Here is a 56,948-nt window from a genome sequence, read left to right as displayed (position 1 = left end):
TTCCGCAAGATGGGGGTGCGCAATGCGATGGAGCTGGCGTGCCGGATGTGCCCCCATACCCGCTGCAATGGCTAGCGAGGGCCAGGCCCGGCGGGCGTGCCACGCCGGCATGGCCGGCGCGCCTGCATCAGGGGCACTTGGGAGGCATCTGCTTGGCCAGTTCGTCGATAGGGTCCAGGTCCGGCTGGCGCGTCAGCGTGTAGTTCAGGCTGGGTGTAACGCCGGCAATGGCGCGCAGGCGCAGGACGTTGTTGGCGGCCAGTACGAATTCCGCACGGGTCTGGTTGTCCGGCCCGATCAGGAAAATGCGCGGCGGCTTTTCATCGGTGACTTGCCAGCAGCCCTGTTCCGCGATGGGTTTGCCGCCACCCGCCGCCGAATCCAGGTAGGCGGAGCGCCCGCGCCAGCGGCCGTTGGGCGCCAGCGTCAGCGTGATGCGTTGCGCCTCGCATTCCATGCCGGCGGCGAAACAGGGCAGGGTGCCCATATAGGTTTGCGGTTGCGGCACCAGGCTGCGTTCCGCCGCGCTGGGCGGCGCTGCGGGTTGGGGCGCGGTGTCGGCCTGCGCCACGGCGGGCGGCGGCACGGGCTGCCCGTCTTCGGCGGTATGGCCTTCCTGGATCGCCCGGGCGCGCTGCGCTTCCATCTGTTGCTGCTGGGTGGGCGTCGGCGGGTTCAGGTCGATCTGCAATTGCGCGGGGGCACGCACCACGGGCCGGTAATCCGCGCCCGTGCCCATGACCTGGGCATCATGGACAGTGTTGCCGCGCGGCAGGTCGTAGTAACCGGCCTGCTTCTGCTCCGCGCAGCCCGCCACGCCGGCCGCGCCGGCCATCGCCAGGGCCAGTACCGCGATCGAGCGGATCCGTGGAAACGGCGCGGACCGGGCCGGGGGTTCACAAGCGGTGGAGAGGGCGGGCATGACAGCGTATCCTGATTAAACACATGCGCACAATTCTCGCATGAATGCCTTGCCGCGGCGCGTCGTCCTTCATGTTGAATCCTGCCGGCTCGCGATACTCGCCAGGGTAAAACGCGGCAGCTATGATCGCGTCGCCTTCCTCCATGGATATTCAGTCGTGTTTCTCGATCCCCATGCCGCCATCCTGCTTGCCGCCGTACTGGGCCTGGCGATCGGCAGTTGGCTGACCACGGTGGTGCATCGCCTGCCCCGCATCCTGGAATACGATTGGGCCGAACCGCCGCTGGAGGGCGAAGCCGCGCAGGGCCAGGCCGCCGCGCGTCCCCACCTGTGGCGGCCGTCCAGCCATTGTCCGGCGTGCGGCGGCGCCATCCGCGGATGGCGGCGGATTCCCCTGTTGGGATGGCTGTGCCTGCGCGGCCGCTGCGGCGAGTGTGGCGCGCGTATCGGCTGGCGCTATCCCTCGATCGAGCTGATGACGGCGGTGCTGTTCGGTCTGTGTGCCTGGCATTACGGCCCTGGCCTGGCGGCCGCGTGCGCGATGGTCCTGGCGGCCTCGCTGGTGGCGATGGCCTGGATCGACGCGGAAACCGGGCTGCTGCCCGACGCCATCACCTTGCCGCTGATCTGGGCCGGCCTGCTTGTCAATACGCTTGGCGTATTCGCCTCGCCCGTCGAATCCATCCTCGGCGCCGCCGTGGGTTATCTGTTCCTGCGCGGGCTGCATCACGCCTTCCTCTGGGCCACCGGCCGCGAAGGCATGGGCTATGGGGATTTCAAATTGCTGGCCGCGTTGGGTGCCTGGCTGGGGCTGGGGGCACTGCCCCTGCTGTTGCTGCTTGCCTCTCTGGCCGGTGTCGCGGTCGGCCTGGCGCTGATACTGACGCGCCGCATCGGCCGCGACCAGCCGCAGCCCTTCGGTCCCTATCTGGCGCTGGCTGGTATCGTTGGGCTTCTGATGGCCCGTCCACCGCTGGGATAGGGCCAGGGGAGGACCATGCAAAGCGAAACGCCGCGCCTGATAATCGGGCTGACGGGCGGCATCGGCTCCGGCAAAAGCCGCGTCGCCGATCTGCTCGCATCGTGGGGCGCCACGGTAATCGACACCGACGAGATCTCGCGCCGCCTGACCGCGGCCGGCGGCGCCGCGATGCCCGGGATCGTGCGCGAATTCGGCCCGCAGGCCGCGGGCCCTGACGGTGCGATGGACCGCGACTGGATGCGCGCGAAGGTGTTCGCCGAGCCCCAGGCCCGCGCGGCCCTGGAGGCCATCCTGCATCCCTTGATATCGCGCGAGGCGCTGGATGCGGGCGCGCGCGCGACAGGATGTTACGTGGTGTTCGTGGTGCCGCTGCTCATCGAATCGGGACGCTGGACCCAGCGGGTGGACCGGGTGTGCGTGGTGGATTGCGACCCCGAAACCCAGATACGCCGCGTGCAGTCGCGCAGCGGGCTGACGGCCGACACCATACAGCGTATTATGGCGGCACAGGCCGCGCGGGATACCCGTCTGGCCGCTGCGCACGACGTTATTTTGAATGACGGCGCCACGTCCGCTCAAACGCTGTGCGCGCGGACGCGAGCACTGCACGACAGGTGGTGCGCCCTGGCGTCGGCATCGGGCCACGCCGCGTGATCGCGGCCGGCATCCATGACAACTTCGGCGCGACTTCGGTTGCGACCGGTTTTACGACGGGCCTGTATCCAGCGTGATCCTTTACGAATATCCCTTCAATGAGCGTATCCGGGCGTATCTGCGGCTGGAATATCTCTTCGACCGGCTGTTCTTCTTCGCGCGCCCGGGTGATCCCAAGAATCACCAGATCGCCGTCGGTACTATTTTCGATATCCTCGACGCCATCGAACGCACGGACGTGAAGAGCTCGGTGCTGCAGGATATCGAACGGCAGCGGCTGCAGCTGGTGGCGCTGCGCGATCACCCCGGCGTGGCGCAGGATGCGCTGGAAGGCATGCTGCGCGATATGGAAAAGACCAGCGCGTCCCTGGTCAGCCAGGGCAAGACCGGCCAGCCGTTGCGGGAAAACGAATGGCTGGTCAGCCTGCGCGGACGCCTGGCCGTGCCCGGCGGCGGTACCCAGATCGAAATGCCGTCGTATTACGCCTGGCAGCAGAAGCCCGAAGCCGTGCGCTGCGCCGACCTGCAATCCTGGATAGAGCCCTTGCTCCCCTTGCACGAGGGGCTGCAGATCGGTTTGCGGCTGCTGCGCGAATCCGGCCGGCGGGTCCAGGCCGTGGCCGAACAGGGTACCTACCAGCAGATGCTGGCAGGCAAGGCGCACCAGCTGCTGCGCGTGTGGGTCGATGGCGAAAGCGGGATCTTTCCCGAGATCAGCGCCAATAAGTACATGATCTGGATACGGTTTTCCGTCCAGGACGGGGAGCTCAAGCCGCAGCAGGTGGCGCGCGACGTTCGTTTCGAAATGTCCCTCTGCGCGTGAGCGGCCAGCCGCCCGCCCGTCACCCGCCGCCACTGTCCCCCCGCCTGAAATACCCCGCCCGGCGCCCTCCGGCTGCTGCCCTGCGTCCTCCGGGGCGGAACTCCCGGGCAGGATACCTGTTGCGGCGGATTTCAAACGGCGCGGCCTTGCTATAAAACCAGAGTTGTCTGATGGACAATAGCGGGTCCCGGTAGCGTCCCCCTTTGGCCCCCATGTCCGACCGTCCCTCCGTTTCCCCAGCTCCCCGGTCTCGCCGGCGCCTTGTCGCGTGGATCGTCGCGATCATCGTCCTGGCCGGCATCGCCTGGCTGGTATTCCGGCCCAAGGCCGGCGTCGAGACGGGCGGGCAGGCCCGCGTGGGCGCCGCCGGCCATCGAACGGGGGCGGCCGCCGGCGGCGGAGGCGGCGGGGCGCGCCATCGGCCCGGCGGCGCGCCGGGCCCCATGGCCGAGCCGCCGGTGCCCGTGCGCGTCTATGCCGCCGCCGTCAAGGACGTGGATATTTCGCTGCCGGCCCTCGGGACGGTTACCGCCTACAACACCGTCACGGTACGCAGCCGCGTCGATGGCGAACTGGTGCAGGTCAATTTCAAGGAAGGGCAGCACGTCAAGGCGGGCGATGTGCTGGCGCAGGTGGACCCGCGTCCTTTCAACGTGCAATTGCAGCAGGCGCTGGGGACGCAACAGCAGAACCAGGCGCAGTTGGAAAACGCGCGGCGCGACCTGGCGCGCTACCAGGCCCTGTTCAAGCAGGATTCCATCGCCAAGCAGCAGGTGGATACCCAGGCCGCGCTGGTCCGCCAGTTCGAGGGCACGCTGAAGACCGACCAGGCCAATGTGGATAACGCGCGCCTGCAATTGACGTTCGCGCGCATCACCGCGCCCATCGACGGACGCCTGGGCCTGCGCCAGGTCGATCCCGGCAATCTGGTGTCCTCCGGCGATACCACGGGGCTGGTGGTGATCACCCAGACCCAGCCCATCGCCGTGATTTTCACGCTGCCGGAAACGCAGCTGCCCGAGGTACGCGACCAACTGCGGCAAGGCAGGACGCTGCGCGTGGATGCCTGGGACCGCGCCAATACCAAACGCCTGGCGACCGGCGTGCTGGAAACCCTGGACAACCAGATCGACGTCAGCACGGGTACCGTCAAGCTGAAGGCGCGCTTCGACAACGCCGACGATGCGCTTTTCCCCAACCAGTTCGTCAACATCCAGCTGCTGGTCGAAACGCGCAAGGGCATGACGGTGATTCCCAACGGCGCGGTGCAGCGCGGGTCGCAAGGACCGTTCGTGTTCGTGGCGCAGCCGGACAATACCGTGGTCGTGCGGCAGCTGAAGCTGGGCCCCGTCAGCGGCGATCTGGTGGTCGTGACCGACGGACTCAAGCCGGGCGACCGCGTCGTCACCGAAGGCACTGACCGCTTGCGGGCCGGCGCCAGGGTCGAGGTGGTGACCGATGCCGCCGACGTCACGCCGCCCACGCCTGGCGCGTCGCTGGGCGCGGGACCGGCTACCGCCACCCCAAGCGCGCCAGCGCGGACCGCGCCGTGAGCCCGTCGCGCCTCTTCATCCTGCGGCCCGTCGCCACCACGCTTTCGATGGTGGCCATCCTGATCGCGGGGCTGATCGCCTATCGCCTGTTGCCGGTCGCGGCGCTGCCGGAAGTCGATTACCCCACGATCCAGGTCGTCACGCTCTATCCCGGCGCCAGCCCGGATGTGATGACCTCGCTGGTCACATCCCCCCTGGAGCGGCAGTTCGGGCAGATGCCGGGCCTGAACCAGATGTCCTCCACGAGTTCGGGCGGCGCATCGGTCATCACCCTGCAGTTCACGCTGGATATCTCGCTGGACGTGGCCGAACAGGAAGTGCAGGCGGCCATCAACGCCGCGTCCAATCTGCTGCCGACGGACCTGCCGCTGCCGCCGACGTATAACAAGGTCAATCCGGCGGATGCGCCGGTGCTGACGCTGGGCATCACCTCGCCGACCATGCCGCTGCCGCAGGTACGCGACCTGATCGATACCCGCATGGCCCAGAAGCTGTCGCAGATTCCCGGCGTGGGCCTGGTCAGTATCGCGGGCGGCCAGCGTCCCGCGGTGCGCGTGCAGGTCAATCCGCAGGCGCTGGCGGCCAACGGGCTATCGATGTCGGACCTGCGGACCGCCATCGTCGCGGCCAACGTCAATCAACCCAAGGGCAACCTGGACGGCCCGCGGCGTTCGACGACCATCAACGCGAACGACCAGCTGAAGGCGCCCACGGACTACAACGACCTGATCATCGCCTACCGCAACAACGCGCCGGTGCGCCTGTCGGACGTCGCCAAGGCGGTGCAGGGCGCCGAGGACGTGCGCCAGGCCGCGTGGGCGGGCGACAAGCCGGCGGTGCTGCTGAACGTGCAGCGCCAGCCCGGCGCGAACGTCATCGATGTCGTCGATCGCATCAACGCGCTGCTGCCGCAGTTGCGCGCATCGCTGCCGGCGACGCTGGACGTCACCGTGGTGGCCGACCGCACGCAAACCATACGCGATTCGATCGCCGACGTGCGCTTCGAATTGCTGCTCTCCGTGGCGCTGGTGGTGATGGTGACCTTCGTTTTCCTGCGCAGCGTGACGGCGACGCTGATCCCCAGCGTGGTGGTGCCGCTGTCGCTGATCGGCACTTTCGGGATCATGTACCTGGCCGGTTTCAGCATCAACAATCTGACCCTGATGGCGCTGACGATCGCCACGGGCTTCGTGGTGGACGATGCGATCGTGATGATCGAGAACATCGCGCGCCACCTCGAGGAAGGCGAAACGCCCTTGCAGGCGGCGCTCAAGGGCGCCGGGCAGATCGGCTTCACGCTTATTTCGCTGACGTTCTCGCTGATCGCGGTATTGATCCCGCTGCTGTTCATGACGGAAGTCGTGGGGCGGCTGTTTCGCGAATTCGCCATCACGCTGGCGGTATCCATCCTGATTTCCCTGCTGGTGTCGCTGACGCTGACGCCCATGATGTGCGCGCGGTTGCTGCGCCAGGAAGGCAAGCGCGTGCGCCGCGACGCAGCCGGCCGTCCCCTGCCTGGCGCCGAAGCCGAAACCGTGGTGCCCGAGCCCGGGCAGCGGGTTGCCCATCACGGCCGTTTCCACGAGTGGACAGGTTCCCTGATCGACCGGACCATCGCCGGCTACGACCGCATGTTGCGGGTCGTGCTGGACCACCAGCCGCTGACGCTGCTGGTGGCGCTGGCCACGTTCGCCCTTACCGCCCTGCTGTATACCGTCGTGCCCAAGGGCTTCTTCCCGTCCCAGGACACCGGGCTCATCCAGGCGATTACGCAGGCGTCGCAGACCATCTCTTTCCCGGCCATGGCGGAGCGCCAGCAGGAGGCCGCGCGCATCATCCTGGCCGATCCCGACGTGCAGACCGTGTCGTCGTTCATCGGCGTGGACGGCAGCAACGCCACGCTAAGCGCCGGGCGCATCCAGATCGCACTGAAGCCGCGGGGCGAGCGCAACGGATCGATGACGGAAGTGCTGGCGCGGCTGCGCCAGGCGCTGGCCGGGATGCAAGGCATGACCGTCTATATGCAGCCGGTGCAGGACCTGACCATCGAGGACCGGATCAGCCGCACGCAGTACCAGCTGACGCTGTCGAATCCGGACCTGAAGCTGCTCAGCGCGTGGACGCCGCGTGTCGTGGACCGGCTGCGCCAGCTGCCGCAGCTGGCCGATGTGACCGACGATCTGCAGGATGAAGGGCTGGAGACCTACATCGACATCGACCGCGATGCGGCCTCCCGGCTGGGCATTACCGCCGCCGTCATCGACGAGGCCCTGTACAACGCATTCGGCCAGCGGCTGATCTCCACCATCTTCACGCAGTCCGCCCAGTACCGCGTGGTGCTGGAGGTGCAGCCGCAGTTCAGCCGCGGACCCGATTCCTTGTCGCAGATCTACGTGCCGACGTCCAGCGGCTCGCAGGTGCCGCTGTCCAGCATCGCGCGCATCAGCGAGTCCAGTACGGTGCTGGCGATCAACCGCCTGGACCAGTTCCCGATGGTGACCGTGTCGTTCAACCTGGCGCCGGGTGCTTCGCTGTCGGACGCGGTGACCGCGATTCATGCCGCGGAACAGGACATGGGCGTGCCCGCCGGCATCGAGACCCGCTTCCAGGGCGCGGCCCAGGCGTTCCAGAATTCGCTGACCAGCACGCTGTGGCTGATCCTGGCCGCGGTCGTCACCATGTATATCGTGCTGGGCGTGCTGTACGAAAGCTTCATCCATCCGGTGACCATCCTGTCGACGCTGCCATCGGCCGGCGTGGGGGCGCTGCTGGCGTTGCTGATCACGCGCACCGAACTGGACATGATCGGCATCATCGGCATCATCCTGCTGATCGGCATCGTGAAGAAAAACGCCATCATGATGATCGACTTCGCCCTGGAGGCCGAGCGCAAGCGCGGCCTGCCGCCGCGCGAGGCCATCCATGAGGCGGCGCTGCTGCGCTTCCGGCCCATCCTGATGACCACGCTGGCGGCGCTGTTCGGCGCGGTGCCGCTGATGCTGTCCACCGGCACGGGCTCGGAGCTGCGCCAGCCGCTGGGCCTGGTCATGGTGGGGGGGCTGCTGGTCAGCCAGGTCCTGACGCTGTTCACCACCCCTGTCATCTACCTGATGTTCGACCGGCTGTCGCACCGCTGGGCCGGGCGCCGCCGCGGCGGACGGGCGGAGGCGCCGCGATGATCCTGTCGGCGCCGTTTATCGTGCGGCCGGTGGCCACCACGCTGCTATCCCTGGCGGTGGTGCTGGCGGGCTCGCTGGCCTTCCGCCTGCTGGCGGTCGCGCCCCTGCCTGAGGTGGATATCCCGACCATCTCCGTCACGGCCAGCCTGCCCGGGGCCAGCCCCGAGACCATGGCGTCCAGCGTGGCGACCCCGCTGGAGCGCGCATTGGGCGCCATCGCCGGCGTGACCGAGATGACGTCCAGCAGCACGCAGGGTTCCACGCGCATCACGCTGCAATTCGACCTTAGCCGCGACATCGACGGCGCCGCGCGCGACGTGCAGGCGGCCATCAATGCCTCGCGCACGCTGCTGCCCAGCGGCCTGAAAAGCAATCCCACCTATCGCAAGGCGAATCCGTCGGCGGCGCCCATCATGACGCTGGCGCTGACCTCGGACACGCACACGCAGGGCGAGCTGTACGACCTGGCCTCCACCATCGTGGCGCAGAAGCTGTCGCAGGTGAACGGCGTGGGCGACGTGACGGTGGGCGGCAGCTCGCTGCCCGCGGTGCGGGTGGAGGTGTTGCCCGGCGCGCTGACCAGCCGCGGGGTGTCGCTGGACGAGGTGCGCACGGCGCTGTCCAATGCCAACGCCAACCGGCCCAAGGGGTTTATCGACAGCGGCCAATACCAGTGGACCATCATGGCCAGCGACCAGCTGAGCAAGGCGGCGCAGTACCGCCCGCTCATCGTCGCGTGGCGCGACGGCGCCCCGGTGCGGCTGTCCGACGTGGCCACGGTCGAGGATTCGGTCGAGGACCTGTTCCAGACCGGCTTCTACAATGAACGCAAGGCCATCCTGCTGATCGTGCGGCGCGAGGCCGCCGCCAACATCATCCAGGTCGTCGATTCGCTGCGCGAGGAACTGCCGCGGCTGCAGGCGCAGATGCCCGGCGGGGTGCAGCTAGCGGTGGCCCAGGACCGCAGCCCCAGCATCCGGGCGTCGCTGCACGAAGCCGAGATGACGCTCATCATCGCGGTGGGCCTGGTCATGGTGGTGGTGCTGCTTTTCCTGCGCCGCCTGCGCGCGGCGCTGATCCCCTGCGTGGCCGTGCCGGTATCGCTGATAGGCACCTTCAGCATCATGTACCTGTGCGGCTATACGCTGAACACCATATCGCTGATGGCGCTGATCGTCGCCACGGGCTTCGTCGTCGACGATGCCATCGTGGTGCTCGAGAACATCATGCGCTACATCGAAAGAGGGATGTCGCCGGTGCGCGCGGCCATGCGCGGCGCGCGCGAGGTCGGCTTCACGGTGCTGTCGATGAGCCTGTCGCTGGTGGCCGTGTTCATTCCCATCCTGTTGATGGGCGGGGTGGTGGGACGCTTTTTCCGCGAATTCGCCGTGACGCTGTCGGCGGCCATCCTGGTATCGCTGGTGACGTCGCTGACCCTGACGCCGATGATGTGCGGCCGGATGCTGCGCGCGCGCGACGACGAGCCGCCGCCGGAACGCCGCCCGGGGCTGTTCTCCCGGCTGGGGCAGTGGTCCGAACGGGGCTTCCAGCGCCTGAGCGACGGCTATTCCCGCTCGCTGCGGTGGACGCTGAACCACGGCCCGCTGGTCATGGTGGTCCTGCTGCTGACCGTGTGCCTGAACGTCTACCTGTACATCATCGTGCCCAAGGGGTTTTTCCCGAACCAGGATACCGGCCAGCTGCTGGGATTCTTCCGCGTCGACCAGGGCACATCGTTCCAGGCGACGGTGCCCAAGCTGGAATACATGCGCAAGATCGTGCTGTCCGATCCCGCGGTGCAGAGCATGACCGGCTACGCCGGCGGGCGCGGCGGCAGCAATAGCAGTTTCATGCAGATCCAGCTCAAGCCGCTGGCCCAGCGCGGCGTATCGGCGGAGGTAGTGATCGAACGCCTGCGCGGACGCCTGCAAAGCATTCCCGGCGCGCGCATGTTCCTGGTGGCGCAGCAGGACATCCGCATCGGCGGCCGGGCCAGCAGCACGGGCTCGTACGACTACGCGTTGATGGCCAGCGACCTGTCGATGCTGCGGACCTGGATGCCGCGCGTGCAGCAGGCGCTGGCCAGGCTGCCGGAACTGGTGGATGTCGATACCGACGTCGAGGATAAAGGCCAGCAGGTCAACCTGGTGATCGATAGGGAAGCCGCCACCCGGCTCGGGGTAAGCATGTCGGATATCTCCGCCGTGCTGAACAACTCTTTCAGCCAGCGCCAGGTGTCGGTCATGTACGGGCCGTTGAACCAGTACCACGTGATACTGGGTGTCCCGCAGAGTTTCGCGCGCGACGCGCAATCGCTGCGTAACGTCGATGTGGTCAGCGCCAGCGGCGCGCGCGTGCCGCTGGCCTCGTTCGCCTCGTTCGAAGTCGGCAGCGCGCCGCTGAGCGTGCAGCACCAGGGGCTGTTCGTGGCCGATACGATTTCGTTCAGCCTGGCGCCCGGCGTATCGCTGGGGCAGGCCAGCGACGCGGTGGACGCGGCGGTGGCGCGCATCGGCCTGCCGACGGACCAGATCCAGGCCAGCTTCCAGGGCACGGCCGCGGCCGCGCAGCAGACCCTGCAGCAGCAGCCCTGGCTGATCCTGGCCGCGCTGGTCACCATGTATATCGTGCTGGGCATCCTGTACGAAAGCTTCGTGCATCCCTTCACCATTCTTTCCACGCTGCCGTCCGCCGGGATCGGGGCCCTGCTGGCGCTGATGCTGATGCGCAGCCAGTTCACCGTGATCGCGCTGATCGGCGTCTTCCTGCTGATCGGCATCGTCAAGAAGAACGCCATCATGATGGTCGACTTCGCCCTGGCGGCCGAACGCGGACGGGGCCTGGCACCGCGCGAAGCGATCTTCGAAGCCTGCGTCACGCGCTTCCGGCCCATCATGATGACCACGCTGGCGGCGATCATGGGCGCGATCCCGCTGGTGCTGGCCACCGGGACTGGGGCGGAGCTGCGCCAGCCCCTGGGCATCACCATCGTCGGCGGCCTGTTCGTCAGCCAGGTGCTGACGCTGTACACCACGCCCGTCGTTTATCTCTATCTGGATCGCCTGCGCCACTGGGCGCGGCGCCGCCGCGCCGCGCGCGCCGTCGCGCCTTCCACGGATTATTCATGACCCGCTCGTTCGAACCCTGCCCGCCCGCCGCGCTGGCGCGGCTGTTCTCGATGATGGCCCTGTGCGGCGCCTTGGGCGCCTGCGCGGTGGGCCCGGATTATGTCCGCCCCGCGATGGACGTCGGCACGCAGTTCAAGGAAGGCCAGGACGATACGCCGGGCTGGAAACCGGCCCGGCCCAACGAGCTGGCCGACCGCGGCGCCTGGTGGCAGGTCTACCAGGACCCGGTGCTGGACGATCTGATGCGCCGGCTGGATGCCGCCAATCTGGATATCGCGCAGGCCGAGGCGAACTACCGCCAGGCCCAGGCGCTGGTGCGCGGCGCGCGGTCGGCGTTTTTTCCGACCGTCGGCGTGGGCGCCGGCGTCACGCGATCCGGCGGCGGGACGGGCGCTTCATCGGGCAACGGCACCGTGGGCAACACCTATTCGCTCAGCGGCACGGTCAGCTGGGAAGCCGACCTGTGGGGGTCCGTCCGGCGTTCCGTGGAGGCCAGCCAGGCCGGCGCGCAGGCCAGCGCGGCGGATCTCGCCGCCGCCCGCCTGAGCGCGCAAAGCACGCTGGCGCAGGATTATTTCCAGCTGCGCGTGCTGGACGAACAGGAACGGCTGCTGCGCGAGACGGTGGAGACCAACGAACGCTCGCTGCAGCTGACTATCAATCGCTACAACGCGGGCGTGGCGGCGAAATCCGATGTGGCCGTGGCGCGCACCCAGCTGGAGAACACCCGCGCGCAATGGGTGGACCTGGAATGGCAGCGCGGCCAGTTCGAACACGCCATCGCGGTGCTGATCGGCGAGCCGCCTTCGAGATTTTCGATTGCCGCCGCGCCCTTCACGCAGAAAGTGCCCGCCATCCCGGTGGGCCTGCCCTCGCAGTTGCTGGAGCGCCGCCCCGATGTCGCCGGCGCGGAACGCCGCACCGCGCAGGCCAATGCGCAGATCGGCGTGGCGCAGGCTGCCTGGTTTCCCGACCTGACGCTGAGTGCCGACGGCGGTTTCCGCAGCGGCCAATTCGCCCAATGGCTGACGGCGCCGGCGCGCTTCTGGTCCATCGGCCCGGCCCTGGCGCAGACCCTGTTCGACGGCGGCCTGCGCGCGTCCCAGGTCGAATCCGCGCGTGCCGCGTATGACTCGCAGGCGGCCGCCTACCGGCAGGTCGTGCTGGGCGCGCTGCGCGAGGTCGAGGACACCATGATCCAGCTGCGCGTGTACGACCGCGAGCAGCAGGTGCAGCGGCGCGCGCTGGAGGCCGCGCGCGAGTCGCTGGAGCTGACGCGCAACCAGTACAAGGAAGGCATCGTGGATTACCTGAGCGTGGCGGTGCTGGAGAACACCGCGTTGAGTTCCGAGCGCCAGGCGATATCCCTGATGGGCAACCGGCTGGTCGCCAGCGTGCAGCTGATCGCCGCGCTGGGTGGCGGCTGGGACGGCAATGTGAACGCGCCGGTCATGTCGCAGGCGGACGCGAATGTTCCGGGGGCCGCTTCGCCCGCCGCCCGGGCGTCCCCATCGGCGTCCACGACGCCATCCCCATCCACGGCCGCGCCACGCCAATAAGGCGCGCGCGCTATGCGCCGAACAGCGCCCTGATCGCGGCGATGCCGTGCGCGCCGTGCTCCTGGGCCGTGGCCAGGGTATCCGGCCCCTGGCCGCCGATGGCATAGGCGGGCAGGCCGGCATCCCGGTTGATGTCCATGAAGGCCGGCCAGCCCAGTCCGGCCTGGCCGGGGTGGCTGGCGGTTTCGGCCACCGGGCCGACGACCGCGAAGTCGGCGTCCAGCCGGCGCGCCTGCGCCATTTGTTGCGCGTCATGCACGGAGACGCCCACCCAGTAGCCGTCCCGCGCCAGCGGGCGCTGCGCGTGCGCGGCGGCATCGGTGGCGCGCAAATGCACGCCGTCCGCTTCCCGCCACCAGGGTTCCGGATGCGCGCTGTTCACCAGCACGCGGGCGCCGCTTCGCCGGCAAAGCTTCAGCACCTGCTGCAGCGCTTCGTGCAGGCTGGCCGATGCCGGCCCGTCGGGCCAGCCCGGCTCGCGCAGCTGGACCAGCCGCAGGCCGTCGTCCAGCGCATGCCGCAGGCGCGCCAGGAAACCCGGCAGGCCCGCCGGCGAGCCGATATTGCTGATGCCGTAGGTATCGGGCAGCCGCAGCCAGCGCAGCGGCGGCAGCGTGGCGGGCAGCAGTTCGCCCACGCTGGCGGCATAGGCCGGGTCGACCCATTCCAGCCGCTGGTTTTCAAGGCCGCGCGGATCGCCCTGCCAGGCGGTAACGCGGCAGAATGCCAGCCTGACGGTGGTATGGGGATAGGCGTGGACATAGGTGACCCAGCGCCGCGCGGCGGTCACCTGGATGCCGAGCTCTTCGTCCAGCTCGCGCGCCAGCGCCTGCAGGACGGTCTCGCCGGGTTCCAGCTTGCCCCCGGGCAGTTCCCACCAGCCCGCCCACGGCTTGCCTTCGGGGCGCTGGCCCAGCAGCAGCTTGCCGTCGCGGCGCAGGATCAGCCCCGCCGCGACGTCGACGATCTGCTCAGACATGGCGGGCCGCCCAATCGCGCGCGAACTGATACGCCACCCGGCCCGACCGCGAACCGCGCTCGATCGTCCATTGCAGCGCTTCGGTGCGCGAGGATTCGATGTGTTCTTCCGGGCAACCGAGTTCGCGCAGCCAGTGGCGCACGATGTCCAGGTAGTCGTCCTGGCGGAAGGGATAGAAAGACAGCCACAGGCCGAAGCGCTCGGACAGCGAGATCTTTTCTTCCACGGTTTCGCCGGGATGGATTTCGCCATCGGGCTGGTGCTTGGCCTGCAGGTTCTCGCTCATGTATTCGGGCATCAGGTGCCGGCGATTGGACGTCGCGTAGATCAGCACATTGTCGCCCGATGCCGCCACCGAGCCGTCCAGCACCGACTTCAAGGCCTTGTAGCCGGCTTCGCCTTCCTCGAAGGACAGGTCGTCGCAGAAGACGATGAAGCGTTCCGGCCGCGTCCCGACCATCTCGACGATATCGGCCAGGTCGCCGAGGTCGGACTTGTCGACTTCGATCAGGCGCAGCCCGCGCGGCGCGTAGGCCGCCAGCATGGCCTTGACCAGCGAGCTTTTGCCGGTACCGCGAGCACCCGTCATCAATACATTGTTGGCGGGCTTCTTTTCCAGGAAGTGCAGTGTATTGCGATCGATGATGCCTTTCTGGCGTTCGATGTGCTGCAGGTCGTCCAGGTCGATGCGCGACACGTGGCGCACCGCGTCCAGCCAGCCGCGCGATCCGCGCTTGCGCCAGCGGAAGGCATGGGCGCTCCAGTCGATGTCCGGCGGCGCCGGGGGCAGATAGGCTTCGAGCTGGGCCAGGACGCGCTCGGCCCGGGCGATAAGGGTGGTGAATTCGGAAGAAACGGTCACTGTAGTGATTCCAGGCGATCGGCTACCCGTTCAGGAGCGGTAGTCCGCGTTGATGCTGACATACTCGTGCGAGAAGTCGCAGGTATAGACGGTGTCGGCAACCTGCCCGCGGCCCAGCGCGATGCGCACGAGGATTTCGGCCTGCTTCATGACGCGCTGGCCGTCTTCCTCGCGGTAGTCGGGATTGCGGCCGCCCTGCGTGGCCACCAGCACGTCGTCCAGCCACAGGCGCAGGCGGCCGACGTCCAGGTCGTCGATGCCGGCATAGCCGACGGCGGCCAGGATGCGGCCCAGGTTGGGGTCCGACGCGTAGAAGGCCGTCTTGACCAGCGGCGAATGGGCGACGGCATAGGCGACCTTCAAGGCTTCGTCGGTGTTGCCGGCTTCTTCCACGCGGATGGTGATGAACTTGGTGGCGCCTTCGGCGTCGCGGACGATCTTCTGCGCCAGTTCGGCGGCCGCGTCGCCGAGCGCGCTGGCCAGTTCGGCGTAGTGCGGGTCGCTTTCGCTTTCCACGCGCAGGCCGGACTTGCCGGTGGCGATGACGATGAAAGAGTCATTGGTCGAGGTATCGCCGTCCACCGTAATGCGGTTGAAGGACCGGTCGGCGATCTGGCGCGTCAGTTTTTCCAGCAGCGGCCGGGCGATGCCGGCGTCGGTGGCCAGGAAGCCCAGCATGGTGGCCATGTTGGGCCGGATCATGCCGGCCCCCTTGCTGATGCCGGTAAAGGTAACGGTGTGGCCGCCGATGGTCTTGCGCGCCGACGAGATCTTCGGCAGCGTGTCCGTGGTCATGATGCCGTGCGCGGCATTCATCCAGTTGTCCGGCGCCAGCGTGGCGATGGCCTGGGGCAGGCCGGCCACGAGGCGGTCCACCGGCAGCGGCTCCAGGATGACGCCCGTGGAAAAGGGCAGGATCTGGGTGGGCCTGACCTTCAGCAGGCCGGCCAGGGCGGTGCAGGTGGCCTGGGTCCGCGCCAGGCCGTCCGCGCCCGTGCCGGCGTTGGCGTTGCCGGTGTTGATCACCAGCGCCGCGATGGCGTCGCCGCCCGCCAGATGGCTTTCGCATACCTGGACCGGCGCGGCGCGGAAGCGGTTGCGCGTGAAAACGCCGGCCACGGTCGCGCCCTCGGCCAGGCGGAACACCGTCAGATCCCGTCGCCCCGCCTTGCGGATGCCGGCTTCGGCGACGCCGATGTCGACGCCGGATACGGGGAAAATTTCGGATTCGGAGGGGATCTTCAGGTTGACGGCCATGGGCGGAGTCTCTGTGGCGGCCCGATGCGACGGGCTGGCGTGGGCGAATCGCCGTCCGTACGGAACGGCGGTGGCAAAGGCGCCTATTATCCCAGCGTTTTGGCCTAGGGCCTGTTAACGCTAGAAGGAGCCTCGCACTGGCCGAGTCCGGGGCGGCAGACTAGGCGCGGACGACGCGGCGTGGTTAATCCACGTGTGGAGTCCGTAACGACGTATGCCGCCCCGGACTCGGCCAGCCCGAAGGGTGAGTACGCAAACCGGCGCCTGGCCGCGTTACGAATGCTCGCCGTGGCATCACCACGACTGCGCTTCGTGCCTTGCCATCCACCGGTTTGCGTACTCATGCGAGGCTCCTTCTAGCGTTAACAGGCCCTAGGGCGTGGTGCCGATGGACGCGACGTCCAGGACGCCGGCGGCGCGGTTGCTCATGACGCCGCGCACGCTGCCATCGGGCGACTGCAGGACCGATTGCCCGGAGGGCACGTCGTCGCCGTCGTTGCGGCCGGCGGAACGGCCGCGCGACGGACTGAAAACCAGATCGCCCGGTTTGGCGCCGGCGACCGTGGCGCTGGCCGTCGCCACCCGCGTGCCGGCCGGGTAGGTCATGGGGCCCAGGGTGTATTCCTTGCCCAGGCTGCCCTCGAACCACAGCAGCTTGCGGGCGCGGTCCAGCCGCAGGTCCGCCTTCAGCAGCGGCATGCCGGCCACCATGGAAGGTTCGCTGCCGTCGGTGCGCAACAGCCAGCCGTCCACATGCTGGAAATCCGTGGCCGGGCGCGGCCCGTGGCGCAGCGCGACCCAGGTGCCCGCCGGCAGCGGCTGCCCATCCACCGTGTTGCCCGCCGCCAGGTGGCAGCTGCTGAAGCGCAGCGCGCCGTTGTCGTCGGCCTTGAATTCCACTTTGTGGCCGCGCGTGCAGCGCCAGCCGTCGGCGCTTTCGTCTTCCGGCAGGGCGCCCGACGCGCCGGTGGCGCGGAATTCCCGCACGCCGGATTGAGCCAGGTAGCGTTCCAGGCTGTTGACCGGGATGCCGCCGACCGGAACGGGACGGGGGAAATACGCCATCTCGAAGGTGTCCGGCCGACCGGGCAGGCGGACCAGCAGCCGCGTGCCCGCCGGCATGTCGATGCCCGCCAGCGTCCGGGAAGCGTCCAGGACCAGGGTATGGGCCGCCTGGTCGGCGGCGGCCTGGCGGGTATCGAACCAGTGCAGGGCCAGGCGGGCCGGGAAGATGCCGCCGACGATGGCCAGGGCCAGCATGGCGACGGCGTTGCTGCGCGGGCGGGCGCGCAGGCGGGTCCGGGCCAGCCGGTTGGTGCACAGCACGGCGATCCAGGTCAGCAGCGTGGCCAGGCACACCAGCGAAACCGCCAGCATGGGGTAGAAGTTGCCGCCGGGCAGCGCGACCGGGATCATCGGGGTTCTGACGGATCGTTGAAGAAATCAGCGCGCCTGCGCGCGACTGGCCACGACCTGCAGTTTAAGCTCTCCCAGGGTTTGAAAGAGTGCGTTGCGGCTGCTTTCCGGCAAACCCGACAACAATTCCTTCACCCAGGCCTCGTGGGCGCGCGCCATCCGGGCGAAAGTCTTGCGTCCCTGCGGGGTCAGCCTGATCAGCGAGGTGCGCCGGTCCGACGCGACCTTGGTGCGCGTGACCAGGCCTTCCTTTTCCAGCTGATCGGTGATGCCGGTGATGTTGCCGTTGGTCACCATCATATGGCGCGACAGTTCGCCCATCTTCATGCCCTTGGGCGCGCGTTGCAATTGCGCCATCAGGTCGAAGCGCGGCAGCGTGGTATCGAATTCGGAGCGCAGGCGGCCGCGGATTTCGGCTTCCACCAGATTTGCGCATGTCAGCAGGCGCAGCCACAGGCGCAGCGCGTGATGGTCGTCCGGCGCGGCCCGCGATTCCAGGTCGGGCGGCTGCGTCATGGCTGCCGCCCGCCGGCCGGGGCCGATGTGCCGGGATGCCCGTCGCCGGCGCCGCCGTCCGGATGCAGTCCCATCTGCGCGAAGATGGCGCGCGTGATGGGCGCGTCGGGGTCGTTCAGCCGCAGCACGATATCGAAATGGTTGCTGCCCGGCATCGGCACATAGCGGGCATCGCCGCCGCGGGCGCGCAGCGCATCCACGTAGTCGCGCGTTTGCCGTTTGAATTCGTCGGTCTCGTTTGCGCCATGGCTGGCGACGACGGGCGGGGGCGTGGCGGGCAGGTGCAGCATCGGGCTGTTGCGCGCGGCCGATTCCGGCGTCAGGCGCATCCATTCGTTGATGTGCGTGTGCACCAGCGGCGTCAGGTCGAACAGGCCCGACAAGGGCGCAGCGCCGCGGACGATATCGGCCGGCACGCCGTAGCGCGCCTGCCAGTCGTCCGTCAGCAGCATGCCGGCCAGATGACCGCCCGCCGAGCTGCCGCCGACGTGGATGCGCGCCGGGTCGCCGCCATGCGCGGCGATGTTCCGGTGCAGCCACGCCATGGCGCGGCGGATCTGGTCCACGATGCGGTCCAGCGTGACCGCCGGCGCCAGGGAATAATTCACCGCGACCAGCACCGCGCCGGCGCGCGTGAACACGGGCGCCATGGCGCTGGAATCGTCCTTGGACAGCAGGCGCCAGTAGCCGCCGTGCAGGAACACGAACACCGGCGCGGCGCCGGGGCGGGCCGATGGGAAAATATCCAGCGTTTCGTCGGCGTGATCGCCGTAGGCCACGTCGGCCACGCAGGGCAGCGTCTGGCGCGCATGCCGGCTTTGTTCGGCATACTGGCGCATGATGTCGCTGAAATCGGGTGCGGTGGCGCGTGCGTTGTATTGGATATCCAGCGCGGCGCGATCGTAGTCGCGATAGAGGGGTGCCATGGGGATATTGGTAAAAACCCTAGACTTGTTCCGCGCATTACTTTAAACCTAAACTATGTCGGACGCCAGCGCGCAGGGGGGAATCTAGGCGCTGGCGGTCCGTGGAACCGCATCTCACACATTCAAGAACCGGCCGGCGCGGCTCGCGCCAGGAGCATCGCATGCGTTTCATCCCGTCTCTCATCGCGGCCGCCGCGCTGCTGCCCGGCATTGCCGCGGCGGACACCATCAAGGTCGGCATCGCCAACGATATTTCCGGACCGTTCTCGGCCCTGGGCGCCGAAGCCCGCGATGGGTTCAACCTGGCCATCAAGCAACTGGGCAACAAGCTGGGCGGCCAGCCCGCCGAGTTCCTGCAGACGGACATGGGCGGCAATCCCGACCAGGCGCGGCAACTGGTCACGCGCTATATCCAGCGCGAAAAGATCGATTTCTTCACCGGCCCCATCGGATCGAACGTGGCGCTGGCGGTCGGCCCCGCGCTATTCGCCGCCAAGGTCCCGTACCTGTCGAACAATCCCGGTCCCAGCCAGTATGCCGGCGAGCAATGCAACACCTACTGGTTCGGCACGGCGTACCAGAACGATGCCTTCCATGAGGTGGCGGGCAAAATGGCGGCCGACCGCGGCTACAAGAAGATGCTGATCATCGCGCCGGACTATCCGGCCGGGCGCGACGCGCTGACCGGCTTCAAGCGCGGCTACAAGTCGCCGGTGGCCGAGGAAATCTATACCAAGCTGGGCCAACTGGACTATGCCGCGGAGCTCGCGCAGATACGCGCCGCCAAGCCGGATGCCGTGTATATCTTCCTGCCCGGCGGCATGGGCATCAATTTCATCAAGCAATTCGTCGGCGCCGGGCTGAAGGGCGGAATCGCGCTGGTGGGGCCGGGGTTCTCCGCCGACGAGGACGTGATCCAGGCCGTCGGCGCCGACATGATCGGCATGTACAACACGGCGCAATGGGCGCATGACCTGGACGTGCCGGCCAACAAGGACTTCGTGGCCGCCTTCCGCAAGGAATACAACGGCCGCTATCCGTCGCTGTACGCGGCGCAGGCCTATGACGCGATCATGGCCATGGACGCGGCCGTCAGGCAGAGCGGCGGCAAGGCCAGCGACCGCCAGGCCATCGTGGCCGCCCTGTCCAAGGCCGACTTCACGTCGGTGCGGGGCAAGTTCACCTACGGCGCCAACCACTATCCCATCCAGGCCTACTACGTGCGCGTGGTCGACAAGGACGGCAGCGGCCGCGTGACCAACAAGCTGGTGGGCAAGGCGGTCGATCACTACCAAGACGTCTACGTCGGCCAGTGCAAACTCTGACCGCGCCATGGGATACACGCTCGTCCTGGAGCAATTGCTCAACGGACTGCAATTCGGCCTGATGTTGTTCCTGATCGCCGCCGGCCTGACCCTGGTCTTCGGCGTGATGGACATCCTGAACCTGGCGCACGGTTCGCTGTACATGGCGGGCGCCTACGTGGCGGCCGAAACCATGCAGCGCACCGGTTCCTTCCTGGCCGCCGTGTGCGTGGCGGCGCTGGCCACCGGAGCCATCGGCGCCGTGCTGGAGCTGGTGTTGATCCGCCGCCTGGCGGTGCGCGACCATCTGGCGCAGGTCCTGGGCACGTACGCGGTCATCCTGATCGCGGGAGACCTCGTCAAAATGATCTGGGGACCGGCGCCGGTCATGCTGGCCACGCCGGCGGCCCTGAGCGGACCCGTGCGCCTGTTGCCGGACCTGATGTATTCCTCGTATCGCCTGATGATCATCGTCGCCGGCCTGCTGGTGGCGCTTGGCCTCTATCTGTTCGTGACGCGCACCCGCGCCGGGGTGCTGGTGCGCGCGGGCGCATCGAACCGGCAGATGGCCACCCGCATGGGCGTGCGCGTGCCGCTGTTGTTCCTGGGCGTCTTCTGCCTGGGCGCGATGCTGGCCGCGGTGGCCGGCGCGCTGCTGGGGCCGCTGACGGCGGTGCAGGTCGGCATGGGGGAAGACATCCTGATCCTCGTCCTGGTGTGCATCGTGATCGGCGGCATCGGCTCCATACGAGGCGCCTTCGTCGGCGCGCTGCTGGTCGGCATGGTCGATACCGCCGGCCGTGCCTTCCTGCCGCTATTGCTGCGCCAGGTTTTCGCGCCGTCGGTGGCCGGGAGCGTCGGCCCCACGCTGGCGGCCTTGTCCATCTACATCCTGATGGCGGCGGTGCTGGTGTTCCGTCCCGCCGGCCTGTTTCCCGCGCGCGGCTGACCATGCGACGTACAACGATGTGGACGATGGTGGGAGTGGCCGCGCTGGCGCTGTTCCCGTTGGTCGCGCCCTTCATGGGCCTGGACTTCTATATCTCGTTCGTGCGACGGGTACTGATCTTCGCGCTGGCGGCCGCGGGCCTGAACTTGGTGCTGGGCTACGGCGGCATGGTCGCGCTGGGGCATGCGGCCTTCTTCGGCGCGGGGGCCTACGCGGCGGCGATACTGGGCGTGGCGGGCGTGCGGTCGGCGTTCATCGTGTGGCCCGCGGCGGCGGCACTGGCCGGGCTGCTGGCCTGGATCACCGGTGCGATATCGCTGCGCACGCGCGGCGTCTACTTCATCATGATCACGCTGGCCTTCGCGCAGATGCTGTATTACGTCTTCATTTCGCTGCGCCAGTATGGCGGCGAGGACGGCCTGAACCTGCCCGGGCCGGCCGCCTTGCCCGGCATCGATCTTGGCGCCGATGTGCCGTTCTACTACGTGGTGCTTCTGGTGTTCGTGCTGCTGTCGGCGGGCTTGAACCGGTTGACCGCTTCGCGCTTCGGCGCCGCGCTGCAAGGCGTGCGCGAAAACGAATCGCGCATGGTGGCGCTGGGTTATCCCGTCTACCGGATCAAGCTCGCGGCTTTTGTCGTCGGTGCCGCGGTGGCCGGGCTGGCGGGGGCGCTGCTGGCCAATAACAATCTGTTCGTGTCGCCGAACCTGATGCATTGGACACAGTCGGCGAACCTGCTGATCATGGTGCTGGTCGGCGGCATGGGGTTGCGCTATGGCGGCCTGGCGGGCGCGGCGCTGATGCTGACGCTGGAAGAAGTCCTGCGCATGTGGACCGAGTACTGGCATCTGCCGCTGGGGCTGGTGTTGCTGCTGGTGGTATTCGGCGCGCCACGAGGGCTGGCCGGGCTGGCGGCCCCGTGGTTCGCGGGCAAACCGCGAGACGAAGACCTTACCGGCATGCCGGCCACGGCGCCGGCAGCGGCCGCGCGGCCCGCCCGGGCTACGGTGCCCGCTTCATCCGCGGCGCCCGCGGCGGCGGCGCCATCGGCCTCGACCCAGTCCCCGGCGCTGAGCGCGCAAACGCTGGTCAAGCGATTCGGCGCCCTGGTGGCGACCGACAGCCTGTCCCTGACGCTGATGCCCGGAGAAATCCATGCCGTCATCGGGCCCAACGGCGCGGGCAAGTCGACCCTGATCCATCTGCTTGCCGGCACGCTGCCGGCCGATGCCGGCAGGCTGCGACTGAACGACGCCGACATCACGCATCTGGCCGCGCATCAGCGCGTCGCCGCCGGCCTCTCCCGGTCCTATCAGATCACCAATATATTCAAGCGCCTGTCCGTGCGCGACAACCTGATGCTGGCCGTTCAGGCGCACGACGGCGGCGGCCTGGGCTGCTGGAGCCCGCGCAGCGCCGATCGCCCCCTGTATCACGCCGCCCACGCGCTGGCGCGGGAATGCGGCCTGGACGAAGAGCAACTGGCCCGCCGTGCCGATACCCTGCCGCATGGCGAGCAGCGCAAACTGGAGTTCGCGCTGGCGCTGGCCGCGCGGCCCAGTGTGCTGCTGCTGGACGAACCCATGGCCGGAATGGGACCGGACGAAACCGCGCGGCTGGCCGACCTGATCGAATCGATGCGCGGGCGCGCCGCCATGCTGCTGGTCGAACACGATATGGAAGCCGTATTCCGTCTGGCCGACCGCATCTCGGTGCTGGTCTATGGACGGATCATCGCCACGGGCACCCCAGAGGAAATCCGCAATGACGCGGCGGTGCGCCAGGCCTATCTTGGGGACGAGATGGACGCAAGTCCGCTCGCGACGACATGAGCGAGGGCGTGGACGGCGCGATGCTCCATCTGCAAGGCGTGCAAAGCGGCTACGGCGCCAGCCAGGTGCTGTTCGGCGTCGACATGTCCGTCAACGCCGGAGAAGTGGTCACCCTGCTGGGCCGCAACGGTATGGGCAAGACCACCTTGCTGCGCACGCTGTTCGGCGAGTTGCCCCTGAAGGCGGGGGGCATCCGCTTCGACGGGCGCGAGATCGGCGGCTGGGCGACCGACCGCATCGCGCGCGCCGGGATCGCCATCGTCCCGGAAGGGCGCCAGTGCTTTCCCAATCTGACCGTGCGCGAGCACCTGACCGCTTTCGCCACGACCCGGCACGGCGCCGTCCCGGGCGCCGCGCCATGGACGCCCGAACGCGTTTGCGAGCTCTTTCCCCGCCTGGCCGAGCGCGCCGGCAATATGGGCAACCAGCTGTCCGGCGGCGAGCAGCAGATGCTTGCCATCGGCCGCGCGCTGGTGACCAACCCGCGCCTGCTCATTCTGGACGAGGCGACCGAAGGACTGGCACCCAAGGTGCGCGAGGAAATCTGGGCCTGCCTGGCGCGCCTGCGGGCGGCCGGACAGACCATCCTGGTGATCGACAAATATGTCGAGCGGTTGCTGGCCCTGGCCGACCGCCACATCATCCTGGAGCGGGGACGCATCGTATGGACGGGCGATTCGCGCCAGCTGGACGCCGACCGCGGGCTGTGGAGCCGCTACCTGGGCGTGTGAGGGCCCCCTGCCACCCGGGCCTTCAGGCCGGCGCCGGTGGGGCAAATTTTCGAAATAAACGCGCTCGCCATCGTATTGTTGCGCCGCAGCGCCGGGCGGATGTGCCCGAAGCCGCTTGGAGCAGCCAATTTTGCCTCGTTTTCAAGGGTAATCCGGTGGATACGCCCCTCTACACTTACAGTCGACCGTACGTGGTCCAACGCGCGGCTGCGGCGCCGGTCGGATACCAGAGCCGTCTTGATTGCCCGGGGGCACCCGCGGCCTGGTAGGGGATAGGAATTCATGGCGAAGTTAGGTTTGCGGGCGAAATCGCTGCTCGCGCTGGTGCTGGCATGCCTGCTGGCGCTGATTCCCACCGCATTGCTCGGTTGGCACGCCATGGAGCAGGTGCGCGAGCATTTCGGCCGCGCCTATGCCGACAACTTCGCGCTGCTTAGCCGCCAGCGCATTCTGGCCCCGGTTGCACGCGAGCTTGCGCTGTCGCAGCGGCTGGCCCAGTCGCAACTGGCCATCGATTGGATGCGGGACGAAAACAACGCCGACAAGCGCGACCGCTTCTTCAAGGAAGCGGAAGGCTACCGCGCCGCGCTGCGTTCCCATGCCTACTTCCTGATCAACGCCGCCAGCGGCAAATATTACTTCAACGAGGCGGGCAAACCGTTTTCCGACGCGCCGCGCTACCAGCTGCATCCCGGCGACCCGGAAGACCGCTGGTTCTACGACAGCCTGCGGTCCAGCGCGGACTACAACATCAACGTCAATCCCGACGGCAAGCTCAAGCTTACCCGGGTCTGGTTCAATGTGATCGTGCGCGACCAGGGCAAGCCCCTGGCCATCGGCGGCGCCAGCCTGGACCTGAGCGACTTCCTGCATGAATTCGTCGGCAGCGGCGAACCCGGCGTCACGCCCATCATCATCGACGAAAAGGGCAGCATCCAGGCGCACCCCGATCCGGCGCTGATCGATTACAACTCCGGCGCCGTCGAGGACGGCAAGCGCGGACGGATATTCACGCTGATCCAGGACGAGGCCGGCCGCGCCGCATTGGCGCAGGCACTGCGCGACGCGCCGAAAACGCCGGACGCCGCGCAGGCGATCTGGGTACGCCTGCAGGGCAAACGCCAGCTGATGTCGGTGTCGTATGTGCCGGAGCTGCACTGGTATGTGCTGGCTGCCGTCGACCTGCACGCGGCGCGCATCGTCGATACCGCCGGCCTGTGGCCGGCCGCCGCGGCCGTGGTGCTGCTGATCTGCGGCCTGCTGGCCGCCTTCGGCTACGCGGTCAACCGCCTGGTGCTGCGGCCGATACGCAAACTGCAGCAGTCGGCGCGCGCCATCGCGGATGGCCGCTACGATGTGGGCCTGCCCAAGGGCGGTGCCGACGAAATCGGCGATCTCAGCCGGGCCTTCGGCGTGATGGCGGAAAAGGTTCGAACCCATACCCAGGAGCTCGAAAGCAAGGTGCGCGAGCGCACGCGCGCGCTGGAAGCCGCCAACCTGGCCATGGCCAGCGCCAACAAGAAGATCGGCGACTCCATCGACTATGCCAGCCTGATCCAGCAGGCCATCCTGCCGCGCCGCCAGATGGCGCAGTCGCTGGGAACGCATCACTTCGTCATGTGGAAACCCCGCGATGTGGTGGGTGGCGATTTCTATGTCTTCCGCGCCGATGGCGATAACTGCCTGCTGGGCGTGATGGACTGCGCGGGGCATGGCGTGCCGGGCGCGCTGATGACGATGCTGGTGCGGGCCGCCGTGGACGTGGCCATTGCCGAGACCGGGCCGTCGGATCCGGCCGCCATCCTGGCGCGTACCGACGCCGCCATCCGGGCGATGCTGGCCGATATGCAGGTACCGCACGCCCTGGCGACCAACACCGACGCCGGTCTGGTCTATATTGACCGCGCATCCGGTAAGCTGCTGTTCGCCGGCGCCAAGATTTCGCTGTACGAAACCGACGGCGTGGACTGCCGCGAGCATCGCGGCGCGCGCCGGGCGCTGGGCGACAAGCGCCAGGGCGAGTACGCCAACCTGACCTTGCCCCTGGCCGCGGGCATGACGTTCTACCTGAGTACCGATGGCTTCCTGGACCAGGCGGGCGGCGACCACGGCTTCGGATTCGGCAGCACACGCTTCACCCGCACACTGATAGAGATGGCGCGGCTGCCGCTGGGCGCCCAGGCCGAGGCATTGGACAGGGTCCTGGAGGAATACCGAGGCGACTTGCCGCAGCGCGACGACATCACCATACTTTCCTTTCGCTTCGAATAACTTTCCAGACCCACATCCATGAAAGCATCGGACCTTTACGCGCTGCGGGAGCGATTCAACCAGGACCGCACGCTGCTTTGCTTCAACGGGCCCATCTCCCGCAGCCTTATCGAGGAGATCGGCAACGCGCTGAAGAACTACCTGGAAACCCAGATGGCGCGTCCCGCGGAAGCCATGGACGTGTTCTCGGCCTATATCGAGATGACGCAGAACATCCGCCAGTACGCCATGCAGCAGGGCTACGGCGATGCCGACGCGGCGGCCACCGTCGTGATCGCCCGCGACGAGCAGGGACGCTATACCGTCAGCGCGGGCAATCGCGTCGAGCTGGCCGATGGCGAACGCCTGGTCGAACGCGTGCGCGAGCTGGCGGCGATGGACAAGGCCGAACTGAAGGCGGCCTACAAAACGCAGTTGCGCCAGCCGCGCGATCCGTCCGCCTCCACCGGCGCCGGCCTTGGCCTGATAGACCTGGCGCGCCGCGCCAGTGCCGGCATCGAGGCCTCGCTCAGCGCGCACGGCGACGGCCGTGGTTTTTTCAGCCTGAGCGTAGTCATCTGATCCGTATTGCTCTCGAGCAACAACCAAAATGAAAGAACTCAATATCCCCGCCTCCCAATCGACGCCGGCCATCGTGACCGACCGCTCGAAGGGAAGCCTGCACCTGAGTGGCGACTCCTATCCCGAGAACTCCTTCGAGTTGTTCGGGCCGGTTATCCAGTGGGTGGACGACTACCTGGCCTCCACCCGCCAGGCGCTGTCCGTCATCCTGGAGCTGCAGTATCTGAACACCAGCAGCGTCAAGGCCGTCATGGACATCTTCGACCTGCTCGAAGCGGCGCACGGAGACGGCCACGACGTGGCGGTGACCTGGTACTACGACAGCCGCAACGAACGCGTCGGCGAACTGGCCGAAGAGTTCAAGGAAGACTGTACCTTCCCCTTTACGGTCGTCGGCCGCTGATGAAAAAGAAGCGCTACCAGGATCTCGAGGCGCGCATCCAGTCCATGCTGGATGAGCCCGGCTACGCGGATCACCCGCTGCGCGGCGTGCTCGATGAACTCTGGCAGCACACCAACGAGCAGTTGGAACGCATCGAGCGCATTTCATATCTGTCGGATGCCTTCCAGATGATGGCGCGACAGCGCGAACTGGGCCTGGTGGCGCGCTACGACCGCGAGCTGAAGCGCCTGGCCAAGCTGGTGCGCATCTCCGACGGCTACCAGGAAATGATGCGCGACATGAATGCCGCGCTGAAGGAATCCTCGATCCGCGATCCGCTGACCAATCTGCTGAATCGCCGGGCGCTGATGGAGCGCATGAAGGAACTGTCCCTTGCCGCGGAAGCGGACCAGCCGGCCTTCGTCGTGGCCATGCTGGACGTCGACCATTTCAAGCGCATCAACGACCGCTACGGCCACGATGCCGGCGATCGCGCCTTGACGCGGCTGGCCGACATCATGCGTTGCTCCGTGCGCGATAGCGATGACGTGGCGCGCTGGGGCGGCGAGGAATTCCTGGTGCTGTTGCCCAATATCAGCCTGGAGGAAGGCGAGGCCGTCATCGACCGCATCCTGGCGGGCGTGCGCGGCAATGCCATCGAAGTCGAGGGCGAGCAACTGCTGCTGACCGTCAGCGTCGGCATGGCCCTGCATCGCAACGGCGAAAGCGTTTCCACCACCCTGAGCCGCGCGGACCGCGCCCTGTACCTGGCCAAGCAGGCCGGTCGCGACCGTGTCGCGCTGGAGCGGCGCCCGGCGCTTTAGCCGTGAAGGTCCGATAAGGCCCAGGTACGCGCCTGTTCGCGCGGATGGGTCGCTATCATATCGGGCTCTCCAAAAGCTGCCATCGCCGCCGAATGATCCCGCCACCCGACCCGGGCGTCCTGCACACGCCACGACTTCGCTTACGCCTGTGGCGCGACGAAGACCTGGCCCCCTATGTCGCGCTCAACGCCGACCCCCGCGTTACGGAATTCCTGCCAGGCCCCGTTTCGCCAGAGATGGCGCGACGTTTCTTCGAGATGCAAAACGCGCTTTATGCGCGGGACAAATGCTGTTATTTCGCCGCGGAACTCACGTCTTCGGGAGCACTCCTCGGCTTTATCGGCTTGAAGTACCAGGATTTCGCGGTGCCGTTCGCGCCATGTTTCGAGATCGGCTGGCGCCTGGACGCCCGGTACTGGGGGCAGGGGCTGGCCAGCGAAGGCGCGCGCGAGGTGCTCGCCTACGGGTTCAATGAGCTGGGGCTGGACGAGATCGTGTCCTTCACCGTTCCCGCGAACGAAAGATCGCGCCGCGTCATGGCTCGGATCGGCATGACGCGCGACCCGGCCGGTGATTTCTCGCATCCTGCCTTGCCGGCCGGGCATCCCCTGGCGCAACATGTCCTGTATCGCTTGAGCCGCCGCACGGCGGCATTGTCGAATGGGTCCGCGCCAGGGGGCCGTCAGGCCAGCACGACCTCCACGCCGGCGCCGCGCCAGCGCCGCAGTTCTTCTTCGACACCGGTGTCCGCGTGCGCGTTGGTAACGATGCGGCTGACGTCCTGAGGGCTGGCATAGCGAACCCGGCTGACCAGGCCGATCTTGCCGTGGTCGGCCAGCAGTACCCGTTCCCTGGCCTGCGCTGCCATCGCTTGCGCGATCGCGGCTTCGTGATGGGCGTAGCTGGTGGCCCCATGGATGGCGCTGAGTCCCACCGGCGATAGCAGGGCCAGGTCCGCATGGTAGCGGCCGATTTCGTTGATGGTGCCGCTGCCGTAGGTCGCCGGTACATCGCCGTGCGGGGTTCCGCCCAGCAGGATGACTTCATGGCGCGGCGCGGCGCCCGGGCCGGTCCGTTCCGAGAGCGTCATGGCGATGCCGAGCGAGTTCGTGATGACGGTCAGGCCGGCCAGGCCGCACAGCGCTTCAGCCAGGTAGCCGGTGGTGGTGCCGGCGTCCAGCAGGATGACCTGTCCCGGCGCCAGCATCGGCAGTACGGCGCGGGCGATGGCCCGCTTTTCGCGGGCGCGCAGGTGCTGGCGCTGGGCGTAGGGCGGCTCGGCGTGAGCCGCCGTCGTCACCACACCGCCATGCACGCGCCGCAGGGCGCCCTGGGCTTCGAGTTCCAGGATGTCGCGGCGCACCGTTTCGCGCGAAACCGAGAGTTCCCGCGCCAGTCGCTCGGTGCTCATGCGCGCATAGGCGCCGAGCAGGGCCTGGATGCGGGCAATGCGTTCTTCCTGCAGCATGTCGGATCGGGTTGTCGTCGGTTGCGCGAGGGGCCGCGGCGCTGCGCGGCCGCCTCACCCCTTAAAGGTCCTGCATGCCCATCGCGGGATCGCTCAGGCCGTCCTGGCCCGTTTCGACGCGGCCGGCGAAACGGCGCGACCAGCCGGGCTGTCCGGCGCAGGTGGCGACGAAATCGTACCATCGCGCGCTGTCCTTCAGATCCCAGTGCAGGTCCTGGCTGGCGCCCGGGGCCACCGTCAGGTTCCATGGCCCGTCATCGCGGTAGGCCTTGGCCCGCACGGTGATGCGCGCATCCTTGCCGCCGGTATTCAGCGCGGTCAGGTAGACGTTGCCGTTCGCCACGTCATAGCAGACGCGGATCTCCGGCACGGCGGCACCGCTGGCGGCCTGCGCCGACAGGTCGCCGGCAAAGGCGCGGTGGTAGCCGTTCGGCCCCAGTACCCAAAGGTCGTACCGGCCATCGTCCGCGGCGTTGGCGTCCCAGCTGTCGTCCAGCTGCTTGCCGGCCTCGACCGCGTAGCGCCGCGGAATGCGGTCCAGGTGTAGCCGGTCGTAGACGTGGAACACCGCGGCGGCGGAACCCGTATTGGCGAAGATCAAGGTCACCTTGCCGCTGGCCGCATCGGCGCGGGCGCTGGTGTGCAGTTCATAGGGCAGGGCGCGCGACGGCCGGGTGCCGCTGTCCTGGCGCGGCAGGTCCTGTGGCGTGGGCAGCGCGACCTGGCCCAGCGCGTCCTGCGAGATGCGCAGGGTGTCCGCGTCGTTGCGGGTGCGCCTGCCGCCCAGGGTGGGCAGCGGGTTGTCGTTCGGCGTGGCGAAGTTGAAGGCCGAGGTCAGGTCGCCGAAGACGGCGCGGCGATACGGGCTGATCTGGGTTTCCGCCACGCCGAAGCGGGCTTCGAGGAAGCGCAATACGGATGTGTGATCGAACTGCTGCGAGTTCACCCAGCCGCCGCGGCTCCAGGGCGAGATCACATACATGGGCACGCGCGGCCCCGGTCCATAGCAGTCGCCATCGGGTGCGGGCATCGAGGTATTGGGCACCGCGCTGTGCGTGTAGTACTCGTAGGACATGTCGGCGGCGCTCAGCGTCGACTTGCCGGATGTGGTGCCGGACGCGATGTCCAGCGAGGGCGCGCATGGCGGCGGGACGTGATCGAAGAAACCGTCGTTCTCGTCGAAGTTGATCAGCAGCACCGTCTTGGACCAGACCTCCGGATTGGCCGTCAGCGCGTCCAGCACCTCCTGCGTGTACCAGCCGCCCTGCACGGGGCTGGAAGGCCCGGGATGTTCGGAATAGGTTTCCGGCGCGACGATCCACGAGACCTGGGCGAGCTTGCCGTCCAGGATGTCCTGTTTGAACGTGGCGAGGAAGCCGCCGTCCGGCATGGTATTGGCGATGCCCTTGTACAGCGGATTGCCGGCGTCGTCCGTCGCGGGGTTGTAGGGCGGATTGACCGGGACGTCGTGATACACCGGTTTGCCCGAGCGCAGGTTGGCGTCGCGATATTGCTTGAAACCGATGAGCGAGTTGTCGGTGAAGTTGTCGGGCATGTTCTGGTAGACCATCCAGGACACGCCGGCTTGCGTCAATCGCTCCGGGTACGTCATCCAGTCGAAGCCGGTGGTGGCCAGGTCGGTGGTGGTGTCCAGCCCGTCCCAGACATTGTTCACGACCACGCGGCCGGCCGGCGTGTTGGCGCCGTTGGTGCCGGTCCAGAAGAACAGGCGGTTGGTATTGGTGCCGCCATGCAGCGAGCAGAAATACCCGTCGCACACGGTGAAGGCATCGGCCAGCGCGAACTGGAAAGGCGCTTCCTGCTCGGTGAAGTACCCCATGGATTGCTGTTTCTTGAAGCGGGCCCATTGGTACATGCGGCCTTTGTCCCAGGCGTCGCGCGCGTCCGTCCAGCCGTGCGGCGTGCCGCTGACGCGTTGCGCGTTGCCCTGCGTCTGGTCCAGGTGGTAGGGCAGGATGGGCTTGCCGTTGGCATTCAGCTGCTGCCACACGTTCAGGGCGTTGGGCAGCGGAATGGTGAAGCGGTCGCCGAAGCCGCGCACGCCGGCCAGGGTGCCGAAGTAGTTGTCGAACGAGCGGTTCTCCTGCATCAGGATGACGACGTGCTCGACGTCCTTGATCGTGCCCGTGCGGTTGTTCGCCGGGATGGCCAGCGCGCGGCGGATGCTGGGCGGAAACATGCTCAGTGCGGTCAGGGACGCGGTGGCCCCCAGGCTGTTGCGCAGGAACTTGCGTTTGGCGTTGTTGATCATTGTCGGTTCGCGGATGGGTTGTGGCGCGAGGGCCTACGCGGCGGAGGCGATGCCGCCGGGCTGCTATCGGAAAGAAGGGGCGCGATGGCTACGGCGCGCAGTGCAGCACCGGCGCCGGCGGTTGATCCGGCGCGGGCTGCGTGGGGGTGTCGGGGGGCGTCGGGGTGTCGTCCTCATGGTCGCCGCCGCAGGCGGTCAGCGAGCAGGCGACGGCCAGGGCGGCCAGCAGCGTGGGCCAGCGCGAGCCGGGACGGGCGTGGGGGCGTCGGATAGGGGTCGGTTTCATGCGGCAAGGGAAGAGGGGTGGCGGAAGCGGCCCACCTGGACGGTGAGCCGCGCGCGGCGTCCGGCGCGTCGAAACGCACTCAAACGCACAATTCCAAAAAAGTGCAAACGCATGATGGGCCCGCGAGGTGACATGGCGGTGACAGGGAAATTTAAGGAACGTGGCGGAAATGTGGCGTTGATATGGCAGGACGCGGCGGCAATGCCTGGAAAGCGGAGGGGATGCGCTGGGGATGCGGGGTGCACCCGTGATGCGGTGATACGCCAGGGATGCGGGATGCGCCAGGATGTCGGATGCGGGACCAGGGCGCCGTGCGCCTGGAATGCGGCGCGCGCCGGGCCGCCGGATCGGGACCCGCGCGCGGCGGGCCTTGCGGCGTCCCGCGTGCCGGGATATATTTGAAGCCTAAACTATCCAGGCTTCAAACTCCCGGCCGCGCGGCCGTACCGGATTGCGAGTGATGCGATGAAGATAGTGTGCCTGGGCGGCGGTCCCGCGGGGCTGTACTTCGGCCTGTTGATGAAACTGCGCAACCCGGACAACCGGGTTACGGTGGTCGAACGAAATCGTCCGTACGACACCTTCGGCTGGGGCGTGGTCTTCTCCGACGCGACCATGGAAAACCTGCGCCGCGCCGATCCCGTTTCCGCGCGCGAAATCAGCGACGCCTTCAACCATTGGGACGACATCGATATCCACTTCAAGGGTCGTACCCTGCGCAGCGGCGGACATGGCTTCATCGGCATCGGCCGCAAGAAGCTGCTGAACATCCTGCAGGCGCGATGCGAGCAGGTCGGCGTCGAGCTGGTATTCGAAACCCTGGTGGACGACGACCAGGCCCTGGCGCGCCGCTACGATGCCGACCTGGTGATCGCCGCCGACGGCATCAACAGCCGCGTGCGCGACACCTACGCGGATACCTTCGAGCCCGACATCGACCTGCGACGCAACCGCTTCGTCTGGCTGGGGACGGAGAAAGCCTTCGATGCCTTTACCTTCGCCTTCGTCCAGACCCCGCACGGCTGGTTCCAGGCGCACGCGTACCGCTTTGAGCCGGGCCTTTCCACCTTCATCGTCGAAACGCCGGAATCGACCTGGCAGGCTGCGGGCCTGGACAAGATGAGCCAGGAAGAGGGCATACGCTATTGCGAATCCCTGTTCGCGCCCTGGCTGGACGGCAAACCGCTGATGAGCAACGCCCGCCACCTGCGCGGATCCGCCATCTGGATCCGTTTCCCGCGCGTGATCTGCGGACACTGGGTGCGCTGGAACACCCTGGACACGCCCAGCGGGCGGCGCGAGGTTCCCGTGGTGCTGATGGGCGACGCCGCGCATAGCGCGCATTTCTCCATCGGCTCCGGCACCAAGCTGGCGCTGGAAGACGCCATCGAACTGGCGGACCAGCTCACGGCCGGCGCGTCCGCCACGCGGCGGCCGGCCGCCGACTCGCCCGCCGGCAACGGCACGCCGGCGCCGCAAGCCGATGCGGCAAGCATCGACGCGCTGCGCGCGGCCCTGCTGCGCTATGAAGAGATCCGCGGCGTCGAGGTCCTGAAGATCCAGAATGCCGCGCGCAATTCCACCGAATGGTTCGAGCACGTCGATCGCTACGCCTGCCTGCAGCCGGAGCAGTTCGCCTATTCGCTGCTGACGCGGTCGCAGCGGATCTCGCACGAGAACCTGCGCCTGCGCGATCCGGACTGGCTGCAGGGCTATGAACGCTGGCTGGCCGCGCGCGCCGGCGTCGACGTCGACGCGCGCGAACGGCCGCCGCTACCCATGCTGACGCCATACGAAGCGCGCGGTGTGCGCCTGAAGAACCGCATCGTGGTGTCGCCCATGGCCATGTACGCCTGCACGGACGGCGTGCCGGGCGACTTCCATCTGGTGCACCTGGGAGCGAAAGCCCTTGGGGGCGCCGGCCTGGTCATGGTGGAGATGACCTGCACGTCGCCCGATGCGCGCATTACGCCGGGCTGCCCGGGCCTGTGGAACGACGCGCAGGGCGCGGCCTTTGCCCGTATCGTCGGCTTCATCCATGGCCACAGCGACGCGCGCGTCGGTATCCAGCTGGGCCACGCCGGCCGCAAGGGCTCCACCCAGCTGGGCTGGCAGCGCATGGACCATCCCCTGCCGTCGGACAACTGGCCGCTGCTGTCGGCGTCGGCACTGCCCTACCTGCCTGGAATATCGCAGACACCGCGCGCGATGAGCCGCGCGGACATGGACCGCGTGCGCGACGATTTCGTGGCCGCCGCGCGGCGCGCCGCGGTGGCCGGATTCGACTGGCTGGAATTGCATTGCGCCCACGGCTACCTGTTGTCCAGCTTCATTTCGCCGCTGACCAATCGGCGCGACGACGAATACGGCGGCGATCTCGATGCCCGCTTGCGCTATCCGCTGGAGGTCTTTGCGGCGGTGCGTGAGGCCTGGCCCCGCCGCCTGCCGATGTCCGTGCGCATCTCCGCGCACGATTGGGTGGAAGGCGGCATCACCGCCGACGACGCCGTGGAGATCGCGCGCCGCTTCAAGGCCGCCGGCGCCGACATGATCGACTGCTCGTCCGGCCAGGTCAGTCCAGACCAGCATCCGGTGTACGGACGCATGTACCAGACGCCCTTCGCCGACCGCGTACGCAACGAGGCCGATATCCCGACCATCGCGGTGGGCGCGATCTTCGAGGCCGACCACGTCAACGGCATTATCGCGTCGGGCCGTGCCGACCTCTGCGCGCTGGCGCGGCCGCACCTGGCCGACTCCGCCTGGACGCTGCGCGAGGCGGCGCGCGTGGGCTATACCGATGTCGATTGGCCGGTGCACTACCTGGCCGGCAAGCGCCAGCTGGAAACCAATTTCGCCCGCGCCGCGACCGCGCCGCAGGCCGATGCCAGGAGCGAAACATGAGCGCCCCCCTCGATGGCCGTCACGCGCTGGTCACCGGCGGCAGCCGCGGCATCGGCCATGCGATCGCGGAGCGCCTGCTGCGCGACGGTGCTTCCGTGACGCTGCTGGGCCGCGACGAGGCCTCGCTGGCAACGGCGGCGGCCGCGCTGGCGCCGCTGGCCGGGCCCGGCGGCGCCGTGCGCTGGCAGGCCGCCGACGTGACGGATCCGCACGCGGTGCGACAGGCTTGCGCCGCCGCGGCCCGCGCATCGGGGCCGATCGGCATCCTGGTGAACAACGCCGGCCAGGCCCGCAGCGAGCGCTTCGACCGCACCGATGCGGCCCTGTGGGAGAGCATGCTGGCGGTCAACCTGAGCGGCCCCTTCCATTGCATCCAGGCGGTGCTGCCCGGCATGCTGCAGGAAGGGTGGGGCCGCATCGTCAATGTGGCCAGCACGGCCGGGCTTGCGGGGTATGCCTATGTCAGCGCCTATTGCGCCGCCAAGCACGGCGTCATCGGACTGACGCGGGCGCTGGCGCTGGAAACGGCAGGCAAGGGGATTACGGTGAATGCGGTCTGCCCGGGCTATACCGATACCGATATCGTGCGCGATGCGGCACGCAATATCGCGGCGAAGACCGGCATGGACGAAACGCGCGCGCGCGAAACGTTGGCGCGCCGGAATCCGCAGGGCCGGCTGGTGCAGCCGGAGGAAGTGGCGCACGCCGTCGCATGGCTGTGCCAGCCGGGCGCCGCTGCGATCAATGGCCAGTCCATCCCCGTGGATGGCGGGGAAATCATGGTGGGATAGCGCCGGGCCCGGGCAGCGCCCGGCGTGCCCGCGAACGCGCGCCGCCCTGCCGGCCGCGCGCGCAGCGACAGGAGATACGACAGTGAACGACAAGCCGCAAAACGCCGCGCCGCGGCACAACGAAGCGCCCGATCCCGCCGGGGAACACGGCATGGCGCATCATCGCCGCCCGCTGGCCGGGAGCCAGCCGCGCACTTTCCGCTGGGACGCGCTCGAGGACGGCAAGGTCGGCCTGATCACGCTGAACCGCCCGGAACGCAAGAATCCCCTGACCTTCGATTCCTACGCGGAGCTGCGCGACCTGTTTCGCGCGCTGGTGTACGCAACCGACGTCAAGGTCGTGGTGGTCACCGGGGCCGGCGGCAACTTCTGTTCGGGCGGGGACGTGCACGAGATCATCGGCCCGCTCACCCGCATGGCCATGCCGGAACTGCTGGACTTCACGCGCATGACCGGCGATCTGGTCAAGGCCATGCGCGCCTGCCCGCAGCCCATCGTCGCGGCGGTCGATGGCGTTTGCGCGGGCGCCGGCGCCATGATGGCCCTGGCGGCCGATATGCGGCTGGGTACGCCACGCGCGCGCACCGCCTTCCTGTTCACCCGCGTGGGCCTGGCCGGGGCGGATATGGGTGCCTGCACGCTGCTGCCCCGCATGATCGGGCAGGGCAGGGCATCCGAGCTGCTGTACACGGGCCGGGCCATGACCGCGCAGGAGGGCGCGGCGTGGGGCTTCTTCAATGCCCTGCACGAGCCGGATGCCCTGATGCCGGCAGCATGCGAGCTGGCCGGCCGGCTCGCCGCGGGCCCGACCTTCGCGCATGGCATGACGAAAAAATTGCTGCACCAGGAATGGAACATGGGGGTGGACGAAGCCATCGAGGCGGAAGCCCAGGCGCAGGCCATCTGCATGCAGACGCGCGATTTCCGCCGCGCCTACGAAGCCTTCGTGGATAAGCGGCAACCCCGCTTCGAAGGCGACTGACGCGCGGCGTGGCGGCGCCGCGGGACCGGCGCGGCCGCGCGGCGATCGCCCCGTAAAGGACACTCGACGTGAACGCAGAAAACGATTGGCTGGATTGGCCCTTCTTCGACGATACGCATCGCGACCTGGCCGCGCGGGCGCGGGCCTGGTGCGCATCGGCCCTGGCCGGGATCGACCACGCCGACACCGATGCCGCCTGCCGCGAGCTGGTCGGCAGGCTGGGACAGGCGGGGTGGCTGCGCTATTGCGTTCCCGCCGGGCCGCAAGGCGGGTGGGGCGGCGTCTTGCCCGCGGTGGACTCGCGCGCCGTCTGCATCCTGCGCGAAACCCTGGCGCGCCATGACGGCCTGGCGGATTTCGCCCTTGCCATGCAGGGGCTGGGCAGCGGCGCGATCGCGTTGGCCGGCTCGGATGCGCTGCGCGCGCGCTATCTGCCGCGCGTGGCGCGCGGCGAGGCGATCGCGGCCTTCGCGCTGTCCGAGGCCGAAGCGGGTTCCGATGTGGCCGCGATGGCATGCGAAGCGCGGCGCGATGGCGACCACTATGTGCTGAACGGCGCCAAGACCTGGATATCCAATGGCGGTATCGCGGACTTCTATTGCGTCTTCGCGCGTACCGGCGAGGCGCCCGGGGCGCGCGGCATCAGCGCCTTCGTGGTCGACGCCGGCACGCCGGGATTGCGCATCGCCGAGCGCATCCAGGTCATCGCCCCGCATCCTTTGGCGACGCTGCGTTTCGAGGACTGCCGCGTGCCGGTCTCCCAGCGCCTGGGCGAGGCCGGACAGGGCTTCAAGCTGGCGATGATGACGCTGGATATATTCCGCGCCTCGGTCGCGGCGGCGGCGCTCGGCTTCGCCCGCCGGGCGCTGGACGAGGCCCTGGACCGGGCACGGTCGCGACGCATGTTCGGGCAGGCGCTGGGCGACCTGCAGCTGACGCAGGCCGCGCTGGGCGATATGGCCACCGCCATCGATGCATCGGCGCTACTGACCTATCGCGCCGCCTGGCAGCGCGACGTGCAGGGACGCCCCACCACCCGCGAGGCCGCGATGGCCAAGATGATGGCCACCGAATCGGCGCAGTCCGTGATCGACCGAGCCCTGCAGATGTTCGGCGGCGCCGGCGTGGTGTCCGGCATGCCGGTGGAAAAGCTGTATCGCGAAATTCGCGCCCTGCGCATCTACGAAGGCGCGACCGAAGTACAGAAACTTATCATCGCCCGCGCATTGCTCAAGGGCGGCCAAGCCGGGGCCTGACTCCGGCATCAAGGGGAACGTCATGCAAGAAACCTTGGAAGGAGCGGCGCGCGGCACGGCGCACGTCGACACCTTTGCCCGGGACAATCTGCCGCCGTCGCAGGAGTGGCCCGAGCTGCTGCTGGAGGGGCCGGATGCCGTGTATCCGGCGCGGCTGAACTGCGCCGTCGAGCTGGTCGATGCCGTCGTGGCGCGCGGGCAGGGCGACCGTGTCGCGCTGCGCTGGCCGACGGCCGACGGTGGCCAGTCCGCCATGACCTACGCCGAACTGGCGGCGCTGACCGACCGCATCGCGCGCGTGCTGGTGGAAGACATGGGCCTGGTGCCCGGCAACCGCGTCCTGCTGCGCGGGCCGAACAATCCCATGATGGCGGCGTCCTGGCTGGGCGCCATCAAGGCCGGCATGGTGACCGTACCGACCATGCCGCTGCTGCGCGCCAAGGAACTGAAGCAGATCATCGACAAGGCGCGCGTCAGCGCCATGCTGTGCGACGTGCGGCTCAAGGACGAGGCGCTGCCGTGCCTGCAACCCGGCCACGAATACCACTGCCCCGACCTGCAACGCATCGTCTATTTCAATGACGCGGGGCCCGACAGCCTGGATACCCTGGCCCGCGCCAAGCCGGATGGCTACACCGCCTGCGACACGGCCGCAGACGATGTCTGCCTGATCGCCTTCACCAGCGGCACCACCGGCAAGCCCAAGGGCTGCATGCATTTCCACCGCGACGTGATGGCGATGTGCGATCTGTTCCCGCGCCATGTCATCCGTCCCACGTCCGACGACATCTTCTGCGGGACGCCGCCGCTGGCCTTCACCTTCGGACTGGGCGGACTGCTTTGCTTTCCGCTGCGCATCGGCGCCTGCGCGGTTCTTGCCGAGAAGCTCACGCCCGATGGACTGCTCAAGCTGGTGCAGGATTTCCGCGCCACCATCGTGTTTACCGCGCCCACCTTCTATCGGCAGATGGCCGGTCTGGCCGCGCGCTACGACCTGTCGTCCCTGCGCAAGAGCGTATCGGCGGGGGAAGCGCTGCCGGATGCCACGCGGCAACTGTGGAAGCAGGCCACCGGCATCGAAATGATCGACGGCATCGGCGGCACGGAAATGATCCACGTCTTCGTCTCCAGTCCCGAAAACGAAGTGCGGCGGGGCGCGATCGGCCGCGTCGTGCCCGGCTACATTGCCCAGGTGGTGGACGAAAACATGCGCCCGGTGCCCCCGGGCCAGCCGGGCAAGCTGGCGGTCAAGGGGCCGACCGGCTGCCGCTACCTGGCCGATCCGCGCCAGCGCGAATTCGTGCGCGCGGGCTGGAACCTGCCGGGCGATACCTTCGTGCAGGACGCCGACGGTTATTTCTTCTACCAGGCGCGCAACGACGACATGATCGTCACGGCCGGCTACAACATCGCCGGGCCGGAAGTCGAGGATGCGCTGCTGCGCCACCCCGCCGTGGCGGAATGCGGCGTGGTCGGGGCGCCCGACGACGAACGCGGCCAGGTCGTGAAGGCCTATGTCGTGCTCAAGCCGGGCTTCCGGGGCGATGCCGGGCTGGCCGCGGCCATGCAGGACTTCGTCAAGGCGGCGATCGCGCCCTACAAATACCCCCGCGCTATCGTTTTCGTCGACGCGCTGCCGCGTACCGAGACCGGAAAACTGCAACGCTTCGTCCTGCGCCAGCAGGCGCAGCGCGAATCACAATAGGATGGACCTTATGCAGATACTGCAACCGCCCGACTGGCTGCCGCCACGCGGATACTCCAACGGTGTGCTTGCCGAGCTGCGGCCGGGCAGCCGCCTGGTCTTCATCGGCGGCCAGATCGGCTGGAACGGAGAACAGCGCTTCGACAGCGACGATTTCGCCGACCAGACGCGCCAGGCGCTGGCCAATATCGTGGCGGTGTTGAAGCAGGGCGGCGGGCGGCCGGAGCACATCACGCGCCTGACCTGGTACGTGATCGACCGCGACGAATACGTGGCATCGTATCCGCGTATCGGCGTGCATTACCGGGAGATCATCGGCCGCCATTTTCCCGCCATGACGGCGGTGCAGGTGGCCGCGCTGGTGGAACCGCGCGCCAGGGTGGAAATCGAGGCCACCGCCGTCATCCCCGCCTGAGCGGACCGCGGCCGCGCGGCGTGGCGCGGAGCCCATCGCCCGGCGGCGGCCGACGCCCCGCGGGCGGGCGCGCCGCGGGAAGGGCGTTGCGGCGGGAAGGGCGTGCGGCGGGAAGGCTGCTTCGCCGGATTACGGCGCTCAGCCCTTCATCGACGCGAACACCTGTTCGGCCGCGTCCAGCGTATGGCGGATCGCCGCCTCGTCGTGCGCGGCCGACACGAACCCGGCCTCGAAGGCGGAGGGCGCGAAATGCACGCCGCGTTCCAGCATGGCGTGGAAAAAGCGTTTGAAGGCTTCGACGTCGCACGCGGAAACTTCGGCCAGCGTGGTCGGGATCTTCTCGCTGAAGTAAATGCCGAACATGCCGCCGATCGCATCGGCGCTGAAGGGCACGCCGGCCGCGCGCGCCCGTTCGCTCAGACCGTCGGCCAGCCGCCGTGTCGCCGCCGCCAGGGCGTCGTAGAAGCCCGGCTGGCCGATCAGGCGCAGCGTTTCCAGGCCCGCCGCCACCGCCACCGGATTGCCCGACAGCGTGCCGGCCTGGTACACCGCGCCCAGCGGCGCGATATGGCGCATGATGTCGCGGCTGCCGCCGAAGGCGCCCACCGGCATGCCGCCGCCGATCACCTTGGCAAGTGTGGTCAGGTCCGGCCGGATACCCGTCAGGCCCTGCACGCCCTGCGGACCGACGCGGAACCCCGTCATGACTTCATCGAAGATCAGCAGCGCGCCATGCTGCGTGCACAGATCGCGCAGGCCTTGCAGAAAACCGGGCTGCGGGCGGACCAGGTTCATATTGCCGGCGACCGGCTCGACGATGATGCAGGCGATGTCGTGGCCGTATTGCGTGAACGCCGCGCGCACGCCTTCCAGGTCGTTATAGTCCAGCACCAGCGTGTGCTCGACGAACTCGGCCGGGACGCCGGCGGACGTTGGGTTGCCGAAGGTCAGCAGGCCCGAGCCGGCCTTGACCAGCAGGCTATCCGCATGGCCGTGGTAGCAGCCCTCGAACTTGATGATTTTCTTGCGAGCCGTCGCGCCGCGCGCCAGCCGGATCGCCGTCATGGTGGCTTCCGTGCCGGAGCTCACCAGCCGCACCTGCTCCATGGACGGCATGCGCGCGATCAGGGTTTCGGCCAGCGTGATTTCGGCCTGGGTGGGCGCGCCGAAGGACAGCCCGTTGACGGCGGCTTCCTGCACCGCGCGCACCACGTCCGGATGCGCATGCCCCAGGATGGCCGGGCCCCAGGAACCGATGTAGTCGACATAGCGGGTACCTTCCGCATCCCACACATAAGGGCCTTGGCCGCGCGCGATGAAGCGCGGGGTCCCGCCCACCGACCGGAAGGCCCGCACGGGGGAATTGACGCCGCCGGGAATGCTGCGGCTCGCTCGTTCGAAAAGTTCGGCGTTGCTGGACATGGACGCTTGCATGGTCAGGGTTGGAACGCCGGCCGCGCGGGCGCGGTGCCGCATGGCGGCCGGCACGGAAAACGATCAGGCGGGCGGGTCGCGCCGCGGCGGCAGGAAGGGGCGCGCGCATTCGCGGGCGGCCAGGCCGATATTGGATGCTTCGAACAGCCCTGTGATCACGGCCACCGCGTCGGCGCCAGCCTGTGCCACCATGGCGGCATTGGCCGGCGTGATGCCGCCGATGGCCACCACCGCCGGCCGAGGGGCCGGCCGCGATTGCGCCAGTTGCGCGGCCTGTTCGAACAGCGCGAGCGGCGCGCGCACGGCGGCGGGCTTGGTCGGAGAAGGAAAGACCGCGCCGAAGGCGATGTAGTCGGCCCCGGCCTGCAGCATGTCGCGGGCACGTCCGATATCGTCATAGCAGGAAGCGCCGATGATCAGGTCTGGCGCGCGCGCGCGTACCTCGGCCAGGTCGCCGTCATCGCGGCCCAGGTGAACGCCATCCGCGCCGACTTCCAGCGCGACTTCCCAATGGTCGTTGACGAGGAACACCACGCCCAGTTCGCGGCAGAGCGGCGCCAGCGCGGCGGCCTGGGCGCGCCGTGTCGCGGGCGGCACGTCCTTGCGCCGCAGCTGCAGCGAGCGCATGCCCCCGGCGGCGGCTTGGGTGACGGCGCGCAGCAGCCTGTCGGTGTCGTCCCATTCGGGCGTGACGCCATACAGGCCGCGCGGAAAGCGCAGCGCCGTCATGGCGCGGGCATCCGGTTGGCCACGCGTCGGCCCATGCCGGGCAGGAAACTTGCCGCGATGCCGGCGTCCGCGTGCGCCAGGGCGCGTTCCACGGCCTGCGGCACGGGCATGCCATGTGCAAGGTAGGCGGTCAGCGCGGTGGCCAGCATGCCGCCGCTGTCGCTGCTGCGTTCCGGGGGCGCCTGCCAGGGGGAATTGCTGGTCGAGCCGTTCGGTCCCACCAGCACGTTCGCATAGTGGCCCGGTCGCAGCGGGCTGCCCAGCACGAGTACCCATTTCGCGCCGGCCCCCTGCATTGCGTGGGCCGGCGAAGAGGCTTCGCCGATATCCATGGCGCCATCCATCAGCCATTGGGCCAGCCGCGCATGTTCGACCACGACAACGTCAGCCTGGGGCAGCACCAGTTCGAGCGTGGCCGCGAGCAGGTCGTCGGCGTCTTCCTGCTCCACGGCGTCTTCCGTCAAGGGCGCGCGGTGGCCCAGATGCAGCACGAGGGGCACATGGCTGTAGTCGGCGGCCACTTGCGCCACGGCGCTGGCCGCTTCGGCGGTGTAGAGCCCGCCGACCTTGATGGCTTGCACCGGCATGTCCTCGAGCAGGCAGCGGGCCTGGTCGTCCAGGAGCTCCGGCGCGATGGCCTGCACGTCCTCCACCGCCGCCGTGTCCTGCACCGTCAGTGCGGTGACGGCAGCCAGTCCGTGACAGCCCAGGCTGGCGCAGGTCACCGCGTCGGCGGGCAGCCCGTCGGAGCCGGTGGGGTCGAAGGGGCCGAAAATCAGTACGATGGGGGGAGTTTGGGAAGTCACTTCGACAGCTTGGCCGACCCCATTTTTTTGCAAACGGGGCCGGTTACCTATTGGGTTTCGGTAAGATCGACCCCATTCTAATGGATCGCGTCCGCTTGGGCGGTTTTATCCCAGCTTGGGCCGTAACTTTGATTTCAGGGAAACTATGCGAACTTGGATGTGTCTGATCTGTGGCTGGGTCTACGACGAAGAGGCCGGCCTGCCGGAAGAAGGTATCGCGCCCGGCACCCGCTGGGAGGATGTCCCGCCGAATTGGGTCTGTCCCGAATGCGGCGCCCGGAAGGAAGATTTCGAGCTGATGGAGATCTGACACCAAACATACCGATTTTCCGGTTTCGATGGATTCCGGTTCCGCGTGATAGGGCGCGAATTGTCCTGGGGGGACATTATGAGCGACAACGACAACAAGCCGGACATCGACGATACGCCGGCCGTCGATTTTTCCAATCAGTTCCTGGTCGCTATGCCCAACATGGTCGAAGGCAGTCTGGCTGGGGCAGTCATATATATCTGCGAGCACACCGCCAAGGGCGCATTGGGACTGGTGATCAACCGGCCCACCGACCTGACGCTGGGCACCCTGTTCGAACGCATCGATCTGGCGCTGGAAATCGCCCCGGTCAAGGAAACGCCGGTCTTTTTCGGCGGACCGGTACAGACCGACCGCGGTTTCGTGCTGCACGCGCCGCCCGGCGATTACACCTCCAGCATCAAGCTGGGCGGGCTGGCGCTGACCACGTCGCGCGACGTGCTGCAGGCCGTGGCCGACGGCAACGGGCCGGCGCGCATGCTGGTGACCCTGGGCTATGCCGGCTGGGGCGCGGGGCAGCTCGAAAGCGAGATGGCGCGCAACGCGTGGCTCAGTGTTTCGGCGGATCCGGACATCATTTTCGATGTGCCGCCCGAAGACCGCTATCCGGCGGCACTGAAACTGCTGGGCATCGATCCGGTCATGCTGGCCGGGGATGCGGGACATGCCTGAGGACGCGCCACGGGCGGCGGGGGCCGGAGCGGAGGAAACCCTGCTGGCCTTCGATTACGGCACCAAGAAGATCGGCATCGCCATCGGCAATACCCTGACCCGCCAGGCGGCGCCGATGGAAATCATCCACAGCGAAGTCCGCGATGTGCGTTTCGGCCGCATCGCGGCCCTGCTGCGCGAATGGCAGCCGCAGCGGCTGGTCGTCGGCCTGGCGTTGAATGCCGATGGAGGCGAACAGGAAGCCACCGGACGCTGCCGCCGCTTCGCCAACCAGCTGCATGGGCGCTTCGGACTGCCGGTGGTTTTGGTGGATGAGCGCGGTTCCAGCATGCAGGCCCAGGCATTGCTCGGGACCAACGAGCCGGACGACGCAATGGCCGCGGCGGTCATCCTGCAGCGTTACCTGGATGCCCTGCAGGCCTAGCGCCTGGCCGTCCGGCGATCGCGGCCATGGCCACGGCCGCCACGCGATCGCCGGGCCGCCAGGAGACGGCCCACGGCCGCCGACCGGTCCGGCCGGTTCAAATCTGAAACATCGCGGCATGGTATGGTGGCGGGCGCCTATCGGCGCCGCCAGTCCCTTGCCTATTTCCCTATGAAAGATACCGGATCGTCAGCCATTCTCCCGGAAACCCCTTCCACGGAAGCCCGCGTCGAAACCGGCCCGGGCGCCGGCTTCGACGCGGGCCGGCAGGATGCGGGCGAGACTTCCCGCGCCGCCCAGGGCGCGCCCCACGACGCCTCGATATTGCCGGTGCGCCTCCTGCGCTTCCTGCCGCGCGCGGTGGTGGTTACGCTGATGGTCCTGGCGGGCCTGGTGCTGGTCGGCACGGTGTACCCCTTGGTCGGCGCAGGCGGCCGCGATCGCCTTAACCGTGGCTGGTCGCGCTGCCTGTTGCGTGTCTGCGGCGTGCGCGTGACCGTAAGCGGGCAACCCTTGATGCGGGGCGCCGTGCTGGTCGTCGCCAACCATGTGTCATGGCTGGACATCTTTGTGATCAACGCCGTGCGGCCCACCGCTTTCGTGGCCAAAAGCGAGATCCGCCGCTGGCCCATCGTCGGCCGGCTGGTGGCCGGGGCCGGCACCCTGTTCCTGCAGCGCGGCCATCGCCATGCCATCCATACCGTCGGCGAGGCCATGAAGGCCCGTTTCGCCAACGGCGAGTCGGTGGGCCTGTTCCCGGAAGGCACCACGACCGAAGGGTTTTCCTTGCTGCCCTTCCACGGCAGCCTGCTGGAGCCGGCGCGCCAGGCCGGCGTGCCCATCCAACCCGTGGCCTTGCGTTTCCTGCGTCACGGCAAGCGGGATTCCTTCGCCGCTTTTGTCGGCGAGGAGACCTTGGTCGGCAATCTGTGGCGGATACTCGGCACCCGTGGCCTGGCGGTGGAAACCGCCTACCTGCCACCGTTGCAGGTGGACACGGCACACACCCGCCTGAAGATGGCGGCCGACGCCCGGGCCATCATCGAGCGGGAACTGGCCGGCGAACCGCCGGCGCGCGGCCACTGACGCGGCCGTTCCGCGACGCGGCATTCATTCCGCGAGCGGGTCCAGTCCCTTGCCGCAGCTCACCTGGACCAGCCTGCGGTCGTGCAGCCGCAGGGCGGTCAGCTTTCCGCCCCAGACGCAGCCGGTGTCCAGGCAAATCACATCCTTGCGCAGCAGCAGTCCCAGCGTGGACCAGTGGCCGAATACGATCGTGATGTCGCGCGTCTTGCGGTTCGGCACGTCGTACCAGGGGATCAGGCCGGCGGGCCAGGCGCCCGGGGCGACCTTGGTGTCGAACTCCATATGCCCATTGGGCGTGCACAGCCGCATGCGGGTCAACGCGTTGATGATGATCCGCAAACGCTTGCCGCCGTGCATGTCGTCGGTCCATGCGACGGGCTGGTTGCCGTACATCTTCTGCAACGCCCGCTGCCAGTTGGGGCCGCGCAGCACATCCTGGATTTCCGCCGCCAGCGCGAGCGTTTTGTTCACGTCCCACTTCGCCAGGGTGCCGGCATGCACCAGCAGATGACCCTGTTCGAAATGCGCCAGCGGCCGGCGCCGCAGCCAGTCGATCAACTGGCCGGCGTCGGGCGCGTCCAGGATTTCCTGGATCGTGTCGGATTTGGTGGGGCGGCGTACCCCCGCCGCCGCGGCCAATAGGTGCAGGTCGTGGTTGCCCAGGACGGCCACGGCGCGGTCTTCCAGCGCCATGACGCGGCGCAGGGTCGCCAGCGAGTGCGGGCCGCGGTTGACCAGGTCGCCCGCGAACCAGAAACGCGAATCGGGTTCGCCCACCAGATCGGGATGCGCCAGCAGCCGTTCCAGCGGCTCGCAGCACCCCTGCAGGTCTCCGATCATCCAAATACTTGCAGTCATACCGGTGAGCGGCGCCAGGGCCAGCGTTGGTCCATCACCCGCGTGACGGTGTGGCGGTACTCCATCATCGTCAGCGCGCCCAGGGCGATCAGCAGCGCCCCCAGATTCGGCACGATGGCCGTGATCCAGGGCGGCCAGTGACTGAGCATGCCGACGTTCAGCGCCAGCTGATTGACCATGAAGAAGCCCACGCCGACCAGGATGCCGATGAAGACCTTGGCGCCGACCCCGCCGCGGCGCGTCTGCATGAAGGCGACGGGCGCCGCGATGGTCATCATGATCAGCAGGGTGAACGGGTAGACCGCCTTGCGCCACACCGCGACGATCTGGCGATCGGCCTGCAATTGGTTGTGGCGCAAGTAGTCGATGTAGTCCAGCAGCGTGACCAGCGACATGCGCTCGGGCGTCAGCACCCGCGCCAGCAGCCGTCCCGGTGTCAGCGTGGTGACCAGCTCGCGTTGCGGGATCTTGATGACCTCGATGACAGGCTGGGTGGGCGGCTTGGCGTTGTCCAGCGCCTGTACCGCGTCATGCGCGATGCGGTTCTCGACGACGTTGTACATGATGAGCTTGCCGTCGGAGAAGCGTCCCTTTTCAGCCTTGGACAGGGCGATCAGCTCCAGGTCCTTGCGGAACTCGTACAGCGTGATGCCTTCGACCTCGCCGTCGGCCTTCAGCGCGGCGATATTCAGGGTGCGCGAGCCGCCATCCTGCGTCGGCTCCTTGAACCAATAGCCGCTTTCCAGGCGGTTGCCCCCGGCGCTGCCCCGGTACAGCAGGTTCGCTTCGCTGCTTTTGATTTCGGCTATCGGCGTGACCCATTCGGACAGGACGGTCGCGCCTATCATGACGGGTATGGTCACCACCCACAGCATGCCCAGCAGCTTCAATCCGCTGACCCCGGACACCCGCAGGATCACCAGCTCATTGCGTTGCGCCAGGCCCGCCAGTGCCAGGATGGAGCCGATCAGCAGGCCGATGGGCAGCAGATCGTACAGGCGCGTCGGCATGGCCAGGGCCTGCAGATAGAACAGCGCGAGAATGGTGAACTTGCTGCCGACGTTGTCCAGATCGTCCACCAGGGCGAAGAACGTGAACAAGCCGAGCAGCGCCAGCAGCACCACGGTGCAGGAGCGGTAGATTTCTCGGGCCAGGTAGCGGCGGGCGGTGCGCATGGATGACGGCAGTAGCGGGTGTAGCGATGGTGCCGGGGTAGCGGCGCCGGATCGGCGAAACGAAGTAGCTTAACAAAAATATGATCGTGGCCCGGCTCGGCCCTGACGAATGTGCAGGCCCCGCATCGGCATGCCCTAAGGTATATCGACCTGCGGCATGCGGCGCTGCAGGATGGCGATGCGCCGCCCCAGGTACGAGGTGATTCCGCGCTTGTCGTAGTAGCGGGGGTTGGGCAGCATCGCCGCCAGGCGGGCTGCCTGCGCAGAGTTCAGGCGGGCGGCGCTGGTGCCGTAGTAATGTTCGGCGGCCGCCTCCGCGCCGAACACGCCCACCCCCCATTCGGCGATATTCAGGTAGATCTCCAGAATCCGCCGTTTGGGCATCACCCATTCGATCATATAGGCCAGTATCAGTTCCTGGCCCTTGCGCAGATAGGTGCGCGACCCGGAAAGAAACAGGTTCTTGGCGACCTGCTGCGTGATGGTGGAGCCGCCGCGTATGCGGCCGTGGCCCTGTTCGGCCTGCTCCTGGTTGTATTCCCACGCCTTGCGCATGGCGTCCCATTCGACGCCGTCGTGGTCGATGAAGTTCGAGTCCTCCGAGGCGACCACCGCGCGCTTCAATGTATTGTTGATCCGGTCGTAGTCGACCCACTCGAAGCGCAGCCGCGCCTTGGGATCGGTTTCATGCAGTCGCGCCATTTCCTGGCGCATGACGGAACTGCTCGCGGGGTTGCGGTGGGCATACCAGACCACCAGGCAGAACAGCCACAACTGGTACAGGATGGCCACGCACAACAGCAGCATCACCCCGGCCGAAATGACCCGGAACCATGAAATGCCGCCTGTCCGCCCGCGCCGCGTCGCCATGCCGGACGTTATCGCGGGGCGGATGCCGCCAGCTCCCGCCGCAGCGCGGCGAGGACGGGCTCGGCATCGGGGCGCACGCCATGCCAGATGAAAAAGCTTTCCGCCGCCTGGCCCACCAGCATGCCCAGGCCGTCGGCCGTGGCAGCGGCGCCTTCGGCCTCGGCCTGGCGCATGAAAGGCGTGGGTTGCGCGCCGTACATCATGTCGTAGGCCAGCGCGCCGTCGGCGTACAGGCCGGTGGGCAGATCGGGTGCCGCGTCGCCCAGGCTGCTGGCGGTGGCGTTGATCACGATGTCCCAGGGCCCGCCCTTGTGCGCCTCCGGCAGGCCGCCGGCGCTGACCGTCGGCGATGCGGCGCCGGTCGCGCGCAGCCATTCGGCGGCCAGCGCGTGGGCGCGTTCGGCGGTGCGGTTGACGATGTGGATGCGCGCGCAGCCGGCCTCGGCCAGCGGCTGCAGCACGCCGCGGGCGGCGCCGCCCGCGCCCGCCATCAGGACGCGGGCACCCGCCAGCTCCGCCCCCAGGCGGCGCAGATCGGCGACCAGGCCCACGCCGTCGGTATTGCAGCCGTGCAGCACGCCGTCGCGCACCCACAAGGTGTTGACCGCGCCCGCCAGGCGGGCACGATCGCTCAGCCTGGGTGCGGCCAGGGACCAGGCTTCCTGCTTGAAGGGCACCGTCACGTTCAGCCCGCGCCCGCCGCCGGCGAAGAAGTCGCGTACCGCCGCTTCGAATCCGTCCAGGGGCGCCGGGAGCAGGCCGTATTGCAGGGCGATGCCGGTCTGTTCGCCGAACATGGCGTGGATGCGCGGCGAGCGGCTGTGCGTCACGGGATTGCCGATGACGGCATAGCGGGGCGGCATCGCCGCGCCCGGCACGGCCGTGGCGGGGGAAAGATCGGTCATGGCGCCCGGGTCTCCAGCGTGTCGTTGACGAAGTTCCAGGTGCGCGTGATGGCCAGTATGTCGGTATCGCGCGCGATATCCGGCGGAAATGGCGCGAACGGCGCCGCCAGCTGGACGATGCGGCGGGCCGCCTGGTTCAGCACCGGGTATTTCGAGGGCGTGTCGATTTCCACGTCGGCGACGCTGCCGTCCGACCGCACGTAGACCGTCATGCGCAAGGTGCCGTAAAGCTTTCCGCGCGCTTCTTCGGGGTAGTTCTGCGTACCGACCGCTTCCACGCGTGATCGCCACGCATCCAGATACTGCGCGTAGCGCGATGCCTCCGCGGACGGTGCCACGAAGGCGCGGCGGGGGCGCTTGTTGTAGGCCTGTACGCGGGCGGCCAGGGCCGCGACCTGGGCGTTCTGCAGCACGCTGTCCTGGTCCTGGTCCTCGCGGCCCGGCGTGGTGGCGTCGGGGACGGGTTCTCCGGACTGGCGCGGCGCATTGGCCTGGGTACTGGCCTGCAGCTGCGACAGCAGGCGCTGCTGGGTTTCCTCCAGCGCCGCCTGCCGCTTGCGCATGGCTTGCAGCACCACCGCGCTGGGCGCGTCCCCGGATTGCGGCAGGGGCGATTGCGCCATGCCCTTTTCCGCGTCGCCGCCGCCTTCCACATTGGCCTGGGCGTGCGCCTCCGGCTTGGCGGGCGCATTGTCGGTCTTGGCGTTGACCAGGATGATTTCCAGCGATTGCGCCGGGGGCCGCGACGGCATGGACGGCGCGAAGCGCACCGCCAGGATCGCCCCATGGACGATCAGCGAGATCGCCAGGGCCAGCCACAGGTGGTGTTGGGCGGGCGCGCCCATCCAGTGGGCGGCCCGCGTCAGGGAGGATTCGGAATCGTCGTGCACGGACGCATTTTAGTCGTCTTGCGAGACGGCGGCGTCCGTGGCGGCGATCCTACCCGTTGGGCGGAAAAATCCACATCTGCGAGGCCGGCAGCGACAGCCGGTGCGCGCCCGGCGCACGGTTTTCCTGTCCGTAGGCCCGCAACGCCATGGCGCTGACCGATTCTTCGCCCGGGGGGCGGAAGACGTATTCCCAGCGGTCTCCCAGATACATGCTCGTCATCAGGCGCATGTCGAGGTGGTTGCCCTGCGCGTCTTCGCCCAGGCGCACCTGTTCCACGCGGATGACGCCGATCGCGTCCTGGCCGGCCTGTACTCCCGCGCCGGCCTTGCCCCACAGCGCCCATCCCGGGCCTTCCAGCCGGGCCTGGCCGTCGCGGATCTCCGTGATGCGCCCGTTCAGCCGGTTGTTGCTGCCCATGAATTCCGCGCAGAACAGCGTGGCGGGCGCCCCGTACATATCCTGGGGCGTCCCTTGCTGCTCGATGCGGCCGTTGTTCAGCAGCAGGATGCGGTCGGAAATGGCCATCGCCTCGCTCTGGTCATGCGTCACCATCAGGGCCGACAGCCCCAGGCGCACGATCAGTTCGCGCAGGAAGGCGCGGGCTTCCTCGCGCAGCTTGGCGTCCAGGTTGGACAGCGGTTCGTCCAGCAGGATGACCGGCGGGTTGTAGACCAGCGCGCGGCCGATGGCCACGCGCTGCTGCTGGCCGCCGGATAGCTGGTGCGGATGGCGCTGCGCCAGATGGCCCAGGCCCAGCTGCTCCAGGACCTCCTGCACCCGCTGGCGGGTTTCGGCGGCCGGTGTGCGGCGCAGCTGCAGCGGATAGGCGACGTTGTCGAACACGGTCTTGTGCGGCCACAGCGCGTAGGACTGGAACACCAGGCCCAGGTTGCGCTCTTCCGCGGGCACTTCGCGCCGGGCGGCGCCGTCATAGACCATGCGCTCGCCGATGGCGATCTTGCCGCGCTTGGGCGCTTCCAGTCCGGCGACAGCGCGCAGCAGCGTCGTCTTGCCGCTGCCGGAGGGGCCCAGCAGCGATACGACTTCGCCCTGCTTCAGGGCCATCGATACCCCTTTCAGGACGGGATTGTCGCCGTAGTCCAGGTGCAGGTCGTCAACGGATAGTTCAATCATGAAGTTTCACTCCGAATCGCAGGGCGATGCCCAGGCCGATGACGACCAGCGCGATATTGATAAAGGAGAGCGCCGCCACGATGTCGATGGCGCCCGCGGCCCACAGCGACACCAGCATGGAGCCGATGGTTTCCGTGCCGGGCGACAGCAGGTAAACCCCGGTGGAGTATTCGCGCTCGAAGATCAGGAACATCAATAGCCAGGAACCGATCAGCCCGTAGCGGGCCAGCGGCACGGTGACGTGGCGGGTCACCTGTCCGCGGCGGGCCCCGGCGCTGCGCGCGGCTTCTTCCAGTTCCGGACCGACCTGCAGCAGGGTGGATGAAATCAGCCGCAGGCCATAAGCCATCCACACGACGGTGTAGGCCAGCCATACGCTGAAGATCGTGCTGCGCACGGACCGCAGCCATTCCACCACGTTGTCCCGCAGCCAGTCCGTATAAGGCAGGAAGGAAAGCAGCCCGCCTTCGTCCAGGGAGTTGTCCAGCCAGAGCGGCACGAACAGGAACACCCACAGGAAGGCCAGGCCGGCCAGCAGGCCCGGTACGGCGCGCGGCACCAGCACGCTGTAGTCCAGGAAGCGCGTGACGTGGTCCGGCTTGCGGTGCATGGCCAGGCCGATGAAGGTATAGCAGACCACCGCGAGCGCCCCGCCGAATACCCCGATGGCCACCGAGTTGACGATGGCGCGCAGCAGGTTCGGCTGGCCCCATACCGAGCGGAAGGCGTCCAGCGACAGCACGTCCAGCAGCGACACGCCCATGCCCCAGTTCGAGACGAAGGCGCGCAGCACGACACCGGCCAGCGGCACGAAGATCGTGACGATCAGCCACAGCCATACGACCGTGCTGGCCAGCCCGCGCCACTTGCCCAGGGGCAGCGGCCGCGCGCGCGAGGCCTTGCCCTTGACCGTGACGAAGCGATTGGCCGTGCGCATCAGCCGTCGCTGCAAGGCCACCAGCGGAATGGTGATGCAGATCAGCACCACGGCCACCGCCGCCATCAGGTGGTACGACGGCGTGCCCAGCTTGTTGGTCAGCTTGTACAGATAGGTGGCCAGCACCAGGTTGCCTTCCGGGTCGCCCAGGACCAGCACCAGGCCGAACACTTCCAGCCCCAGGAAAAACAGCAGAACGGAGGCGTAGAGCAGCGCCGGCCGCACCATGGGCAGGCTGACGGACATCATCACGCGCAGCGGCGACGCGCCGGTTACCCGGGCGGCTTCCTCGACGTCCGAGCCCATGCTGCGCAGCGCGGACGAAATGTACAGGTAGGCGTGCGGCACGTGCGTCAGGCCGGCGATGATGACGATGCTGGTCATGGAATACACGTTCCACGGCACGAATCCCAGCAGCTGCTTCGCCCAGATCGAAAAGAATCCCACCGGTCCGGCGGCCACCACATAACCGAAGCCCAGCACCATCGGCGAGACGAAAACGGGCACCAGGATCAGGGGCTGGATCCAGTGCCGTCCCGGCAGGTCGGTGCGTACCATCAGGAATGCCAGCATGCCGCCCAGCGGCACGGCGATGATGAACAGGCCGAACGCAAGGATCAGGCCGCTGACCAGCGCCTTGTAGAAATCCGGGTCGTCGAAAATGAAGCGGAAGGCATCCAGTCCGATTTCCTTCGACGGCGAGAAGAAGGGCGCGGAAAGAAAGCTTTGGTACACGATCAACGACAACGGCACGTAAATGGCCAGGGCGGTGATCAATACCACTACGCCGCGCGGCAATGATTGCCATTTGGTGCGCAATGTCTGCATGGATATTTCCTGGTGTTCGAGCGCAAAGCGCCGGATGGCCGGCGCCGTGCACCGCGGTACGGCAAGGACGGGGCGGCATGGCTTTTGGCGTTGCCGCCCCGCCCGGCGCACGGTCCATATCGGTCCGCGCGCCGACCGTTCCTTGGCACGCGCCGCGCGGCGGCTGGCGCCATGCCCGTATGGCATGGGCCGCTCATCCTGCCGGCGCGGCGGTCTGTTCCCGGATTGCCGGCGGGCTTACTTGCCCGCGGCCTTGCGCCAGTCGTTGATGAATTCCAGGCGCTTCTTCTGCTGCAGGTAGTCCAGCAGCGTTTCGTTGACGGGGATGGGCTTGAGCGACTTGCCCAGCTTCTTGGTCAGGCCGTCGACGTCGTTGTCGCCCGGGATGTCGTCGCGGATCGACGCCATGTCGGCCTTGTTGGCGACCAGGTCCTGGCCCTTCTGCGACAGCAGGTAATCCAGCCACAGCTTGGCCGCGTTGCGATGCTTGGACTTCTTGCTGATGAAGGCCACGCGCGACAGCACCAGCGTGTAGTCGGTCGGATAGACGATGCCGAGCGAAGCGTCCTTGCGGGCGCGTGCTTCGGCGTACGAGCCCAGGATGTTGTAGCCGATCAGGTTCTCGCCGGACGAGACGCGCTCCATCATCGTGCCGGTGGACGATTGCACCACCAGGCCGCCCTTGGCGGTATCGCGCAAGGTATCGAAGTAGTGCGGATCGTTCACCTTGTCCTGCACGGCCAGCATGAAGCCCACCGCGGACTTCTCGATGTCGTACGTCGTGACCTTGTTCTTGTACTTGTCCGTTTGCGTTGCCACCAGCTTGGCCAGGTCGGCGTGCGTCTTCGGCACGTCGGCTTGCGGGACCAGGCGCTTGTTGTAGATGAACACCGCCGGCTCGTAGGTCGTGCCGTAGGCGGCATCCTTCCACACCGCCCAGGCGGGCAGCTTGCCGCCCTCCGGCGATTTGTATTGCAGCGCGTAATCCTTGGCCAGCTGCAGGGCGGAATCCATCGACGAACTCCACACCACGTCGCCGCTGGCGCCGCCGGAAGCCTGCTCGCTGATATAGCGGTTATAGAGCTCCGTGCTGTTCATGTCGTTGTATTCGACCTTGACGCCCGGATAGGTGGCTTCGAAGCCCTTGATGATGGGGTCGGCGGTTTTGGTGTCCGTCGTCGAATAGATGATCACCGTGCCTTCTTTCTTGGCGCCGTCGATGATCTTCTGGTAATCCGACGGATAGCCGGCGGGCGCTTGGGCCAGCGCGTTCGCGGCAGTCAGGGAGAAAGCGGCGGCGCAGGCCACCGCCAGGCGTGACGGGACGAACATGGTTGTCTTCTCCAGTTGGTATCGTGAAGCTGGACGGGCGCCAGCGTGGGCGCATCTTAGTGGCCGCATGCTGTCGCCGTCCTGTCATGGAGCAGAGGGCCGCCACGGCCGTGGACGGGCCGCCGGACGCGTGCCGGCGGCCCGTCCGCGAGAACTCGCGCGGCGAAGAACGGCCCGCGCCGGCAGAATCGTCCCGCTAGGGACCGGCGGGCTTGCCCACCGCCGGCGTGTCGGTGACCAGCCGGGTCCAGTTCTGCACGAAGCGGGCGTGGCGCTGGCGGTCCAGGCCCACCAGAAGCGCGGGGCCGAGCACCACGGGTTGCACGATGGCCTGGGAACCCATCAGGGCCGTGCCCGTGCTCCATCCCGTACCGCTGTCGTCGACCATGGGCCCCAGGCCGCTGACGTTCGAGATCTCCGTCTGGCCCGCCGGTGAAAGCAGCCAGTCGATGAGCGCGCGTCCCAGCGCGGGATGGGGCGCATGGCGCGCGATGAGCGCGGAACGCGGTAGCACCAAAACGTAATCCTGCGGGAATATCACGCCTATCCTTCGTCCCGCCGCCCGCCGTGCCAATGCATAGGATCCCAGGACGTTGTAGCCGATATCCAGCTCATCGTTTTCGATGGCATTCAGGATGTCGGCCGTGGTGGCGCTCAGGCGCACGCCGACCTGGCCCAGCGCATTGGTCAGGCCCCAGAAGTTGGACGACACCTGTTCGTCCTCTTCCGCCAGCAGTTGTCCGACGCTGCTGCGGCCGATGTCATAGGTGCCGACGCGGCCGTGCAGTTTCGCGCGATCCGTTTCCAGCAGGCGGAGCAGTTCCTGCCGCGAACGGGGCACCGTCGCTTCGGTAAAGCGGCGCGGGTTGTAGGCGATGACCGCGGGCTCGAAGGCGAAGCCGAACACCTCGTCGCGCCAGACGGCCCACGATGGCAGGCGGTCCGCGCCGGGGGCGTCGTAGCGCATGGCGTAGCCGTCATTGGCCAGGCGGATCTGCAGATCCGCCGCCGAACTGATCAGGACGTCGGCGTCCTTCAAGCGGCCGGCCACCGTGGCCTCGTACAGTTCGCGGCTGCCCATCTCGCGATACTCCACCGTCACATCGGGCTGCACGGCCTGGAAGGCGACGATTAGCGGCGCGGCGGCCGGCGTGTCGGTCGTGCCGGCGATCACCAGCACGCGGTCCGACGGCTGCGGGGCGAGGAAGCGGGTGATCGTCAGCGGCGCGGACGCGCCCGCGGGCTGCGCGGCTGGGGGCCGTGGCTGTCCTTCCGTTTGCGGCTGGGGTTGAGGCTGAAGCTGCGATTGCGCCGGCGTCTGCGTCGAGGTCTGTTCCCCTGCCGCCTGCGCCACCGTCTTTTCCCACGCCGCCGCGCGCACCGGCGCCGGCGTCCACGCCAGCAAGCCCACCATGGCCGCCGCCACTGCCAGCAAGGCACGCGGGTACACCGGCCGGGCTCGCGGCAGGATCACGCGCGCCGACAGCCCCCCGCCAGGGCGGTCCTGCAACCACAGGGCGCCGCCGTGCGCCTCGGCCACCGTCTTGGCGATGGACAGGCCCAATCCCGATCCCGGCGTGCCTTCGCCGGTGCTGCCGCGCGTGAACCGCTGCTGCACGGCTTGCTTCTCGTCATCGGCGATGCCGGGCCCGCAGTCGTTCACCGTCAATGCGACACGGTAGCCCGCCACGGGCGTGGCCTGGATCTCTACCGGCCCCTCCGGCGCGTACCGCAGGGCGTTGTCCACCAGGTTGCGCAGCATTTCGCGCAGCGCCACCCGGTCGCCCACCACGCGCGCCCGTCGCACTTCCGGCGCGATGGCGATGCGCAGGCGCTGCGCGTCCAGGGGGCCGATGCGGCGGCGCGTTTCGTTGATGGTCTCGGCGATGCCCACGGACGCATGTCCGCGCATGCCGAGGCGGTGGGTGATGGTGGCATCCATCAGCAATTGGTTGATCAGCTGGCTGGCGTGCGTGGCGTTCTGGTGGATGCGGGCGACGCGGGCGCGCAGGCGGTCAGGGTCCGTTTCGTCCATGGCGACCTCCGCCTGTGCGCGCAGCGATGCCAGCGGCGTGCGCACCTGATGCGCGGCATCGGCAACCAGATTGTTCAAGGAAGACATGATGCCGCCCAGGCGGCGCATAAAGCCGTTCAGCGCCTCGGCCAGCCCCTTGACCTCGCGCGGCACCGGGGCGTCGAGCGGCGTCAGGTCGTCCGGCGCGCGGGCGCGCAGCGAACGTTCGATCAATACCAGCGGCGCGAAGGCCCGCTGGATGCCGAACCACAGCAGCGCCAGTGCCACCGGTACCACGACCAGCAGGGGGAGGGCGCTGCGGTTCAGGATCTCCGCCGCCAGCGCATCGCGCGAGTCGCGCGTCTCGGCTACCCGGATGGTGACCCAGCCGGCGTGGCGGCCGGCGGAGATCAAACGCCCCACGGTGGCGATGCGTATCGGTTCGTCGTGGTAGGTGGCATCCGAAAACACCGGTGCCGCCGACTGCGCCAGCGGCAACCCGGGGGCAAGGTCGTCGTAACCCGTGATCGGTTTGCCGGCGGCATTGAGCACGCTGTAGAAAACGCGATCGTTGCCCGACAGCATGGCCAGCGATGAAAACGGCGGTTCGGCGACGACGTCGTTTTCGTCGATCTGCACCGAGCCCGCGATGGTCAGCGCCGAAGCCGCGAGCAAGCGGTCGAAGGCGCGATCCGCGGCGCGGTGCGCGTAATCGCGCAGGAACAGGCTGACCGCGACGGAGGCGCATACCAGCAGCAGGCAGCCCAGGGCGAATACGCGTCCGCGTATGGAAGATGCCGCGCCGATGCTCATTCGGGGCCTACGAGGGTTCGTGCAGGCGTGCCTGGTAGCCG

50 protein-coding genes and 1 pseudogene (2 of these 51 cut by a window edge) are annotated in these 56,948 nt (G+C 68.0%); 28 read left to right on the top strand and 23 right to left on the bottom strand.

Features of this window, described 5'->3' with window-relative positions; translation table 11 throughout:
• Positions 1-75, top strand: partial view of a response regulator transcription factor gene (locus CAL28_RS25585; protein WP_094843919.1) — the 3' end only. The gene continues 159 nt to the left of window position 1, outside the view; only the last 75 of its 234 coding nucleotides appear in the window; the start codon falls outside the window, past its left edge; it ends in the stop codon at positions 73-75.
• 52 nt (positions 76-127) lie between these two features.
• On the opposite strand, the gene CAL28_RS25580 is transcribed toward CAL28_RS25585, so the two are convergent.
• Positions 128-922, bottom strand: a complete 795-nt coding sequence (locus CAL28_RS25580) for a copper resistance protein NlpE N-terminal domain-containing protein (RefSeq protein ID WP_094843918.1) — start codon at positions 920-922, stop codon at positions 128-130.
• Between the two features lie 157 nt (positions 923-1,079).
• Here CAL28_RS25580 and CAL28_RS25575 point away from each other — a divergent pair, with 157 nt between their 5' ends.
• The 7 genes from CAL28_RS25575 to CAL28_RS25545 all read left to right on the top strand — a co-directional run bounded on the left by CAL28_RS25575 (position 1,080) and on the right by CAL28_RS25545 (position 12,800).
• Complete coding sequence (locus CAL28_RS25575; RefSeq protein WP_254926230.1) at positions 1,080-1,904, top strand: prepilin peptidase; 825 nt, start codon at positions 1,080-1,082, stop codon at positions 1,902-1,904.
• Between the two features lie 15 nt (positions 1,905-1,919).
• Positions 1,920-2,558 carry a dephospho-CoA kinase gene (coaE, locus tag CAL28_RS25570; RefSeq protein ID WP_094843916.1) on the top strand — a complete coding sequence of 213 codons (639 nt, stop codon included), beginning with the start codon at positions 1,920-1,922 and terminating at the stop codon, positions 2,556-2,558.
• 73 nt (positions 2,559-2,631) lie between these two features.
• The gene (zapD, locus tag CAL28_RS25565) at positions 2,632-3,381 is read left to right on the top strand and encodes a cell division protein ZapD (RefSeq protein WP_094843915.1); all 750 of its coding nucleotides are present in this window, start codon (positions 2,632-2,634) and stop codon (positions 3,379-3,381) included.
• 212 nt (positions 3,382-3,593) lie between these two features.
• Entirely contained in the window at positions 3,594-4,934 is a 1,341-nt protein-coding gene (locus CAL28_RS25560) for an MdtA/MuxA family multidrug efflux RND transporter periplasmic adaptor subunit (RefSeq protein ID WP_094844864.1), read from the top strand.
• Positions 4,931-8,113: an efflux RND transporter permease subunit gene (locus tag CAL28_RS25555; RefSeq protein ID WP_094843914.1), complete on the top strand. Its 3,183-nt coding sequence runs from the start codon at positions 4,931-4,933 to the stop codon at positions 8,111-8,113. Before CAL28_RS25560 ends, CAL28_RS25555 begins: the two co-directional genes overlap by 4 nt.
• Entirely contained in the window at positions 8,110-11,241 is a 3,132-nt protein-coding gene (locus CAL28_RS25550) for a multidrug efflux RND transporter permease subunit (RefSeq protein ID WP_094843913.1), read from the top strand. Before CAL28_RS25555 ends, CAL28_RS25550 begins: the two co-directional genes overlap by 4 nt.
• Entirely contained in the window at positions 11,238-12,800 is a 1,563-nt protein-coding gene (locus CAL28_RS25545) for an efflux transporter outer membrane subunit (RefSeq protein ID WP_094843912.1), read from the top strand. Before CAL28_RS25550 ends, CAL28_RS25545 begins: the two co-directional genes overlap by 4 nt.
• A gap of 10 nt (positions 12,801-12,810) precedes the next feature.
• Here CAL28_RS25545 and CAL28_RS25540 read toward each other — a convergent pair whose 3' ends face one another.
• The 6 genes from CAL28_RS25540 to CAL28_RS25515 all read right to left on the bottom strand — a co-directional run bounded on the left by CAL28_RS25540 (position 12,811) and on the right by CAL28_RS25515 (position 18,756).
• Positions 12,811-13,779 carry a Nudix family hydrolase gene (locus CAL28_RS25540; protein ID WP_094843911.1) on the bottom strand — a complete coding sequence of 323 codons (969 nt, stop codon included), beginning with the start codon at positions 13,777-13,779 and terminating at the stop codon, positions 12,811-12,813.
• Positions 13,772-14,641, bottom strand: a complete 870-nt coding sequence (locus tag CAL28_RS25535; protein WP_094843910.1) for an ATP-binding protein — start codon at positions 14,639-14,641, stop codon at positions 13,772-13,774. The genes CAL28_RS25540 and CAL28_RS25535 overlap by 8 nt, the downstream gene beginning before the upstream one ends.
• 30 nt (positions 14,642-14,671) lie before the next feature.
• Positions 14,672-15,898 carry a bifunctional glutamate N-acetyltransferase/amino-acid acetyltransferase ArgJ gene (gene argJ, locus CAL28_RS25530; protein WP_094843909.1) on the bottom strand — a complete coding sequence of 409 codons (1,227 nt, stop codon included), beginning with the start codon at positions 15,896-15,898 and terminating at the stop codon, positions 14,672-14,674.
• 372 nt (positions 15,899-16,270) lie between these two features.
• Positions 16,271-17,314 (bottom strand): hypothetical protein, encoded by a 1,044-nt coding sequence (locus CAL28_RS25525; RefSeq protein ID WP_094843908.1) that lies wholly within the window; start codon positions 17,312-17,314, stop codon positions 16,271-16,273.
• 27 nt (positions 17,315-17,341) lie between these two features.
• Entirely contained in the window at positions 17,342-17,830 is a 489-nt protein-coding gene (locus tag CAL28_RS25520) for a MarR family winged helix-turn-helix transcriptional regulator (protein WP_094843907.1), read from the bottom strand.
• The gene (locus CAL28_RS25515) at positions 17,827-18,756 is read right to left on the bottom strand and encodes an alpha/beta hydrolase (protein WP_094843906.1); all 930 of its coding nucleotides are present in this window, start codon (positions 18,754-18,756) and stop codon (positions 17,827-17,829) included. The genes CAL28_RS25520 and CAL28_RS25515 overlap by 4 nt, the downstream gene beginning before the upstream one ends.
• A 161-nt stretch (positions 18,757-18,917) precedes the next feature.
• On the opposite strand from CAL28_RS25515, the gene CAL28_RS25510 reads away from it, so the two are divergent.
• The 10 genes and pseudogenes from CAL28_RS25510 to CAL28_RS25465 all read left to right on the top strand — a co-directional run bounded on the left by CAL28_RS25510 (position 18,918) and on the right by CAL28_RS25465 (position 28,395).
• Positions 18,918-20,081 carry an ABC transporter substrate-binding protein gene (locus CAL28_RS25510; protein WP_094843905.1) on the top strand — a complete coding sequence of 388 codons (1,164 nt, stop codon included), beginning with the start codon at positions 18,918-18,920 and terminating at the stop codon, positions 20,079-20,081.
• A gap of 7 nt (positions 20,082-20,088) precedes the next feature.
• Entirely contained in the window at positions 20,089-21,009 is a 921-nt protein-coding gene (locus CAL28_RS25505; protein WP_094843904.1) for a branched-chain amino acid ABC transporter permease, read from the top strand.
• Between the two features lie 2 nt (positions 21,010-21,011).
• A pseudogene (locus CAL28_RS25500) lies at positions 21,012-21,944 on the top strand (branched-chain amino acid ABC transporter permease); the annotation flags it as partial.
• Positions 21,945-22,016: 72 nt separating this feature from the next.
• Positions 22,017-22,841, top strand: coding sequence for an ABC transporter ATP-binding protein (locus CAL28_RS25495; protein ID WP_254926331.1), 825 nt, complete (start codon positions 22,017-22,019; stop codon positions 22,839-22,841).
• A 20-nt stretch (positions 22,842-22,861) separates the two neighbouring features.
• Positions 22,862-23,572, top strand: a complete 711-nt coding sequence (locus CAL28_RS25490; protein ID WP_094844862.1) for an ABC transporter ATP-binding protein — start codon at positions 22,862-22,864, stop codon at positions 23,570-23,572.
• Positions 23,573-23,854: 282 nt separating this feature from the next.
• Positions 23,855-25,843: a biofilm regulation protein phosphatase SiaA gene (gene siaA / locus CAL28_RS25485; protein WP_094843903.1), complete on the top strand. Its 1,989-nt coding sequence runs from the start codon at positions 23,855-23,857 to the stop codon at positions 25,841-25,843.
• An 18-nt stretch (positions 25,844-25,861) separates the two neighbouring features.
• The gene (gene siaB / locus CAL28_RS25480; RefSeq protein WP_094843902.1) at positions 25,862-26,404 is read left to right on the top strand and encodes a biofilm regulation protein kinase SiaB; all 543 of its coding nucleotides are present in this window, start codon (positions 25,862-25,864) and stop codon (positions 26,402-26,404) included.
• Positions 26,405-26,432: 28 nt separating this feature from the next.
• A complete protein-coding gene (gene siaC / locus CAL28_RS25475) occupies positions 26,433-26,807 on the top strand; it encodes a biofilm regulation phosphoprotein SiaC (RefSeq protein ID WP_094843901.1) in 375 nt (124 codons plus the stop codon).
• Entirely contained in the window at positions 26,807-27,610 is an 804-nt protein-coding gene (siaD, locus tag CAL28_RS25470) for a biofilm regulation diguanylate cyclase SiaD (protein ID WP_094843900.1), read from the top strand. Before siaC ends, siaD begins: the two co-directional genes overlap by 1 nt.
• Positions 27,611-27,702: 92 nt before the next feature.
• On the top strand, positions 27,703-28,395 hold the full coding sequence (locus CAL28_RS25465) for a GNAT family N-acetyltransferase (RefSeq protein WP_094844861.1): 693 nt from the start codon (positions 27,703-27,705) through the stop codon (positions 28,393-28,395).
• Here CAL28_RS25465 and CAL28_RS25460 read toward each other — a convergent pair.
• The 3 genes from CAL28_RS25460 to CAL28_RS25450 all read right to left on the bottom strand — a co-directional run bounded on the left by CAL28_RS25460 (position 28,293) and on the right by CAL28_RS25450 (position 31,636).
• Entirely contained in the window at positions 28,293-29,078 is a 786-nt protein-coding gene (locus tag CAL28_RS25460) for a DeoR/GlpR family DNA-binding transcription regulator (RefSeq protein WP_094843899.1), read from the bottom strand. The two genes, CAL28_RS25465 and CAL28_RS25460, sit on opposite strands and share 103 nt — an antisense overlap.
• A 61-nt stretch (positions 29,079-29,139) precedes the next feature.
• Entirely contained in the window at positions 29,140-31,350 is a 2,211-nt protein-coding gene (locus CAL28_RS25455) for a phosphocholine-specific phospholipase C (protein ID WP_094843898.1), read from the bottom strand.
• 88 nt (positions 31,351-31,438) lie between these two features.
• Positions 31,439-31,636, bottom strand: a complete 198-nt coding sequence (locus tag CAL28_RS25450; RefSeq protein WP_094843897.1) for a hypothetical protein — start codon at positions 31,634-31,636, stop codon at positions 31,439-31,441.
• Positions 31,637-32,101: 465 nt separating this feature from the next.
• Between CAL28_RS25450 and CAL28_RS25445 the strand changes: the two genes are divergently transcribed.
• The 6 genes from CAL28_RS25445 (at position 32,102) to CAL28_RS25420 (ending at position 39,689) form a co-directional block, all read left to right on the top strand.
• Positions 32,102-34,540, top strand: a complete 2,439-nt coding sequence (locus tag CAL28_RS25445; RefSeq protein WP_094843896.1) for a bifunctional salicylyl-CoA 5-hydroxylase/oxidoreductase — start codon at positions 32,102-32,104, stop codon at positions 34,538-34,540.
• Positions 34,537-35,331, top strand: coding sequence for an SDR family NAD(P)-dependent oxidoreductase (locus tag CAL28_RS25440; protein ID WP_094843895.1), 795 nt, complete (start codon positions 34,537-34,539; stop codon positions 35,329-35,331). The genes CAL28_RS25445 and CAL28_RS25440 overlap by 4 nt, the downstream gene beginning before the upstream one ends.
• A 151-nt stretch (positions 35,332-35,482) precedes the next feature.
• Positions 35,483-36,313: an enoyl-CoA hydratase family protein gene (locus tag CAL28_RS25435; RefSeq protein ID WP_094844860.1), complete on the top strand. Its 831-nt coding sequence runs from the start codon at positions 35,483-35,485 to the stop codon at positions 36,311-36,313.
• Positions 36,314-36,381: 68 nt separating this feature from the next.
• Positions 36,382-37,569 carry an acyl-CoA dehydrogenase family protein gene (locus tag CAL28_RS25430; protein WP_094843894.1) on the top strand — a complete coding sequence of 396 codons (1,188 nt, stop codon included), beginning with the start codon at positions 36,382-36,384 and terminating at the stop codon, positions 37,567-37,569.
• A 22-nt stretch (positions 37,570-37,591) separates the two neighbouring features.
• Positions 37,592-39,274, top strand: a complete 1,683-nt coding sequence (locus CAL28_RS25425; RefSeq protein WP_094843893.1) for an AMP-binding protein — start codon at positions 37,592-37,594, stop codon at positions 39,272-39,274.
• Between the two features lie 10 nt (positions 39,275-39,284).
• A complete protein-coding gene (locus tag CAL28_RS25420; RefSeq protein ID WP_094844859.1) occupies positions 39,285-39,689 on the top strand; it encodes a RidA family protein in 405 nt (134 codons plus the stop codon).
• Positions 39,690-39,827: 138 nt separating this feature from the next.
• On the opposite strand, the gene hemL is transcribed toward CAL28_RS25420, so the two are convergent.
• The 3 genes from hemL to thiD all read right to left on the bottom strand — a co-directional run bounded on the left by hemL (position 39,828) and on the right by thiD (position 42,658).
• Positions 39,828-41,111, bottom strand: a complete 1,284-nt coding sequence (gene hemL, locus CAL28_RS25415) for a glutamate-1-semialdehyde 2,1-aminomutase (RefSeq protein WP_094843892.1) — start codon at positions 41,109-41,111, stop codon at positions 39,828-39,830.
• 75 nt (positions 41,112-41,186) lie between these two features.
• Positions 41,187-41,852: a thiamine phosphate synthase gene (gene thiE / locus CAL28_RS25410; RefSeq protein WP_094843891.1), complete on the bottom strand. Its 666-nt coding sequence runs from the start codon at positions 41,850-41,852 to the stop codon at positions 41,187-41,189.
• Positions 41,849-42,658, bottom strand: a complete 810-nt coding sequence (thiD, locus tag CAL28_RS25405) for a bifunctional hydroxymethylpyrimidine kinase/phosphomethylpyrimidine kinase (protein WP_369597690.1) — start codon at positions 42,656-42,658, stop codon at positions 41,849-41,851. The genes thiE and thiD overlap by 4 nt, the downstream gene beginning before the upstream one ends.
• Before the next feature lie 145 nt (positions 42,659-42,803).
• Between thiD and CAL28_RS25400 the strand changes: the two genes are divergently transcribed.
• The 4 genes from CAL28_RS25400 to CAL28_RS25385 all read left to right on the top strand — a co-directional run bounded on the left by CAL28_RS25400 (position 42,804) and on the right by CAL28_RS25385 (position 45,150).
• Positions 42,804-42,968, top strand: a complete 165-nt coding sequence (locus tag CAL28_RS25400) for a rubredoxin (RefSeq protein WP_066632200.1) — start codon at positions 42,804-42,806, stop codon at positions 42,966-42,968.
• A gap of 78 nt (positions 42,969-43,046) precedes the next feature.
• Positions 43,047-43,640, top strand: a complete 594-nt coding sequence (locus tag CAL28_RS25395) for a YqgE/AlgH family protein (RefSeq protein ID WP_094843890.1) — start codon at positions 43,047-43,049, stop codon at positions 43,638-43,640.
• A complete protein-coding gene (gene ruvX / locus CAL28_RS25390) occupies positions 43,633-44,064 on the top strand; it encodes a Holliday junction resolvase RuvX (protein WP_094844857.1) in 432 nt (143 codons plus the stop codon). The genes CAL28_RS25395 and ruvX overlap by 8 nt, the downstream gene beginning before the upstream one ends.
• 330 nt (positions 44,065-44,394) lie before the next feature.
• On the top strand, positions 44,395-45,150 hold the full coding sequence (locus CAL28_RS25385; RefSeq protein ID WP_094844856.1) for a lysophospholipid acyltransferase family protein: 756 nt from the start codon (positions 44,395-44,397) through the stop codon (positions 45,148-45,150).
• Between the two features lie 24 nt (positions 45,151-45,174).
• Here CAL28_RS25385 and CAL28_RS25380 read toward each other — a convergent pair whose 3' ends face one another.
• From CAL28_RS25380 to CAL28_RS25335, 10 genes are all read right to left on the bottom strand, one after another.
• Positions 45,175-46,008, bottom strand: coding sequence for a symmetrical bis(5'-nucleosyl)-tetraphosphatase (locus CAL28_RS25380; protein WP_094843889.1), 834 nt, complete (start codon positions 46,006-46,008; stop codon positions 45,175-45,177).
• A complete protein-coding gene (gene lptG / locus CAL28_RS25375; RefSeq protein ID WP_094843888.1) occupies positions 46,005-47,183 on the bottom strand; it encodes an LPS export ABC transporter permease LptG in 1,179 nt (392 codons plus the stop codon). The genes CAL28_RS25380 and lptG overlap by 4 nt, the downstream gene beginning before the upstream one ends.
• Positions 47,184-47,318: 135 nt before the next feature.
• Positions 47,319-48,053, bottom strand: coding sequence for a monofunctional biosynthetic peptidoglycan transglycosylase (gene mtgA / locus CAL28_RS25370; RefSeq protein ID WP_141218248.1), 735 nt, complete (start codon positions 48,051-48,053; stop codon positions 47,319-47,321).
• 8 nt (positions 48,054-48,061) lie between these two features.
• Positions 48,062-48,958 carry a shikimate dehydrogenase gene (gene aroE, locus CAL28_RS25365; RefSeq protein ID WP_440588413.1) on the bottom strand — a complete coding sequence of 299 codons (897 nt, stop codon included), beginning with the start codon at positions 48,956-48,958 and terminating at the stop codon, positions 48,062-48,064.
• Positions 48,955-49,803, bottom strand: coding sequence for a TonB family protein (locus CAL28_RS25360; RefSeq protein ID WP_094844853.1), 849 nt, complete (start codon positions 49,801-49,803; stop codon positions 48,955-48,957). The genes aroE and CAL28_RS25360 overlap by 4 nt, the downstream gene beginning before the upstream one ends.
• A gap of 94 nt (positions 49,804-49,897) precedes the next feature.
• Positions 49,898-50,983 carry an ABC transporter ATP-binding protein gene (locus CAL28_RS25355; protein ID WP_094843887.1) on the bottom strand — a complete coding sequence of 362 codons (1,086 nt, stop codon included), beginning with the start codon at positions 50,981-50,983 and terminating at the stop codon, positions 49,898-49,900.
• Positions 50,976-52,748, bottom strand: coding sequence for an ABC transporter permease (locus tag CAL28_RS25350; protein ID WP_094844852.1), 1,773 nt, complete (start codon positions 52,746-52,748; stop codon positions 50,976-50,978). The genes CAL28_RS25355 and CAL28_RS25350 overlap by 8 nt, the downstream gene beginning before the upstream one ends.
• Positions 52,749-52,985: 237 nt before the next feature.
• Positions 52,986-54,080: an ABC transporter substrate-binding protein gene (locus tag CAL28_RS25345; protein WP_094843886.1), complete on the bottom strand. Its 1,095-nt coding sequence runs from the start codon at positions 54,078-54,080 to the stop codon at positions 52,986-52,988.
• Positions 54,081-54,276: 196 nt separating this feature from the next.
• The gene (locus tag CAL28_RS30105; RefSeq protein WP_254926229.1) at positions 54,277-56,907 is read right to left on the bottom strand and encodes a sensor histidine kinase; all 2,631 of its coding nucleotides are present in this window, start codon (positions 56,905-56,907) and stop codon (positions 54,277-54,279) included.
• A 7-nt stretch (positions 56,908-56,914) separates the two neighbouring features.
• On the bottom strand, positions 56,915-56,948 hold the 3' portion of the coding sequence (locus CAL28_RS25335; protein ID WP_094843885.1) for a response regulator transcription factor. It continues 638 nt past the right edge of the window; 34 of the gene's 672 nt are visible here — the last part of the coding sequence; its start codon lies beyond the right edge, outside the window — the gene reads right to left on this strand; it ends in the stop codon at positions 56,915-56,917.

The sequence above is a fragment of the Bordetella genomosp. 11 genome, assembly GCF_002261215.1.
Classification (GTDB): domain Bacteria; phylum Pseudomonadota; class Gammaproteobacteria; order Burkholderiales; family Burkholderiaceae_B; genus Bordetella_C.
This window is presented reverse-complemented; position numbering and strand designations above follow the sequence as displayed.

What these genes read in the sequence shown, in the direction of transcription:
- CAL28_RS25360 (WP_094844853.1), bottom strand. Translation starts at nt 49,803, where the DNA reads ATGGGCGCGCCCGCCCAACACCACCTGTGGCTGGCCCTGGCGATCTCG.
- CAL28_RS25450 (WP_094843897.1), bottom strand. Translation starts at nt 31,636, where the DNA reads ATGAAACCGACCCCTATCCGACGCCCCCACGCCCGTCCCGGCTCGCGC.
- CAL28_RS25515 (WP_094843906.1), bottom strand. Translation starts at nt 18,756, where the DNA reads ATGGCACCCCTCTATCGCGACTACGATCGCGCCGCGCTGGATATCCAA.
- CAL28_RS25455 (WP_094843898.1), bottom strand. Translation starts at nt 31,350, where the DNA reads ATGATCAACAACGCCAAACGCAAGTTCCTGCGCAACAGCCTGGGGGCC.
- CAL28_RS30105 (WP_254926229.1), bottom strand. Translation starts at nt 56,907, where the DNA reads ATGAGCATCGGCGCGGCATCTTCCATACGCGGACGCGTATTCGCCCTG.
- mtgA (WP_141218248.1), bottom strand. Translation starts at nt 48,053, where the DNA reads ATGGCGACGCGGCGCGGGCGGACAGGCGGCATTTCATGGTTCCGGGTC.
- CAL28_RS25425 (WP_094843893.1), top strand. Translation starts at nt 37,592, where the DNA reads ATGCAAGAAACCTTGGAAGGAGCGGCGCGCGGCACGGCGCACGTCGAC.
- argJ (WP_094843909.1), bottom strand. Translation starts at nt 15,898, where the DNA reads ATGGCCGTCAACCTGAAGATCCCCTCCGAATCCGAAATTTTCCCCGTA.
- ruvX (WP_094844857.1), top strand. Translation starts at nt 43,633, where the DNA reads ATGCCTGAGGACGCGCCACGGGCGGCGGGGGCCGGAGCGGAGGAAACC.
- CAL28_RS25345 (WP_094843886.1), bottom strand. Translation starts at nt 54,080, where the DNA reads ATGTTCGTCCCGTCACGCCTGGCGGTGGCCTGCGCCGCCGCTTTCTCC.
- thiE (WP_094843891.1), bottom strand. Translation starts at nt 41,852, where the DNA reads ATGACGGCGCTGCGCTTTCCGCGCGGCCTGTATGGCGTCACGCCCGAA.
- CAL28_RS25355 (WP_094843887.1), bottom strand. Translation starts at nt 50,983, where the DNA reads ATGATTGAACTATCCGTTGACGACCTGCACCTGGACTACGGCGACAAT.
- CAL28_RS25580 (WP_094843918.1), bottom strand. Translation starts at nt 922, where the DNA reads ATGCCCGCCCTCTCCACCGCTTGTGAACCCCCGGCCCGGTCCGCGCCG.
- siaC (WP_094843901.1), top strand. Translation starts at nt 26,433, where the DNA reads ATGAAAGAACTCAATATCCCCGCCTCCCAATCGACGCCGGCCATCGTG.
- CAL28_RS25440 (WP_094843895.1), top strand. Translation starts at nt 34,537, where the DNA reads ATGAGCGCCCCCCTCGATGGCCGTCACGCGCTGGTCACCGGCGGCAGC.
- CAL28_RS25510 (WP_094843905.1), top strand. Translation starts at nt 18,918, where the DNA reads ATGCGTTTCATCCCGTCTCTCATCGCGGCCGCCGCGCTGCTGCCCGGC.
- CAL28_RS25380 (WP_094843889.1), bottom strand. Translation starts at nt 46,008, where the DNA reads ATGACTGCAAGTATTTGGATGATCGGAGACCTGCAGGGGTGCTGCGAG.
- CAL28_RS25460 (WP_094843899.1), bottom strand. Translation starts at nt 29,078, where the DNA reads ATGCTGCAGGAAGAACGCATTGCCCGCATCCAGGCCCTGCTCGGCGCC.
- CAL28_RS25350 (WP_094844852.1), bottom strand. Translation starts at nt 52,748, where the DNA reads ATGCAGACATTGCGCACCAAATGGCAATCATTGCCGCGCGGCGTAGTG.
- aroE (WP_440588413.1), bottom strand. Translation starts at nt 48,958, where the DNA reads ATGACCGATCTTTCCCCCGCCACGGCCGTGCCGGGCGCGGCGATGCCG.
- lptG (WP_094843888.1), bottom strand. Translation starts at nt 47,183, where the DNA reads ATGCGCACCGCCCGCCGCTACCTGGCCCGAGAAATCTACCGCTCCTGC.
- CAL28_RS25400 (WP_066632200.1), top strand. Translation starts at nt 42,804, where the DNA reads ATGCGAACTTGGATGTGTCTGATCTGTGGCTGGGTCTACGACGAAGAG.
- CAL28_RS25490 (WP_094844862.1), top strand. Translation starts at nt 22,862, where the DNA reads ATGCTCCATCTGCAAGGCGTGCAAAGCGGCTACGGCGCCAGCCAGGTG.
- CAL28_RS25505 (WP_094843904.1), top strand. Translation starts at nt 20,089, where the DNA reads ATGGGATACACGCTCGTCCTGGAGCAATTGCTCAACGGACTGCAATTC.
- CAL28_RS25420 (WP_094844859.1), top strand. Translation starts at nt 39,285, where the DNA reads ATGCAGATACTGCAACCGCCCGACTGGCTGCCGCCACGCGGATACTCC.
- CAL28_RS25395 (WP_094843890.1), top strand. Translation starts at nt 43,047, where the DNA reads ATGAGCGACAACGACAACAAGCCGGACATCGACGATACGCCGGCCGTC.
- hemL (WP_094843892.1), bottom strand. Translation starts at nt 41,111, where the DNA reads ATGTCCAGCAACGCCGAACTTTTCGAACGAGCGAGCCGCAGCATTCCC.
- CAL28_RS25445 (WP_094843896.1), top strand. Translation starts at nt 32,102, where the DNA reads ATGAAGATAGTGTGCCTGGGCGGCGGTCCCGCGGGGCTGTACTTCGGC.
- siaD (WP_094843900.1), top strand. Translation starts at nt 26,807, where the DNA reads ATGAAAAAGAAGCGCTACCAGGATCTCGAGGCGCGCATCCAGTCCATG.
- CAL28_RS25520 (WP_094843907.1), bottom strand. Translation starts at nt 17,830, where the DNA reads ATGACGCAGCCGCCCGACCTGGAATCGCGGGCCGCGCCGGACGACCAT.
- CAL28_RS25560 (WP_094844864.1), top strand. Translation starts at nt 3,594, where the DNA reads ATGTCCGACCGTCCCTCCGTTTCCCCAGCTCCCCGGTCTCGCCGGCGC.
- CAL28_RS25435 (WP_094844860.1), top strand. Translation starts at nt 35,483, where the DNA reads ATGGCGCATCATCGCCGCCCGCTGGCCGGGAGCCAGCCGCGCACTTTC.
- siaA (WP_094843903.1), top strand. Translation starts at nt 23,855, where the DNA reads ATGGCGAAGTTAGGTTTGCGGGCGAAATCGCTGCTCGCGCTGGTGCTG.
- siaB (WP_094843902.1), top strand. Translation starts at nt 25,862, where the DNA reads ATGAAAGCATCGGACCTTTACGCGCTGCGGGAGCGATTCAACCAGGAC.
- CAL28_RS25540 (WP_094843911.1), bottom strand. Translation starts at nt 13,779, where the DNA reads ATGTCTGAGCAGATCGTCGACGTCGCGGCGGGGCTGATCCTGCGCCGC.
- CAL28_RS25525 (WP_094843908.1), bottom strand. Translation starts at nt 17,314, where the DNA reads ATGATCCCGGTCGCGCTGCCCGGCGGCAACTTCTACCCCATGCTGGCG.
- coaE (WP_094843916.1), top strand. Translation starts at nt 1,920, where the DNA reads ATGCAAAGCGAAACGCCGCGCCTGATAATCGGGCTGACGGGCGGCATC.
- CAL28_RS25465 (WP_094844861.1), top strand. Translation starts at nt 27,703, where the DNA reads ATGATCCCGCCACCCGACCCGGGCGTCCTGCACACGCCACGACTTCGC.
- CAL28_RS25550 (WP_094843913.1), top strand. Translation starts at nt 8,110, where the DNA reads ATGATCCTGTCGGCGCCGTTTATCGTGCGGCCGGTGGCCACCACGCTG.
- CAL28_RS25545 (WP_094843912.1), top strand. Translation starts at nt 11,238, where the DNA reads ATGACCCGCTCGTTCGAACCCTGCCCGCCCGCCGCGCTGGCGCGGCTG.